Source organism: Sodalis glossinidius str. 'morsitans' (genome assembly GCF_000010085.1).
Lineage (GTDB): Bacteria > Pseudomonadota > Gammaproteobacteria > Enterobacterales > Enterobacteriaceae > Sodalis > Sodalis glossinidius.
The window spans coordinates 3,547,236-3,604,906 of record NC_007712.1 but is presented as its reverse complement, the minus strand read 5'-3'; the positions used below and the strand labels follow the sequence as shown (position 1 = coordinate 3,604,906).

Sequence of the window (57,671 nt, the reverse complement as noted above, 5' to 3'; positions counted from 1 at the left end):
GTCTCTTCGGTGTCGTACAGCGAGGCGCGAATGGTGGGCGAACGGTCCACCACTTTATGTAGCTCGACATCGCCGGGCAATTCCGTCTGTAGCGCGGCGTTGATGGCGTCGATGGTTTCCAGCATATTCGCGCCGGTCTGGCGGGTGACGCCTATCATCACCGAAGGGGTTTGATTGTAATAACCGATGTTGTATTTATCTTCCACCGAGTCGATGACGGTGGCGACATCGCTAAGGTGGATGGCGGTACCGTTGATATAGGTAATAATAAGCGAACGATAATCCCGCGCTTTGTCCAACTGCCCGTTACTGTCCACCAGAAACGAAGTCCGTTCGTCCATCGGACGGATTGGCTTTGCGGTAGGTCGGTAATGACGGCATGCTGCTTGGCAGCAAACTGCGTGCGGCATTGATTGCCGCCTGCACATCGTGGGCGGCGCCATTGATATTGCGGTCGAGCTCGAACTGCAAAATAATCCGCGTCGACCCCGTGCTGCTGCTGGAGGTCATTTCGGTCACACCGGCTATCTGGCCAAGCGAACGCTCCAGCGGGGTGGCCACGGTAGTCGCCATGGTTTCCAGACTGGCGCTGACCATAATGGTAGAAAAATCAACCTGCGGCAGCGGCGCCACCGGCAGCAGCCGGAGCCCAGCAAGCCGAGCAACAAAATGGCAAGCGTGAGCAGCAGCGTCACCACCGGCCGAAAGATAAACAGCCGTGAGATATTCATTGCGATGCTTGCCTGTTTTTGCGCCGCATATAACGCTGTCCGCGCTGCGCCAGGCCGTCAAACCACAGATAAAATCACCGGCGTCGAGAACAACGTCAGCACCTGGCTGAAAATAAGACCGCCGACAATTACCAGCCCCAGCGGCTGGCGCAGTTCGGCCCCGGAGCCGTGTGCCAGCATTAACGGCAGTGCCCCGAGCAAGGCGGCCATCGTGGTCATCAGAATTGGCCGGAAACGTAGCAGGCAGGCCTGATGGATGGCCTCGCGCGGCGTCATGTGATACTTATTTTCCGCCTCAAGCGCGAAGTCGATCATCATGATGGTATTCTTTTTCACTATGCCTATCAACAGGATGACGCCTATAAGGGCGATTAGGCTGAATTCGGTGTCGGCGAGCAGCAACGTCAACAGCGCGCCGACCGCGGCCGAGGGCAGGGTGGAAAGAATGGTGACCGGATGAATAAAGCTCTCATACAGGATACCGAGCACCACGTACATGGTGAGCAATGCCGCCGTATTGCCGGTGGCGCTCTGGAACGCTGAGGTTTCCCCCTGATAGCGCAGGGTGATGCTTGCCGGCTGCTCAAGGGACTGACTAACCTTGGCTATCGCCTGTTGCGCGTCTTCAATCGTGTAGCCGTCATTCAAGTTGAAGGATACGGTAACCGCAGGGAACTGATTCAGCCTGACATGAACCAGGGAACCCGTCCGACGATTATGGTAAAGCCTATTTGCATGTAGCCATTAAGCGCCGCCTGCATCGGCGTTTCTCCCTCTTCCAGCCGGCGCTAGATATTTTCCACTACCACGATGGCGTCATCAATGACGAATCCGGTGGCGATGTTTAACGCCATCAACGACAGGTTATTCAGACTGAAGCCGGCCAGATACATTACGCCGAAGGTGCCCACCAGCGACAGCGGGACCGCCACGCTGGGAATCAGGGTTGCGGCGATGTTACGCAGAAAAAGAAAGGTCACCATCACGACCAGCGCAATGGACAGCATCAGCTCAAACTGGACGTCGCTGATGGAGACGCGAATGGTTTGGGTACGATCGGACAGGATCTGGATCTTGACTCCGTCCGGCAGCGCAGCCTGCAGCGTGGGAAGCTGCGCTTTGATATTATCCACCACCTGGATGACATTGGCGCCTGGCTGGCGCTGGACGCTGATGACAATCGCCGGATTCCGGTTGGCCCAGGCGGATTGGAAGGTGTTTTCCTCCGCCTCCTCGATTTGGGCGATATCTTTCAGCCGCAGCGCAGCTGATCGTTGGCGTCGATGGTAATTGAATGGTAGCGGCCGTCAAAGCCCCCCTTGGCGGTGTTGACATCTTCCAGCGTCAGGTGATGGGCCGCGAGCGCGCGGGGATCCATCCGCACCCGAATCGCCGCCTGATGGCCACCGGCCAGGGTGACCATCCCGACGCCGGCGATCTGCGATAATTTCAGCGCCAGGCGGGTATTGACCAGATCCTGCACCTGAATCAGCGGCAGCGTATTCGAACTCGCCCTCGCCGCCAGGGTGATGACGGCGGTATCCGCCGGATTGACCTTTTTATAGGTAGGCGGATTGGGCAGATCGTTCGGCAGCAGGCTGTTGGCGGCATTGATTGCCGCCTGCACTTCTTGCTCCGCCACATCCAGCGACAGGTCGAGGGAGAATTTCAGGGTAATGACCGATGCTCCGCCTGAACTGGTGGAATACATCTGGCTCAGGCCGGCTATCTGGCCGAGCTGCCGTTCCAGCGGCGCGGTGACCGACGAAGCCATCACATCAGCACTGGCGCCTGGGTAAAGCGTGGTGACCTGGATCGTGGGATAATCCACCTTGGGCAGCGCCGAGGTGGAAAGCATTTTGTAGGAGAACAGCCCGGAAATCAGCACCGCAATCATCAGCAAAATGGTGGCGACCGGGCGCTCGATAAAGAGTCTGGAAGGATTCATTGCGCGGGGCCGTCGTTACTGCCGGTCGTGCCGTCAGCCGGACCTGCATTGCCGTTGCCGCCCGTGGCGCCGCTATCGCTGTGCCGGCGCTGCCCTTGACGCGGGTCGCGCTACTCTCGACGGCACTGCCGCCGCCATTATCATTGTCGCTGACAATCGTCACTTTCGCGCCATTGCTCAATCGGTCGATACCTTCGGTAACCACCCGTTCCCCCGGCGAGACGCCGCTCAGAACGGCCTGCATAGTGGTACCGAAGCTTGGCCCCGTCTTGACCTGGCGGCGTTCGACGCTGTTATCCTGCTTGATGACATAGACAAAATCTCCATCGCTGCTTAATTGCAATGCCTGGGCGGGGATAACCGTGGCGCCTTTGAGGACGTTGGTTTGCAAACGCACATTGACGAATTGGTTGGGGTAGAGTTTTTCATCTTTATTGGCAAACATGGCTTTAAGCTTGATACTGCCGGTGTCGCTGTCGATCTCGTTGCTGATAAAATTTAGCTCTCCCTCTGCCAGCACCGTTGTGCCATCCTGATCCAACGCGGTGGCGGTCAAGGTTTGGTCGTGATGCAGGGCCTGGAGTAACGTGGGTAAATTGGCTTGTGGAACGCTAAAGGTAACGGCAATAGGCTGGGTCTGAGTAATCGTCACGATGCTGGTCGTGTCGCTACTGCGCACCATGTTGCCGGGATCCACCAGCCGCAGGCCGACCCGGCCGCTGACCGGCGCGGTTATCCGCGCATATTCCAGATCCAGTTTTGCGGCGTCGATCTGCGCCTGATAGGATTTAATTGCCCCGGCATATTGCCCCATGGTAGCGGTCTGGGTTTCCAGATCCTGACGCGATAGCGAGTCTTGTGCATAAAGTTTTTGGTAACGCGCCAGCGTCAGCTGCGCGCTTTTCAACAGCGCTTGGTTTTGCGCCAGACTGCCTTGATATTGCGCCAGGCTGGCCTGATAGCTGAGCGGGTCGATTTGCGCCAGCAACTGCCCCTGCTCAACCTTTTGCCCCTCGGTAAAATAGACTTTGAGCAGTTGGCCATCGACCCGGCTGGTGACGGTGACGCTGGCGTTAGCCACCACCGTACCCAGGGCCGACAAGGTGACTGGAACATCCGCCTGCCTGGCAACACCACCGTGTACCGCCGTCGGGCCGCCCATGCCCGCGTTACCGCCGCTGTGGTGCGCGAAGAGGTAATAACCCAGACCGACAATTAACAACAGTACAAAAACCACCACTAAAACATTACGCCACTTAATCGTCTGCTTTGAATATCTTTTCATGGGATGGGGCTGGCCAGTTCCGGTTAAAATAGTGTTATCTTAACAGATTAAAGTAATTCTAATGCTTATTTTGTAAGCGTTTTGTCAAAAAGCGTTTCATTTGCTGTACAGCGTCCGCCGCCGCATAACGTGGCGTAAAGACCTGTCACCGGCAGGGATTTCGACCTGCTCAGTACAGCAACGTAAGAAACATCATGCTGTGCCTGTTTTGGCCTGCTAATGCCCGGCGGCCCTCACCTGCGCGATTTTGGACATGGCTTCCCGCGCGAAGTTCGTTTCGTCCGTTGACGGGTAAATTCCACAGTGAGGCACCCAGACGGCGGATAACTAATGGCGATCAACAAAAATAATAAAAATATAATTTAAAAATATTTTATTTGCATAAAATAATTATGTCATAATTCTGATATGGTTTAATTGCATTAATTGTTCACAAAAATACCAGGTTAATCACTCTTTAATTTATCGATTCTCCTCCGGATTATAGGCTCGGATGTTTATCTTTGGTTTAAGTCATTACTATAACCTTTAATAATTAGACGAGGGTTTATTCGTTGAGCTCTAGGATTTATCATCATTATTTTTAGTGGCGAATTAAGGATCGTATTGAGGAATGATGCATTTGCCATGAGCTACGCTGGACACTATTCCGTGATGAAATAATGAATTAGAAGTTTATCGGGCAACAGGAGATATTAAAGGATGGATATAGCTCTGAAAAAAGATCAGGCGTCTTACGCATGCACGCCCTTAGCGCCCATCGGCCCGGCTGGCGGAGGCAAAAATTCTCTGCCTACCGTACAGTACGCTTTTGGAGATTTTTTGCTGAACTCCTCCCGTGTGTTGTTTCATAAAGACAAACGGCTCAGCATCTCACCCAAGGAACTGGGGGTGCTGAGTTTATTGCTGGAATCTGCCGGCGAATTGGTGACCAAAGCGCAGATCATTCATGAGGTCTGGTATGGCGGCAATGTTGGTGAAGAATCGCTGACGCGCTGTATCTACGTGCTGCGGCGTATTTTGCAGGAAGAGAAGGACCGCCGTTACATCGATACCGTTTACGGTAAGGGCTATCGGTTTACCTTGCCGGTAACACGCATTTTGCCGGCCCGGCCCGGTATGCCGGCGCGCTGCGTGCTGGCGGTATTTCCCTTCCGGCTGGCGGAGGATATCGACACCGTGGATCTGCAGGACGCCATCGTACAGCAACTGGCGCCGTGCTCGCCGCTGGGGTTGCATGTGCTGCCGACCTCGCTGACCATGAACTGCCGCACGACTGATGCCATGCTGCTGTTGCTGGATAAAATCCGGCCCGACTATTACCTCACCGGTTACGAACTGAATCTTGGTGGTGCACCTTCGCTGCGAATCGAGCTGATGCGCGCCGAAGACCATCTGGTACTGCTGCGCGAACGGGTGGCCAAAGAGCATCTGGCAGGCGATGGAAGCTTTTTGCCTCAGTTGAAACCCATGATTTTAGGGGCATTGCCCGGCATGAAAGCGATGGGGCTGGCGGCGGGAAAAACGGTGGAGGCGGAACCCGGTCTGCCAGCCATGCCGGGTAAGAACGAAAGAAGAAAATGAATAGGTCGCCCCACGGCAGCGCAGGATTAGCCGAGCCGGTCAAGGTGCTTTTGGGGGGCGCATTATTTCGCGGTGCAATCCAAGTTGCCGTTTAGGGACGCCTTTTGTGCCAATGCCGGCAATGAGAGATAACGTTTATCACCCATCAGGCATGCTGTGAAGCGATTAGACAATAAGCAGCTTTTGCAATTATTTCTCACCGTGAGTCATATTTTCATCATGATTTCTTCAAAAGAGATAGGTAATGTATGGCTATGAATATTAAGCAAAAGCGAAATGAGATAATGATTAGCAAAGAAATCATTGTCTCTTCCGCTTCGCTGCTGAACGAGCACCATCAGCAGGATATCTCGGAACCCAAATGCTGGTTGCTGGAAATTCCCGACGGTGATTGCGATATTCATATTCGCTGGGCAAATGAATCGGCACGTCTGACATTATCCGCCGGCTGGCGCGGCATGCTATTAATGCAGCGCCTGAGTTTGGCGCTGCGCGCCGGCACGGTGCGGTATCAGGAATTACCCCTGTTCGCGCTGGCGAAATTACAGGTATTTATCGACGAGTCCCGCGGCGTACAGGTCGATTACGCCCAGCAACAATGGATACAGGTCGAGCTTGATGATTACCCGAATATTGGTACTTGCGCCGATATAGAGCAGTGGATGCTGGGGAATTACCAAAGCGCGCTAACCCAGATGAACGCGCTGGCGGTATTTTTACGCCAGACGGAGTGCTATTGGCTAATACGTTTTTTGTTAAATGAATCTGTCAATAACGGGAAGTTGAATGTTCTGGGCGCGCGTTACGGCTTGTCCTATTCTCATTTCCGCCGCCTGTGCCGCAATGCTCTGGGAAACTCGGCTAAAAATGAGCTGCGCGGCTGGCGTATCGCCAGAGCGCTGCTGGATATGGTCGAAGAGCGGCAAAGCCTTACCGAGGTCGCCATGCGCTATGGCTATGCCTCGTCCTCGCACCTCTCCAACGATGTCAGGGACGCCTTTGGGGTTTCCCCCCGCGGGATATGGAATATGATCAACAAGAAAGCGGAACAATGAATAACATCGCTCTGATAGGCCGCGGCTTGCTCTGCGTTATGTTACTGGCCTGCACCGGCCTTCTTGCAGGCGCGCGGGCGGCGGAGTTACCCCGACAAGGCGACGGCTATGTGGCAAACAAAGACGGCGTTAAAGTGTTTTTCGACGCGCTTTCGGCGCGCCTCAACCAGCCGGTCATTGTCAGCAAGCTGGCGGCGCGTAAGCAAATTAGCGGCGAATTCGATTTGGCTGATCCGCGAGCGCTGCTGGCGCGCATTACCCAGCAGATGGGGATGATGTGGTACAGCGACGGCCAGGCTATTTATATCTATGACGCCAGTGAAACGCGTCACGCGGTGGTGGCGCTGCGTACGATCTTGCCGGCGGCGCTGCGTCATTTTTTGCAGCAGGCCCAGCTGCATGACCCGCGCTATCCGCTGCGGGGGGATCCCGGCGGACGACTCCTTTATCTTTCAGGCCCGCCGATGTATGTCGAACTGGTGGAAAACGCAGCCCGCCTGCTGGATAAGGAACCGGATGGAATACACGATCGCGAGCAGGCCGAGGTTATCCCGCTAAGCTACACCTTTGTCGGCGATCGTTATTATGCCTTGCGCGGCGAAAAGGTGACCATTCCCGGTATCGCCACGGTGATAGAGCGGCTGATGAGGCGGGAAGGGCGATCGGCGGTGGCTGACGTTCCTGCCCCGCTGACGCCGGCTGAGGCCCTGTTGCCTGTAGCGGAGGTGCGCGCGGAACAGGATGTGGAACCGCTGCCGCTGTGGCCTGTACAGGTGATTGCCAATCCCAGCAATAACAGCCTGCTGGTCAAGGGTACCGGCCGCCAGGTCCAATTCGTGCGCAATCTGGTGCGTTCACTGGATATACCGAAGCGCCACGTGGAGTTATCGTTATGGATAATTGATTTGGAAAAGAGCGATCTTGATCAATTCGGCATCAATTGGCAGGGCGGCGCCCGCATTGGCCAGCGCGGGGGCGTCACGCTCAATCAGGGATCCTATAGCGCGCTGGACGGTACGCGGTTTGTCGCCTCCATATTGGCGCTGGCGCGGAAACACCGCGCCAACATTGTCTCGCGGCCGATTATCCTGACCCAGGAAAATGTGCCGGCGATTTTCGATAACAACAGGACCTTTTATACTCGGCTTCTGGGAGAACGCAGCGTGGAGCTGCGCGAAGTGACCTACGGTACCATGATAAGCGTCCTGCCGCGGTTTTCCGGCGACGATCAAATTGAGATGGTGTTGACCATCGAAGACGGCGGCGAGGTCTCCCGGCGGCAGAGTAATCCCGGCTCTGACGACCTGCCGGAAGTGGGCCGGACCCATATCAGTACGGTCGCGCGCGTGCCGCGGGGAAAAAGCCTGCTGATTGGCGGCTACACCCGCGATGAGCTCAGGGGTAACCGCGCCCGGTTACCCGGTCTCGGGTCGATACCGCTGATTGGCGGGCTGTTTCGCCACCGCATCGATAAACAGGCCAATATGGTCAGGGTTTTTCTCATCCAGCCGCGGGAAATTTCTGAGCCGCTGCAGCAAGACGCCGCCGCGTTTGCCCGTTCAATTACTGCTACTGCGCGCAGCCATGAAGGCACACTGAAGGACTGGGCCGATAATTATCTTGCCAGCCAGCACTGACCGGCAAAATAATGCTCTGATTGCTGGATCACGCTACGATGAAAATTCTTATTAGCTGAGAATATGGGCGCTGGTTTACCCGGCGGTGAGTAAATGTGGTTAATATGAACAAGGCATATCCTCTGTTGTGGCCCGATATTGTCGCATAGCCTGATTAAAGCCCGTACCACGGCCGGAAATGAGATCGTCTCCTTTTATTTATTTCCTCGGTCGCTGTAAATGTTGATCATGCATATTATTAATTTTTATAAGAACATAAATGCTGTTGGAAACGCGCAGGGGGGATTTTGAGCAAAGCGTTGCCGGCTGCGGGGAATATCGAATGGCGGTCATCGTGTCTTTATTTGATATCTATCTGGCTGAACGAAATGGATTATTCACGTGCTTAATAGATTTTTAAACCACATTTATTATCGTCCAGAATTATTAATTCTTGTGCTGGTTATTACAATAATTTTTATGATAATAATTCCTCTTCCAGCTTATCTGGTGGATTTTCTTATTGGCCTGAATATCGTCATCGCCATGCTGGTCTTCATTGGCGCGTTTTACATCGATCGCATCCTGAGCTTCTCCACTTTTCCTGCCGTGCTGCTCATAACAACCCTGTTCAGACTGGCGCTGACGATAAGCACCAGCCGACTTATCCTGACCGACGCCGACGCGGGCGAGATCATTGCCACCTTCGGCCAGTTTGTGATTGGCGATAATCTCGTCGTCGGGTTTGTCATTTTTGCCATCGTGACCGTGGTGCAGTTTATCGTCATCACCAAAGGATCGGAGCGCGTCGCCGAGGTGGCCGCGCGCTTTTGTCTGGACGGCATGCCCGGCAAGCAGATGAGCATTGACGCCGACTTGCGCGGTGGTGTGATTGACGCCGAAGGGGCCCGGCAACGGCGCAGCGTACTGGAGCGTGAAAGCCAGCTCTACGGCGCCTTCGACGGTGCAATGAAATTTATCAAGGGCGACGCCATCGCCAGTATTATCGTCGCCTTCGTCAACTTTATCGGCGGTATCGCGGTGGGAATGAACCAACATCACATGGATCTGTCCCAGGCGCTGTCCACCTTCACCCTGCTGACTATCGGCGACGGTCTGGTCGGCCAGATCCCGGCTTTGCTGATCTCAATCAGCGCAGGCCTCATCGTCACCCGTGTCAACGGCGATGGCGACAATCTGGGCCGTAATATCATGCAGCAATTGCTCGGGAATCCCTTCGTGCTGCTGGTCACCGCTGTACTGGCCTTATCCATCGGCATGCTGCCGGGTTTCCCTCTGCCGGTGTTCGTCATGCTGGCCATGGCGCTCGGCACATTGCTGCTAATGCGCCAGCGGCAGACCCGCGTCGTCCCGCTGCCGGCGGCGGCAGATTACGCCGGCGGCTATCCGGAACGGATAATGCCCGAGGCGCTGGCCGTGATCCTGCAGGTGTCGCGCGCCAATTACGCCCGGTTGGAAAAAGAGCAATTGTGCGAACGGCTGCGCGGGCAGTTCCTCATCGACTTTGGCGTCGCGTTGCCACCCCTGATGCTGTGTCCTTGTGAACACACGGACGATCGGACGGTGGTGGTGGTGCTCAATGAAATTCGCGCTGATGTGTTCACCCTCCATTTCGATATGCTGCGCCGCGTGATACCCGGCGATCGTCCCTGTCCGCCCGACGTGACATTACATCAGGAGCAGGAAGCGGTCTGGGCGGCGCTTGACGATCGTGAGAGGCTGCTTGCCACGGGGTGCGTGCTACGGCCGGCGGTAGATGAACTTTATCACTGTTTCGCGGTGATGCTGACTCACCACGTCAACGAATTTTTCGGCGTGCAGGAAACTAAGCACCTGCTGGACCAAATGGAAAGCCACGCGCCAGATTTGCTCAAGGAAGTGTTGCGCCACGCGACGGTACAGCGCATTGCCGAACTGCTGCAGCGGCTGTTGATGGAGCGTATCTCCATCCGTCACTTGAAACTCATTATGGAGGCGATGGCCCTGTGGGCGCCACGGGAAAAAGATGTGTCCGCCCTGGTGGAGCACGTACGCTGCGCGCTGGCGCGCTATATCTGTCACCAATTCGCCGCCGATAATCTGTTGAGGGTGATCATGTTGTCGTCTGAGGTGGAGGAGACGCTGCGTGACAGCCTTCACACCACTTCAGCGGGCACCTTTCTCAATCTCGGTCCTCAGGTGTCGGAAGAATTGATGGAGCTGTTTACCTCCGCCCTGGAAAGCTTGCCCATCGCTCAGCGCGATATCGTCCTGTTGGCGGCGGCGGATATTCGACGTTTTATCAAGTCCCTTATTCAACATCGTTTTCGCGATCTTGAAGTGCTGTCATTCGGTGAATTAACGGAAAGCGTTACCGTAAATGTCATCAAAACAATTTAAACCAAGAGGAAAACGACATGTACGTTGATATTGCGGCATTGGTGCGTGAGGCGCTGCTGGACAGCGGCTGTGATCCCAGTTTACTGGGGAGTTTCGACAGCCATTCCACGATTGCGCTAGACTTTAATGACATGCCAAGTATTTATATCAGCAGCAGCGATGACGATATCTGGCTTTGGTCGCGCATCGCGGATTACCAGGAAACCCTCATTGAACAATGCTCGTACAAATTGTTAAAAGATCTGCTCGAAGGTGCGGAGTATATTCGCGGCGGGCATTTTTCGCTGGCTGAAAATGAGGGTTATCTGGAGCTTAAAGCGCTACTGCAACCCTGGTGCCTGGAGAACAAGCAAAATTTCGCCAGCGCGCTTAGCGGTTTTTTCGAGCGTTTGGAACGCTTCACCAAGGTGTTGCGCTGAATGGAACGGCCGCTGCGAATGCTGCGACGGCAGGCGCTTCCCCTGCGTTTGTCAGGGCCTATTATTGAGGCGGCACTGCCGGAGGTGGCGGTGGGCGAGATCTGCGAGATCCGCCGTCATTGGCGTTCGCGCGAGGTCATCGCCCACGCGCAGGTGTTGGGGTTCCACCATGAGCGGACGGTGCTTAGCCTTATCGGCGCCGCTCATGGCCTGTCCCGGGAGATATTACTCCATCCCACCGGCGGCCCGCTGCGGGTGGAAGTGGGCGACGCGTTGCTCGGCACCATCATCCAACCCTCGGGACGGATAAGCGAGCGCCTGGCGCCGCCGCCGGTCCGTTGTAACAGGGAATGGCGCGCCATTGATGCGCCCGCGCCCGATTATCGACAGCGTGCAGGGGTGCGACAGCCATTTATCACCGGTATTCGCGCGTTTGATGGGTTGTTGACCTGCGGCATCGGACAGCGAGTCGGTATTTTTTCCTCCGCCGGCTGCGGCAAAACCATGCTTATGCATCAACTGATTGCCCAGTCCGACGCCGAGGTGTTCGTGATCGGCCTGGTGGGTGAGAGGGGGCGCGAGGTGACCGAATTCGTCGAGACGTTGCGCCATTCCCCCCGCCGGCATCAATGTGTGCTGGTATACGCCACCTCCAACTACGCCTCACTGGAACGATGCAATGCCGCACTGGTGGCGACAACGGTGGCCGAGTACTTTCGCGATCAAGGCCGACGGGTTGTGCTGTTCCTCGATTCCCTGACCCGTTTTGCCCGTGCGCTGCGGGATGTGGCACTCGCCGCGGGGGAAGCGCCGGCCAGGAGAGGTTACCCCGCTTCGGTATTCGACGCGCTACCCCGCGTTCTGGAGCGGCCGGGCAACAGCCTCTCCGGCAGTATCACCGCGTTTTATACGGTGTTGTTGGAAGGGGATGATGAACCTGACCCGATCGCCGACGAAATCCGCTCGATTCTCGACGGCCATATTTATCTAAGTCGTAAGCTGTCGGCGGCGAGTCACTATCCCGCTATCGATATTCTGCACAGCGCCAGCCGCGTGGCAGGGCAGGTGACGGATGCCCGACAGCAGGCGCTGGCCGGCGCTATGCGCGGGCTGCTGACCCGGCTGGAAGAGATGCAGACTCTGATTGATTTAGGGGAATATCGCCTTGGCGATAATGCGGAAAATGACCGGGCGCATGCCCAAAAACAGGCGCTATGGGATTTTCTGCGTCAAGACGCCGACCAGGCGGAGGAATTTGGCCAGACGCTGAGGTTAATGCATGCGTTTGATGCGTGAGATTGAACGCCTTCGCGCGCATAGCGAGCAGCTCCGGCAGACATTGACGGCGACTCTTGCGGCGCTGGCGCGGCAAAGGGAGACGCTTGCCGCACGGCTCAGGATGCTGGCGGAGCAGCAGCAGGACGTCGTGCAGCAAAGGGCGCTTGCATGGCCACAGGGGATCGTCGATCGCCGTGCTTTGATGCTGCACCAGCGTCGGTTGATGGTCCGACGCGAGGAAAGTCGACAGTTGGCGGAACAGCAGCGGCAGCTGGAGCAGGCGATGATGGCGCTGGAGAAGCAGCAGCGCGATGCGCTTTGCCAGTGGCGTGTGTGGGACCGTAAGCGGGAAAAATACGATGGCTGGCTTGAGCGACAGCGGCACGCCCATCGGCTAACGCAATTGTACCGTCAGGAGACAGAAACAGAGGAGATGATGACATGGAACCGCTCGCGAGGATAAAGGACTGCCCGTCGGCAACGGCTGTGTCCGCGGCCATAATGCCGCTGGAGGAGAGAGTTTCCGCTTCATCGCCTGAGGGGGGGGATCCTGCGCAGCGCAGCGCGCTGCCGTCGACAGGTGATGGGGAACGTCAGTGGGGGCAGGACGCCGCCACGCACGATCTTGCGCTGGAGGAACTACCGCCCGCATGGGGGGAACAGACGTCCTCGTCTCCTTACCGACTGAAGGCGCAGTGGCGCAGGGCCGAGGCAGGCAAAGGGCTCCGGTATGGCGGCGGTCAACGCACGGCGCGATCGACGCTCTTGCCTCTGCGCATCCATGCTACTGGGCAGCATCCGCCCGGAGCGGGTAAGCTGCGCGCGCCCGTTGTGCAGTCGGAGCCGCGATTGGCGGTGGAAACCCTCAATAATGCTCTGACCAGAGAGCTAGAGCAGAGTCAGTGGCTGACGCTGCAGCGCGCTGCCGATCCGCTGCTGATGTCTGCCGCGCTTGCCGAGCGCCCTGAACCTAAAAGCGTTCGCGGTCGGCAGAAGCAACAGACACCGCAGATGCGTGAGCCGCAGATCTTGTCGGCGCCTGTGCGGCAGGAGAGGGCGGTCGTGGGTACGCAGTGGATCTACCGCTTTCGCGGCCAAGAAGGGGAGTTCGTTCAAATTCAGGCGGCGGATGACGCAGGGGCGTACCGGCTGATCCCATCCAGCCATCAAATGAGGGAACGCCTGACGGCACATCTTCATGGCGCGCCGTCAGGCGTTTGCCTGATGAATGTTCCGGCAGTACCGCCGCCGCTGCCGGAGGCGCCGACGTGAAGGCATTTCGGTTACGCAGACTGACGCCCGCCGACAGCCGCTGGCGGCGGCTGTCGGCGGCATGGAACGCCCAAGGCATGGCCGCCCGTCTGCGCTGCCCACCTGAAGGCGTTTATTTGTCTATTGGCGACGAGCACTGGCGGGGGATCATTGATCCGCGCCAGTGGTTGGCTTGGCACAGTCCGCAGCTGGCATCGATGGCGCGCGAAGCCATCAGCGATCTCCAAATCCAGACGTTGATAGAGGCCATGCCCCAGCCCTTGTCTTTCGAGCCGTCGGTTTTGTCAGGCCAGGCCCTTGAGATCGGTCCGCTTGTGCATTATCGGGCAGGCGACGCCCCCTGCCTGTGTCTGCCGGCGCGCGAATGTCCGGTCTGGCTGACACACTTTAACGCGGTGCTACCCAAGATGCCCGTTGCGGGTCTGCCCTGCTTGTCAGACGTACCTTTGGTCGTGGAATGGGTGATTGGCAGCAGTCTCCTTTCGGCGGCGATGCGTGACCAGCTGGCGTCCGGCGATGTTTTGCTTATCTCGCGAGTAACCCGCCAAGTGAAATGCCAGGGGCGTTTGATCGGTTTTTATTTACAACAGGAAGGAAAGATCAGCATGAAGCCCAATGATAACGATGAAGCCACGCTGGCAGCAGGCCATATTTCCCCGTTGCCCGATTATGCTTCCGGCGCCGCGGCGGTGCACCCAAAGGTGCGCGATGGCCTTGCCGCCGCCGCGCCAACCCCGACGGGGCGGTTAGCGTTGGGGGATGATACGGCGGCGGATCCTTTGGCTAACCTGCCGCTAACGCTGGAGTTTATTTTGCAGCGTCGTTATCTGTCGCTCGGGGAAATCCAGCAATTTCGCCAGGGTAAGGTGCTGGAGTTGGATCCGGAGGGTGAAAAACATATCGAGATTCGCGCCAATGGCCATCTGCTGGCGCTCGGCGAACTGGTACAACTCGAAGATCGTCTGGGCGTGGAATTGATGGAGTTGTCGCTGGATAACCGTTATGACCGCTAATCTCGACCTGCCCAACGACATGGGACTTATCGGGATTCTGGCACTGGCAACCCTATTGCCTTTTATCATTGCCTCCGGCACCTGCTATATCAAATTCTCCATCGTCTTCGTTATGGTGCGCAACGCTCTGGGCCTGCAGCAGGTGCCTTCCAACCTTACTCTGAACGGTATCGCGCTGATGCTGGCGATGTTTATCATGGGGCCTATCGCCGGCGATGCCTATAATGCCTACCAGGAGCAGCCGGTGGCGTTGGGCAGCGCCGCCTCGGTGCTGGAATTTCTGGAAAACAGCATGGAGTCCTACCGGCATTATCTGCAGAAATACGCCGACCCGCGCCTGACTGAATTCTTCGATCGGGCTCACGGTGGCGGCGGTGCTGCGCATGACGCACCCGCGTCCGGTCATGCGCCCTCCATGTTGGCGCTATTGCCTGCCTATGCGCTAAGTGAAATCAAGGACTCCTTCAGAATCGGCTTTTATCTGTATCTTCCCTTTGTGGTGGTGGACCTGCTGATTTCCAGCGTTTTGCTGGCGTTGGGCATGATGATGATGAGCCCGATTACCCTGTCGGTGCCGATAAAATTGGTGTTGTTCGTCATGCTCGACGGTTGGACGCTGCTATCGCAAGGGCTGGTTCTGCAATATCTCGATATGGGTGCCGGCGCGGAGATTGCGGGGGGCCCGGGATGAACAATTTGTTATTTGCCGGCAATAAAGCCCTGTATCTGGTACTGATGATGGCAGCGGGGCCTATTATTGTGGCGACGCTGGTGGGATTGCTGGTGGGGCTGTTTCAGACCGTGCTGCAACTGCAGGAGCAAACCCTGCCTTTCGGTATTAAACTGCTAAGTGTCACCCTGTGTCTGTTTCTGCTCTCGGGTTGGTATGGCGAAACGCTGCTGCAGTTTAGCCATGAAGTCATAAGGATGGCGTTAGGCCGCTCCTGACCGATGATCTTGCCACTGTGGTCTTCCCTGTTTGAATGGCTGATTACCCTAGCGGTCGTGTCGGCGCGCATTACGCCGGCGTTTTTCCTGTTGCCGTTTTTTAGCGCCAGCGTGCTCAGTCTTACCGTTCGCACACCGGTAATTTTTTTTATCGGCGCAGCTTTGTGGCCTTATTCCTTCGGCGCCATGGCGTCGCTCGACGGTGCACGGATAGCAGACATCCTGCTGCGCGAGGTGGCGATCGGTCTGCTATTGGCAATCCTGCTGGCGCTACCGTTTTGGGTTATGCATGGGCTGGGGGCGCTGATTGACTATCAGCGCGGCGCCTTACTCAGCAGCGCCTATGATCCTATCAGCGGCGTCGATACCTCGGAACTGGCAAATTTGTTCAATCTGTTTTTTGCCGCCGTGTTCCTGCAGGGGGGCGGACTGACTTTGTTACTTGAGGTTTTTCTCGGCAGTTATCAACTGTGCGATCCCCTAGAGCCCTCCCTACCATCCCTCGCCAAGGTGACAACCTTGTTGCAGACGATGGCGACACGCATCCTGATCCTGTCGAGTCCCGTTTTGGTGGTGCTGTTGCTCATCGAGATTTCGCTGGGTCTGCTTTCACGCTTCGCGCCGCAAATGAATGCCTTTGCCATCGCTTTAACGCTTAAAAGCGGCGTGACCTTCTTTATTATTTTGATCTATTTCGCGCCGCTGTTGCCTGAGATATTTCGTCAATATTGGCTGTTGCCCTCTCAATTGGAGATATGGCTGAGTAGCGGGCTATCGCCTGGGGAGGAGAATGAGTAATAAAACCGAGAAGCCGACGCCTAAGCGCCTGCGCGACGCTGCTAAAAAAGGGCAAGCCTTCAAATCCCGCGACGTCATCATTGCCTGCATGATGTTATGCGGTGTCTGTTGGCTAACCTCCTTCACCTCGCTTGAGAGCCTGATGGATCTTTATCGCCAAATGGTGGTCGGCAATTTTTCGTTATCGCTGACCGCCTACCGCAATGCACTGATGTTTACCGCGCTACAAATACTGCTGCCCATCATAGCAATGGGCATTGTGGCATCAGCGCTGCCGTTGCTGCTGCAAACCGGCTTTATGCTGGCGACCCGGGCCTTCAAGCTCAACTTTCAGGCGCTTAACCCCACCCGCGGTATCAAGAAAATATTCAGTCTGCGCACTGCGAAAGACTGTGTAAAGGCGCTGCTGTATTTGGCCGCTTTCGCTATAGCGTTGATGATAGTCTGGCGCACCCATCGGCAGCTCTTGTTTGAGCAACTGTTTGCCAATCCGCAGGACATCGTCGCCATTTGGCGGCAATTGCTTATGTCGCTGGTGCTAACCTGCCTGCTGTGTATTGTCTGTATAGTGATATTGGATATCGTAGCTGAATATTTTCTGCACCTGCGCAGTCTCAAAATGGACAAGCAAGAGGTTAGGAGGGAGATGAAAGAGCAGGAAGGAGACCCGGAGATTAAACATCGCCGCCGCGAGGCTCATATGGAGATCTTGTCTGAGCAGACGCAAGCCGATATTAAAGGGTCGCAGTTGATCATTGCAAATCCTACCCATCTTGCTGTGGGCATTTATCATAATCCCGATTTGACCCCTTTGCCGTTTATCTCGGTGCTGGAACGCAATCAACGGGCGTTGGCCGTGCGCGACTATGCGAAAAAGGTCGGTGTATCGGTGATTGAAGATGTTCAGCTGGCCCGTCGGATATATTATACGCATCACCTATATTCTTTTGTTAAGATTAACGAGTTGGATCAGGTACTCCGCTTATTAAGCTGGTTGCAGGATGTGGAAAATGCCGGGCGTTATGATTATGCAAAAGAAAGTGAGGAATAGATTTTCTTTTGCATAATAATTAAGTGCGTCATTTAGCCCCTATTTTACTCTGATAATTTATCTTACTCGATATGGCTATTTTCAGGAGATAAACATGACTGCTGATAATAATATTCAGAAAAAAAATATCGCTGAAACATTATGGAAGGTGGTAAATAGCGGTGCTGGCGAAGCGGCTATGCGCGAATTGCCTGAGGGGGGGCTGACGGAGCTGGCAGGCGCTGACGATAATGACGATTTTCAACAACAGCTGGAAAATGCGGCGGCCTTTTTCAGGTTTCTGTGCATTTACGACTGTCATAACCCGGATTATTATATCGGCCTCGGCGCCGTCTATCAGTTGCAAAAGCAGTATCAAAAGGCGGCGGATATGTATGCGGTGGCGTTTTCAATGGCCAAGCATGATTACCGGTCCGTCTTTTATAGCGGCCAATGTCAGGTGCTTATGCATAAAAAGTGCAAAGCGAAGCGCTATTTTCAATTGGTGATTGATCATTGCCAGCAACATGAATTGGCACGCTGGGCGTGCCAGAGCCTCAATGAGTTGAATCACTCGCCTCAAGAGCAGGAAATGCATAATACCAGCTTGGATGATTGCCCCTGATATTCGGTGTTATCTTCGACCCGGTGCGATGAGTGTCGCACCTTACGCCAAGGTGGAAGGAGAGCCTGTCTTAAGGTAGGTTATCGTCGGTGCCGGACGCAATGAGTTCGGGGTGAGCATGAGTTTCGCAATAGATCAGTGCCGCCATCGGGTTAAAACCTGAGAATATGCTTGGCGCAAAGGGATGACTGCTAATGCGACAATATTATTGTGACGATGGCAAGAGGCCAGAGAGGAAACAATAAATTTCGACAGTGAATACTTATCGTTTTTAGCGTATTATGACGGTGTTAGCGATTATCTATTTTCTCTGGCGGCAATAATTCCTTGCGTGCAATAATAATTTATCATATTTTCATCATGAAGTTGAGTCGATGAACAAGGTATGCTTATATTAATTCCCCCGCGGGCTACGGTGTTGATAGATATTATGGATGATGAATAAAGAAAATGACCATGTAACGCTGTACCAGGATGGTCTCGTACTCCGATTGCTCAACGGTTTGCTGAAAGGCTGCGAATATCGCCTCAATGCCCCCGTAACCTTATTTGTCGCAAGCGATGCGGCGCAGGCCGAACGGCGGCATGAGCCGCCGTTCCTACCGCCGGAGACGATTTTCATTCCCCATCTGCAGGGCGGCGTGAATTTTGAAATAGTTATTGATTTTGTGGCGCCGCACAAAAGCGCGCTGCGCGTTTTAGTCGATGGCGGCATCAGTGAAACCCCCCTGGTCACCAATCGGGTGTTGACCGCCGGTCCGCAGGCGTTGGTGGTGAGACCGGCAGCGGCGGCGTGGGATGATACGATTTTGAACTTTCAGGAGATGCCGGCGCCCGCCATGACGACGCAGCGACGACGCAGGGGCTCCATGGTCCTGCTGTCGCTGATGGTACTGGTTGGCGCGGGTTACCTGCTGCAAAACTACGCGATCCCCGGGCATGAGGATGCCGCCGCCTTGGGCAAACAGCTCACCGGTGCACAAGGTAAGTTTCATCTTTTGCCCGGCAAAGACGGGAGCCTGTACATGCTGGCCAGCAGCGAGCGTGATGCTGCCTTGGGCCGTCAGTCGCTGGTGCGTCATCCCACCGCCGCGGTGAAGGTGGTGAGCTGTGATGACGAGCGCAGGCGGGTGCACGAATGGCTCGGACGGTACTATCCCTGGCTAGGGCTTCATCGCATCCACATCGACGATCCGTCCGCGCCCCAGCTGATTCTCAGCCGACAGCGAGCCGTCCTCTCTCCAGCGGAGCGGGAGCGGTTGAGCGCGGCGCTGCTGGACATACTGCCCTATGCGCGGCAAATCTCGTTCGGCCACTTGGATGACGACGCCGTGGCAAGCGATGCCGAAAATGGTTTACGGCAATTGGCGATCGGCTATGCGCGCGTCGATCACCCCGACAGCGTCACTTTTGTGATAAACGGTGCCTTGGAGGATGGTGAGCGCCAGCGGATCCGCCGCTACCTGGAGGCTTTCAAGCAGCGGTGGAGCAGCAACTATGTGCAGTTTACCGTCGAACTCAGGGATGACCCTATAGCGGGAAAATCTTTTTCCTATGGTCAGCAGAACTTTGTCAAACCCAACGCCGGGCACTGGTATTTCACCCCGTCGTCATCTCACTGATAAGGAGATAAAACGTGAGCGGTATCGGTAACCTAAGCCCGATTGGCCTAAGCAGATACGCCGGCAACGCCAGTCAATCCGTCATTCCTATTGAGTCGATATCCGAAAGGGCCGCCAATGCAGTGAATCAACAGGATAATGTTGATCCCATGGCGGCGTACATGGCGCAGTGGAACGATGCAAATATCAAGAATGACTTCCTTAGTCGCTCGATGCGGTTAAAGATGTTAAGTGATGTTACCACGGAAATCATACGTAACTCGCGCTAACCACAAGGCGGGCGACGTAACCCACTTTAAAGGAAACGAGAACATGCATATAAGCCTGAGCCCCCTTGAGCGGGGTGCCCCTCTTTCGCATCTTCCCGCTCTTTCCGCCCAGCAAGGGGGGATGCAAAGTTTGGATGAAAAGATCATGCACGCCCTTGCCGATGGCGTGGCCCAGGGTCATCATGCTCGAGCCGAATTGCTGCGACCACCCTCATCCCTGAGCCTTCGGCCTGGGGGGCTGTCGAATATGTTGCAGCAGCAAATCAAGGGCATGAAATACGCCGTATCCACCTCGCTGACAGCGACGCTGGTCAATAAACTCACTTTGGCGGTGAAGACCGTGCTAGGCGCATGAGCAGTTCCAGACGCCTGGCGTGCGGCGCTATGATGATCGCCATGCTGAGCGCTTGCAAAGAGGAGCCGTTGCTCAAAGGCCTCGATCAGGTACAGGCGAACGAGGTCATCACTACGCTGCAGCGCAACAATATCGCCGCCGAGAAAGCGGATCACGGTAAAAGCGGTTACAGCGTTGCCATTAACAAGGTCGATTTACCGGCGGCGGTAGATCTGTTGAGAACCTATCAGGTGCCTTCGCCGCCCCGCATGGAAATCGCACAGATGTTTCCAGGCGACTCGCTGGTGTCATCACCGCGTGCTGAGAAGGCACGACTTTACTCGGCCATCGAACAGCGTCTGGAACAGTCATTGCAGGTGCTTGAGGGTGTCGTCAACGCGCGCGTTCATGTCAGTTACGATATCGACGCCGGTGAGAACGGCAGGGCGCCCCGGCCGGTCCACCTTTCCGCGCTGGTCAGCTATGAGCCAGACAGCGATCCAGCGTTGCTGATTGGCGACGTAAAACGCTTTCTGAAAAACAGCTTTGCTGAGGTGGCCTATGAGCATATTTCGGTGGTCCTCTCCCGCCGCCCGGCGCCGCAGCATTCGCCGCCGGTGCGTCATTTGCCGCCCGCGGCGGCATCGCTGTCCGGTTGGCGGTTGGGGGCCATTGTGGCTGGTCTGGCCTTGCTGTTGTCGGTCGGATTATGGTGGCGGAAAAAACGGGCCGCGCCCTTGCCCGCGCGCGCGATAAGTGATGAGTGTCGTGCCCCTTGATAGCGTCATGTTCGATCCGTTGACGTGGATCCATCCGTCCCGTTTTGCGCTGCCCGCCAGTCTGGACGGCATCGCGCAGCGCTCGATAGTTAACGATATGCTGATAAGCCTGTATGGGCTCAGCCTTGAGCGCCCGGCGTTGCCGACCCATTCTTTGCCCCGGCAGTTCGTCGAGGCATGGCATTTGCTGCCGCAGATTGCGCTGCTGATGGCCTGCCAACGCCATCGAGCATCACTCGCCAAAGGCGGATACGGCGCCAGCTTGCCCGACTGGTTACGGCAATTCGCCGCTCTGTCGCTGGTGTCGTCACGTTCATCGCCTGGGGAAACGATACCGCCTCCAGCGCAGCTGTTAGCGTGGGGAAAATATGAACTGCTGGCGTTTGCGGGCAGCTTGCCGCGCGGCTTGCGCCAGCGTCTGGATCTGCTGTTCCCGCCGGAGGAGGGTAGGGATGATTTATCAAGATTATCCCTGCCGCCCCCTTGTCGATTATTACTCAAACTTGCCTTTCAACATGCCAAGAGACATCCCGCTACGCCGGATACCGCCGATTTACGGCGGTATATTGATCAAACGTGAACACCTCCAGCGCCAGCGTTGCGCGATGGATTTAGTCAAACAGGCCCGCCGTGAGGCAGTAAAATGCCTCAAGCAAGCCACCGAAGAGGCGGAACAGCTGCGCAACCAGGCCAGAAACGAAGGATATCAGCAAGGGGTATTGGCCGCGGTGGATACGGTGGCCGGCTTCTTTGCCGAGCGACAAAAGCTGATTTTTTCGCTGCAGCGCGAGGTTGAGGAGCATGCCCGCACGCTGCTTATGACGGCATTATCCCATACCGATCTGCTGCTGTTGCTGCTGGAAGATTGGCTGGCGCAGCAGCCCGCACCATCGATACCAGCGCCGCTAGAGCTGTGGGTACCGGCGGATCGCCGGGCCGCGGCGTTACGGCTGAATCGCCAGATAGGCGCGCTGTGGAGCGGCAAATATGACATCATCACCCACGACGGCGAGAGTTTTATCATGAAGTATGGCGATCAGGTCGCGGAATTCGATGCCGGGGCGTTTATTGACGCGGCGACGCGGCAGCTGACGTCTCGCCCGGATTATGAGACCCTGGCCCGTCACTTGAGTGAACAAGGATTGCAGGCGTTGGTAAAACGGTTAACGCGGCATTTCGCCGGCGAGCCGGTTTTGCCGCTAAATGAACCTTAAAATAAAGCTATAGTCTGCCGTGAGCGCGGCAGCAAGCTTGTAAAGGCATAATGGGAGCAATGATGAATGGATCTTTACCTCGGCGCGGACGAAAGCGCCGCCTCGGGGTCGCCCTCGCGGTGCTGGCGTTAGGCGGTTGTGCCGGCGGCCCCGCCGACGACAATCCTGTACGCGCCTGGTTGACAAGCGTGGCCGATCCCGGTTGCACAGGCGGCGGTGCGGTAGTGAACCGGCAGACGCCGCCGATGTTATATCGCGCGCTGGCGAGCTGTATTCGTGCTCAGCATTATCAGGACGGTGTGTTACTGTTCGCCCTGGCCGGCAGCTACAGCTGGTATGACGCGCTGCGGGTGGATAGCGATGAAGCACGGGAAGCTCATAGTCTGCTGCTGGCGGAAACATTGAAAAGTGTCGATAAGAGCCGGCGACAGGCTTTCTGGATGGTGGCGAAGGCAATCCTCGCGGATAAACAGGGACGCCAGACCATCTGCCAGCGCATTCAGGCAATAGGCAAACCGGCCTATCTTCCCGACTACCTGTCATCGTTTGCTGCCGCCGGTGCCCTTACCCGACCGATGGACGATGAGGCGATGTGGAAGAACGCGATGGCGGGTTATGTGCATTGTCCCACCGACATGCTGGTGATCCGCTAAGCGCCACGGACCCGGCTATTTTTTCATCATGTCTTTCAAATTGGCAAAGGGATTGTGTGTTGCGATTCCCACGTCCCGTTGCGCATCTTCGCCCGCCACCACCGTCGTACCGTAGAGGCTTGCCTCGGTGTATTTTTCATGCTCATGGTCGTGGCAATAAAGACACAACATCTCCCAATTGCTGCCGTCTTCGGGATTGTTGCTATGGTCGTGATCAATGTGATGCACCGTCAGCTCGCGCAGGTTGGAGTAGTTAAACTCGCGGCTGCAACGACCACAAACCCAGGGAAATAGTTTTAGCGCTTTTTCGCGATAGCCGTTTTCAAGCCGGGCGTAATTTTTTGGAATAAAGGCCATAAATGATACGCTCTCTGCGCGGTAGAAATCCAACGGAAGTGTAGCCTAAATCTCGCCGCTGTTGCTATAACCGTCTGGCGGCAATGGGTCGCTACTTATATTTCCGCCACAGGAAACGTTGATGTTTAGGCAATGTTTAGCGCCGCGGCACTATGGTAGGAAAAAATTTATTAACCGGGTCGCATGAAAACAGATCGAATTATTCTGCTTGGCTGGTGTGCGAGCTATGCCATGTTATGGGCGGGGGTGACTTTCCTGTTGGATCCCACCGTGCCTTATGATGCCATTGAGGCGGTAAACTGGGCAATGAACGCGGAGTGGGGTTCCCCTAAAAATCCGTGGCTGGTTGGCATGGTTATGCGCCCGGCGCTGGGGCTGTCGGCGCCCTGGTTAAGCTTTTATTGGTATGCGACACATTTTTTGGCGGTGGCGGTGGGCATGTATGGCGTCTGGCAACTTGCCTGGCGCTTGAGCGGCGACCGGCGCCTGGCCTGGCTGGCGTTGCTGGCGCTTAACCTCAGCGGCGTTATCAATTTTGATATTATTTCATTTAACGATAACTACCTGCTGGTGATGTTATGGCCCTGGCTGTGGGTGTTTTTCCTACGGGCAGCCTTCGATCGCCCCGGTTGGTGGCTGGCGTTCGCCTTTACCGGGGGGCTGGCCTGTATGGCGAAATATTCCAGCCTCTCTTTTATTTTCTCGGCCTGGATGTTGACGCTATGGGTGCCGAGCATTCGCCGCTGTTATCGCCAGCCGGTGTTCTATCTGGCTATTCTGCTATGGTTGATTATCGTGGCACCAAACGGTTGGTGGCTTTGGCAAAATGACTTTGCCGCTTTCAAGTGGGTGGATTCGCAGGTATCGCCCGGATTGACGCTGCACGGGTTGGTGTCGGCATTGACGGTCTTTTATCCACTGGCGTTGCTCGCCGCCGTGCTCATCGGGCTGCGGGCCCGGCTGGGTTGGCCTGGCGCCCCGCAGGCTCGGGCGGCGTTAATGATGCTGCTGATTCCGCTGGCGCCTATCCTTATATGGTTCAGTTTTCATGACGGTGGTCGCATTACCGAATGGCTCCAGCCTTATATGATGCCCGCCACGGCGCTGATGATGGCCTGCGTCACGCAACCATCCTCCCGTCCGTTGGCGGGCGTGCTTAAGAAACTGTCTCTGTGTGCGCCGCTGGTGCTGGCGGGTTACAGCGCTGTGATGCTGCTAAACGTGCGCGGCGCCGGCGAAAAATTGGCCGGCATCAAACCCTTCAGCCAGCAGGTGAGTGCGCGTTGGCAACAGCATTATCATCAACCGGTGCGCTTTGTCGGCGGCGATTATCTGTCCCAGTGGCTAACGTTCTACATTGACGACCGTCCGGCGGTAATTACGCCCTGGTCAGTAAGTCAGCGGCCGAATATTTACAACCGCACGGTGCGAGAGGACAGATTGTTGCGCGATGGCGTGGCGCTGGTAGGGCCACGCGGGCAGAACTGCGGCGAAGCAGATTTCAGCGAACTGCTGGCGTCCTGGCCGGCATTGTCCGTAGGTTATCGCGAGGAGATCGCCTTCGTACCCCATCCCGGCTCCTCCCCAATACCGATTTGTCTTGCTTTTGTGCCGCCCGCAACGTCGAAGTGATTTCGGCAGACGGCAGACACAAACGTCAGACGGCGGACGCCGGAAGCCAGACTAAGGGATCAGCGCCGCAGCGGTGAGCGGTGCAGGAACCGGCTAAAGCGGTCCGCGCCTTGCTCCAGCTTTTCTATAGAGCTGGCAATACACCATCGCAGGCAGCCTTCGCCCGCATCGCCGAATGCGCTGCCCGGCGCTAACCCTACGCCGGCCTCCGCGACTAACGCTTTACAAAATGCCAAGCTGTCGTCCAGGCCGCGTACGCGGAAAAACAAATATATGGCGCCCGCGGGCAGCGGCACCTCGATGTCCGGCAGCGTGCCGAGCCGCTGATAAAGATAGTCGCGCGAGGCTTGAAAGAGGGCTACCGTTTCCTGACGTACCGCCTCGCCCTGGTTGACCGCGACCAGACCGGCTTTTTGCACGAACCCGGGGGCGCAGCTGCTATTGTATTCAATCAGCTTGCCCAGCTCATACATCAGCGCCGGCGGCGCGACAACCCAACCCAGCCTCCAGCCTGTCATCAGCCAGCTTTTGGAAAAGCTATTGATAACCAACAGCCTGTCGTCCGGGTCGGCGATGTCTAAAAAGGAGGGCGCACAGCCTTCCGGCGGGCCGTCAAACACAATGCGGCTATAGACCTCATCAGAGACGATCCAGATACCGTGCTGGCGGCAGTGCGCCAGTATCACCGCCTGCTGCTGCGCCGACATAACCCAGCCGCTGGGGTTGTTGGGAGAATTGATTACCAGCGCCCGGCAATCAGGCGTTAAGGCGTGTAACAAAGTTTCCAGACAACAGATGCCAGCGAGCAATACCCTGCTCGTCCCGCTGGAGCTCCAACGCCACTTCCTCAACCTGCGCACCAAGAATGCGCGGGATCTCCACCAGGTTAGGCCATACAGGCGTCACCACCACCACCCGATCCGGGCTAACCGGCCGGTGCAATTGTGAAAGGGCGTTTGCCAGTGCCTCCCTCAGCGCTGGTTCGCCTAGATTCGGAGTGTAAAAGGTGTCGCCGGCGTCGGGAGGTCCGGCTCGCCAAACAAGAACGGCAAAACATCGTCGCGGCCGATGCCGGCATTGGCGACGTCGCGAATCGCGGAGAAGCGTAAATTGCGCACCGCTTCCCGCGCCAGGGCGGGGTGACCGGGCCGTAAAGGAGACTCTGACATTATACGGCAGCCTTTTATCAGAAAGAGATATCCGCTGCGCCCACCACCCACCCGCTGTGGTACCGCATGACAAACGCGGCAGCGCTTCTGGCACGATAGCGATGTTGCAGCCACAATGAACCACCAGGGTGATAGATACACTAACTCGCCAACAATAGGGTTCATTGCCGCCATCCGTGGACGCGCATGTCGCGACCAAGGTCCGTTTGCAACGCACCGACCCAAGCGCGCAATGGGAAATCGGCATTGGATTTGCATGCTTATTTACTTTGCTTCTGAGAAAGGAGGCAGTATGGCTGCCAAACAATACGATAGTCTGGATGATGCCGCGATCGTCCGCCTGGCCCATCAGGTGCTCGCCGTCTATCCCTAGCTGACGCCGCAGCAGGTGGATTTGTTTTGCCGCTCCGAAAACGCCACGTTGCGCGTCATTGACCAGCGCAACCAACGTTATACGATGCGCCTCCATCGACCGGATTATCACTCGTTGGCCGATATCCGTAGCGAACTCTGCTGGCTGCAAGCGTTGCAGGCCGCGGGCATTCCGTGCCGCAAGCCAGGTTGCCGCAGGGTGACCAGCCAGTCGTTACGGTGTGCACCGCTGATGGTTCGCCCCGCTATGCGGTACTGTTTGACTGGATTGAAGGCGACGTGTAGCAGAGCGATGTCAACAGCGTGCGCCATGCCGATTTCGTGGTACTGGGGGAAATCACCGCGCGGCTGCACCAGCAAAGCCTGCAGTGGGTGTTACCGGCCGGGTTCAGCCGCCTGACCTGGGACCACGACTCGATGGTCGGCGTGCAAGGGTACGGGGGAGACTGGTGAGAAGTTCCCGGCTTGTGGCCTGACGATTGCGCCCTTATCGAAGATTGCCTCTGCTGGACGGCAGACGCCCTGCACCGTTATGGCAAGTCTCCCGCGCGTTTTGGGCTCATTCACGCTGATTTGCGGCTGACCAACATCATGCGGTGTCAGGATAACACCCGGGTAATTGATTTCGACGACTGCGGCTTCGGCTGGTATCTCCACGATCTGGCGGCGGCAATAAGTTTTGTCGAACATTATCCCGCCGCGCCGGAATGGGTCGCGGGCTGGCTGGACGGCTATCAGTGCCACTGCCCTCTCGGCGTAGAGGATCGGGCGGTATTGCCGGCGCTTTTCATGCAGCGGCGTATAGAGTTGTTGGCGTGGGTAGGATCGCATGCCGATACCGAGCAGGCTCGCTCCCTCGGACCGCGGTGGGTCGATGAAACGCTGCGTCTCTACCACCGGTATCAAGATTGCGCCGGGCTACCGATAGGCGCCGGGTAAACGCGGCCGACGGATGATGGGCAATCAAAGGCGCCTTATGTCATGCCGTCGTCTCTGGAGACTGGCGTTAACTCAGGCTAGTGGCGCACACATTTCACTGACGGTCGGACGCGATCGTTCTGTTGAAAGTTAAAAAAGACTTAAAAAGCGTTAAAAAGGTACATCCGTCATTATATGACTATGTCTGCCGGTTAACGCCCGGGCCCCCAGACCGGGGGATGGGGTATAATTTCCGCAAGTGGTGAAGCGATTAACAGTAAGTAAGCTAACTAATAAATAGAAACTAAATGAATTTATATTATTTTAATATATAAATATTTTTTGTGTATAATAATTAATATAACAAATAAATATTTAGGATTTTCTTATTGTGAAGTCAGGGTTTCATATTTTAATGGCTTGTGGAGAATGTTAGTTTTTTGTGCCGAAAAATCGAATTTTCAGTGCAATGAGCATTACGCCTGAATTATCCTGTCATGCTTAATTATCGCTAATGAATTTGCCTGAGAAGGCGACCTGCCTGGCTTCATACCCATTACCCATCTGACTTAGGTCATACAGGTGCAACTTATCGTGCTTAAAAAGTATATTATCAACGATATCATTGAATTTAACGCAGATGAGTGTGTCCTCGTCTATATCCACACTGGCGATGTGACTCCGCTTACCTTGTCCACCTCGCGTTTGCTGGAGTATTTCGTCAACTCCGGTGGCATAATTCTCACCCGAGAATCTTTGCTGGAAAATGTGTGGAGTAAATACGGTCTCACCGCTTCCGGCAATAATCTCAATCAATATGTCAGCGTGCTACGGCGAACGCTGGCGGGGCTTGGCATCAATAACTTTATCGATACCTTACCGAAAGTGGGATTCAAATTGAATCCGGGGGTGACTATCACCCTGCCATCGGACGGTGAGATAGCGGAACACATGCCGCTCGTCGACCATGAGAAACTGTCCGTTGTAGATTAGCCCGCGTCGTCGCCGGAGGTTGTTCCTCATCAAGGGCCGAAGCGCAATCATCAACGCCATTTAGCCCTGGGTGGGGGTCTGGCGTTGATGATGATACTTGGCGCCTTGAGCTACTCTTTTTGGTCGACGTCGGGCGCAGTGGCCGCCCACACCCGAGTTATGCTCATTTCTGGTGTATGAGGTTTCGGAGAGGGTGGCGTATGCTGCTGATTGATTTCGTGGATGATTTCAACAACAGAGAGATGATACACCATGAAAAAGTCTACCCTACAGGTCTCCGCAGAACCAGATATTACCAGTGATCCCTTGCATGAACTCATCCGTCATAGTGCTAAACAACTGATAGCCGCCGTCGTTGAGGCTGAGCTCGAAGCCATGCTGAACGCCGTCTTGACGATGGGCGTCATGCCGTCGTCCGTAACGGTTATTTGCCACAGCGTTCAACAGCGCGTTGCTGCCATGGCTGTATCTGCGAGGCATATCCACCGGTGATTTTCATGAAGCCCTGGGGGCGCTACTCGGTGAAAAAGCCCACGGCCTCTCCGCGAGTACCATCAGCAGACTGAAACAGCAATGGCTTGAAGTGCACAGGCAATGGTGCCTGCGTGATTTAAGCGATACGCGCTACGTTTATTTCTGGGCTGATGGCATATACAGCCATGTCAGGCAAGATGATCGCCTTTGCCTACTGGTCAGTATCGGCGTCACTGAGCATGGACGTCAGGAGCTGGTTGCGGTCGAAGAGGGTTATCGAGAATCAGAAGCAAACTGGGCCGAACTTCTCAATGGCCTGCAAGCAGGTGGCCTAACCGTATCTCCCAAGCTAGCTACGGGAGACGGTGCCCTTGGTTTTTGGAATGCAATGGCAAAGATATTCCCGGACACGCAGTACCAACGCTGTTGGGTGCACAAAACGGCTAATGTGCTAGCTTCACTCCCCAAAACCATGCAACCGAAAGTTAAGGCTGAGCTTCGGGAGATCTGGCTAGCAGAAAGCCGCGATGCCGCTAATGACGCTTTTGATGTTTTGTTGGCAAGGTTTTCAGCGAAGTATCCTGCAGCGATGAAGAAGCTGGAGAAAGATCGAGAAGAACTGCTGGCATTCTACGACTTCCCGTCAGAGCACTGGGCATCAATAAGAACGACAAAGCCGATTGAATCGGCTTTTGCGACTATGAGGCTACGAAGCAGACGCGCAAAGAAGTGTGGTTCGAGAGAAACCACCCTGTCAATGGTATTTAAGCTGCTCCAGTCTGCTCAGAAAAGCTGGAACCGGCTAAGAGGATTTGACCTGCTGACCCTGGTGGTAAACAACGTCCAATTTCAGGATGGAGAACAGATTCACGAAGCATCAGAGCAGAACGTAGCCTGATCGCCATACACCAGATTTGATAATAACTCCCCGCGCCCGCAGGCTGCAAGAAGTAAATGCTATTATAAAGGAAAACCACAGGGTCTGTGATAAGGACAAGCGCGTCTATTTCGTTAGTGAAAAAGATAATGACCCCGCCACTTTCGGCCGCACCTTGCTTTCGCTATGCCACATTGGCGGTAAGCAGGAAAATATCAGCTGTGAGAATTTCTATTATTATAACCGGAAAACGTTATGAAGGTTAAACGCCTTATTTTGATTGCATTGGCGGTTGTCGTCGTCGCTGGCGGACTGTTACACGCTCTGGGCGCTGACGATGACCTTTTCAACTGAACGCCGCAGATAGATTGTAAAGCGTTCACCGTAAATAATCTCGATGACGATAATCAACGCATTAGATTTTCCCTCAACGTGCGTGCGCGCCTATTCGGCAAGGGATAGGGAATCTTGAATTATGAAGGGTATGCAAACTATAACAGGAGTGACAGTTATTTTGTCCGCACCGTTTATCTTAGCCATGCACAGCGGGTGGGGAAAGGAGCTTACCGTTATCAAATGATGTGGTTAAATCACCGCTAGACCAGACTCAGGAAGCGGTGTTTGGCGAGTTTTGGAGCGAAAACACCGCCTACAAAAATGTACTTCTGCTGGTGGTAATCCTAATAACGCAAAATACCTATCTTTTTAGCAGCACCTTCTCTCCCCAGTTTACCTACATCGCGCAATAAACGTTGCCCCAGCAGGGGGACGGCCCCCTGCTGGCGGATGACATCAATCTGCACATTGAAAACCGGCTTCAGCGGCCTTATTAGGTGTTTCCAGTATCTCTCTATAAAAGTATGCGTAATTAAGCTTAAGGCCAGAACGCATAAGGATGTCTGCTTGGCGCTGGGCGAGAGCTACCGCTTGCGGCGTTAAGCGTTGGGACGGAAGTGGTTAACAAGGGGGCGCAACGGCATGGCGGCATCTTCCTTATAAAGAGAGTGAGAAAGATAGCGCTGCGGTGATGTGCCAGTGAGAATTTATCGGTCATAATACCGCCTTCGCCAGTGATTGCAGCAATCCTAAACGGAATCCGCCACTATGAATGAGGACAGTGCAACCGGAACGCGCAGCGGCCACGTTGAACCTGCCCCATACCGGTCAGGTATGACACATAGCGTCCACGACATAACAGGAAAGAACTATGGCCTCGATAACGATTTATCACAACCCTGCATGCAGCACGTCGCGCAAAACGCTTGCGTTAATCCGCGATAGCGGCGTTGAACCGACCGTGATCCTCTATCTCAAGCAGCCCCCCAGCCGGGCGCAGTTGAAAGAGATGCTTAACGCCATGGGATTAAGCGCACGTGAGCTGTTGCGCGCCAAAGAGGAGCTGTACCGGCAAGAGAGATTGGATGCGGATAATCTCAGCGAAGATGTTCTTATCGAGGAGATGCTTAAGGTGCCTATCCTGATTAACCGACCCATCGTGGTCTCACCGCTCGGCACCCGGCTCTGCCGTCCCGCGGAAACCGTGCTGGATATTTTACCCCCGTCGCAATAATGGACGTTATTGCCAAAGGGCATTGCCGCCGTCTCGGCAGGGTCCGGATCGGTTGCCATTGCGCGCTGGATAAAAGGCGGCTGAGTTGGCGATGATGCCTACGGCGTTGGCGTTGGCGTTGGAGACGGTGACAATGACTCCACGGCGCCATGATGGTGGGTAGGGGGGGAGATGTTGCGATATACCAGCCGCGGCAGTAGACGGTGGCAATAAGCATTCCCGTCGTGAAAGCTAATTACCGACGGCAAACGTTAGTACGTATTGGTGTTGTAAAATGGGTAAGTGCTGCTTAAAAACAAGGCAGCACCTTCATTTAAACTGTTATTCTATATGACTGGAGAAGGATAATAGCTTATCCTGCATTCAGTCATTTATTTAATTCGTACGACGATTTGTTCCAAGCGTGAAGATGAACTTAACGCTTTAATGGTGGCAGTAATTAACTTTTCGCTTGGGATAAAATCAATTCATCTGCCTTCCATTTAGTCAATTTCTAAATGGGATATAATGTTATCGCTCTGCCGTGACTCATAGTTTATTCCGTGAAGTCAATCGGAAACGGCGATGAGATATATTGTATTTTAGATAAATAATGGCGAATATTTGGTCGGAATCGCATAAAATAAATATAAATATACGCCATGCCCAGCGCGCAAAATGATTTAAACCACGGTTTTATGCTTCGTCTGTAGCGACCCGTTGAAAAAACTGCGTTAACCCCTTTTTTTCCTGACGCGACCGCTGCGGGAAGGTTTTGCGTAACTGCGCTGGCCGCGCTTGCGGGCAAATAGCATTGTCATTGGGCTCAAAGCTAAGGAAGAATAACGAAAATTCAATCATGGTAACATTAATACAACAAACACCCATTTATATTGATACTCATGCCGATGCTATGGTCTTTGCACAACGCTACCCCGGCCGCTAGAGTGCATAAACAGTTACTCTTCAGCTCTAAACACCAACACTCCTGCGACGGTTTCTTAAGCTCTGATTATGCTTGCTACACACCTAATGCCGCCTAAAACGAGCATTAACAGGTGAAATTGGCGCTATTTCTGCTTAAAAAATGATCATTGCGGCGTGCTTGGCCATTTCGTCTGGTAATTTATCTATTATTGGTATTCTTGACTGTTAGATAGCATAAGTTAGAAATTTGATCTGCCAAAATGAGGATTTTAGAATTAAATCACTAATTTTGGTCCTTTATCATACGATTACTGAGTGATTCTGAGATGACAAAATGGTTGACTCGGATGTGAAATCTGCTAGTAGTCAAAGAAAAATCAGCTAAAATGTTCAAAAAGTGTGATTAATATCACTTTTTTAGTAAATCTTTCCACTTCACTGATTGTGTAACAGCAAGATTCAGCGGTAGAGTCAGCTTTCGGATTAATCGTATTATTTGTTACTGAATCTCATGGATGGGTCCTGGCGTGCTGGCATGGCTAACGTCAGCGGTTCTGCCTTTGTTGCCTCACTTTTTGCAGACGGTAATAGCGGCGTACGCTCTGAAAGTACGCTGGCCACGTGATCACAATTTGGCCAATATCCTGTTCTAATAACCATAGCTTCCTAATTACAGGAGATTATGATGACCCGACTACACCTGAACATAGTCATTAGGGATGTAAAATGAATACCAGTGAAGTGCTGAAGAATATCTACGGTATCAATCTGTCTTATTTATCATTAGCGCAACGTTTGATTCAAACAGATAAATCTTCTGCGATGTTTCGATTGGGTATTAGTGAATCCATGGCGGAAACATTGCAGAAATTAACCATGGCGCAAATGGTAAAACTGGCAGAAACGAATCAGCTGATTTGCGTGTTTCGTTTTGAAGATCCGAAAGCCATTACACAGCTTACACAGGATTCACGGGTGGAAGATCTTAATCAAATACATGCCAGTATTTTATTGTCCAGTCGATTAAATGAGCAATTAACCACGAAAGCTGGCTCAACGCCTAAAAGAAAGAGTTAAACATGGCCGAAAAAAGTATTGTCCAAGAGGTAAAAGAAATCCAGCTTGCAATGGAGTTGATTTCTCTTGGCGCACGGTTGCAGATGCTGGAAAGTGAAACACAACTTAGCCGGGGCCGGTTGATAAAGCTTTACAAGGAGATTCGCGGTAATCCGCCTCCGAAGGGGATGCTGCCGTTCTCCACCGATTGGTTTATGACCTGGGAACACAATATTCACTCGTCGATGTTCTACAACATCTACCAGGTGCTGCTGAATCACGGGTGTTGCTCGTGGGTGGAGGCGGTGATTGGCGCCTATCGCCTCTATCTGGAGCAGTGCCCGGAGCAGGATGGCGATATTCCGCTTTTGGCGCTGACCCGCGCCTGGACGCTGGTAAAATTCGTCGACAGCGGCATGCTGCAACTGACCCCCTGTGCACATTGTCATGGACATTTCATCACCTACGCCCACCAGCCAAGCCAGAGTTTTGTGTGCAGTCTCTGCCAGCCGCCGTCGCGGGCGGTAAAAAGACGTAAACTTTTGCCTGATGCTGCCGATAATAGTTCTATGTTGTCAGATGAGCGGAAAAGTGTCGCGGTATGACCGCCTGCGGCAGCTGGGTGTCTGCCGCCACGCCGCCACGGAGAAGAAGGGGGTAGCTAAGGGTGCCAGCCGGGTCGCTTTTGCTTGCCTGCTCTTCGCTGAAGGAGCGCTATCGTGTTAGTCATACTGGGTTACATTGTTGTTATTGCGACCGTTTTAGGTGGCTTTCTGATGGCAGGCGGCCATCTTGGCGCGCTGTTTCAACCGGCTGAATTTCTGATTATCGGCGGCGCCGGTATCGGCCTCCTTCATCGTCGGTAACAATGCCAAGGCCATTAAAGCCACGCTCCGGGCGCTACCGCTGTTGTTCCGCAGCGCCAAGTACTCCAAAGCACGCTATATGGACCTGATGACGTTGCTGTTCAGGCTGATGGTAAAGTCGCGCCAGCAGGGGATGCTCAGTCTGGAGCGCGACGTGGAGAATCCCGCCGAAAGCGACATATTCAAGCAGTATCCGCGCATTCTTAACGATCCCTCCCTGCTGGATTTCATCACCGATTATCTGCGGCTAATGATAAGCGGCAACATGAACGCGTTTGAAATCGAAGCGCTGATGGACGTGGAAATCGATACTTTTGAAGAGGAATGCGAGATTCCCGCCAACAGTATTAACTTGCTGGGCGACTCGTTGCCCGCGTTTGGTATTGTGGCGGTAGTGCTGGGCATGGTACACGCCTTAGGAGTCGTTGATCGCCCGGTGGTGGAGCTGGGCGTACTGATCGCACAGGCGATGGTCGGCATCCTGTTGTCCTATGTGTTTATTTCGCCGCTGGCCTCGCTGCTGCGTTTAAAGAAAACTGAAACCGTCAAAGTGCTTCAGTGCATCAAAATCACGCTGCTCTCCAATTTGCATGGTTATGCGCCGAAAATCTCTATTGAGTTTGGTCGTAAATCGCTGTTCACCACCGAGCGACCCTCGTTCCTTGAGCTGGAGAATCATGTCAAACAGGCGCGGGGACTGAATAAAGCGGCGGCGCAGGATGGGGTGCAAGAAGCGGCGTAATGCAAAAGCCTATTATCATTGTTCGCAAGCGTAAGCCCGCGCGTGCCTCGGGTACCCACGCCGGCAGTTGAAAAATCGTTTTCGCTGATTTCATGATCAGCATGATGGCCTTTTTTCTGGTCATGTGGCTGCTGGCGATCGCCAGTCCGCAAGAGCTGAAGCGTTTGGCCGAGTATTTCCGTACGCCGCTGGAAGTGGCGCTCACCAAGGGCGAGCGCAGCAGCTCGGATTTTAGTCCGATACCGGGCGGCGGGGAAGATCCCACCCGCCAGGAAGGCAATGTGCATAAGGGGCTTGCCCCGTCGGAGGCCGGCCAGGACACGGTAAAACTGAAGCGGCTGCGGGACGTATTGGAACAATTGATCGCAAACGATCCCCGTCTGCAAAAGCTGCGTCCCCAACTGCTTATCGATCTGGTGGAAGAAGGCTTGCGGATACAAATTATCGATAACCAAAATCGCCCGATGTTCAGCACCGGCAGCGTGGAAGTGGCGACCTATATGAGCGTGATCCTGCGTACCATCTCGCCGTTGCTGAATGATATTCCCTACAAGATCTCCATTTCGGGTCATACCGACGCCACGCCTTACGATAACGCTGGTCACGGTTACAGTAATTGGGAACTCTCGGCGGACAGAGCCAATGCGTCGCGGCGGGAATTAGTGCTGGCCGAAAATAAAGTGCTTGGCGTAGTGTGGATGGCGTCCACGATAAATCTGGATAATCAGTATCCCGACGCGGCCATTAACCGCCGCATCAGCCTATTGGTATTGAATAAGCGGACCGAGCGGTCTTTGGCCCATGAAAACGGCCAGAGTCAGGAGGTGATCTTCGATGGCACCGAGGTGCGCCAGCGGCCCGAGCTGCTGCGGGATATCCCCGCCGCTGCGACGACAAAATGAATTTTCCCATCGCAGAGGTGAAGCCGTGAGCATGGATTTAAGTGTTTTTTACTTGGACGTTTTTTGATGAAGCCGATGAGCTGTTGGCCGACATGGAGCAACATTTGTTGCAGTTGGATCCGCAGGTGCCGGACAGCGAGCAATTGAACGCCATATTTCGGGCCGCGCATTCCATCAAGGGCGGGGCGAGAACCTTCGGTTTTAGCGCATTGCAGGAGACCACGCATTTGCTGGAAAACCTGCTCGATGAAGCGCGGCGCGGTGAGATGTCCCTGAATACCGACAGCGTCGATCTGTTTTTGAAGACCAAGGATATTATGCAGGATCAATTGGACGCCTACAAAATGGCCCGGTAACCCGATGAAGAGAGTTACCGATATATTTGCGAAGCGCTACGCGAATTGGCGCGGACGGAGCAAGGCGCGCAGCGTGCCGCGTCTGAGTCGGCCGCCGGCGAACGAAACGCGCCCGCCGGGCAGGAACCGGTCCACGCCATGGTAGATGCGGCGTCCGTGGGCCGGCAGGGGTCGCCCGCCGCCCCGGCCGCGGCGCAGAAAATGGCGGTAAAGAGTACCGACGGTAGCCTGCGCGTGGCGGTGGAGAAAGTGGACCAGCTGATAAATCTGGTGGGTGAACTGGTTATCACTCAATCCATGTTGGCACAGCGGTCCAGCGAGCTGGATCCGGCCGCTACAGCGAACTGCTCAACAGTATGGGGCAACTGGAGCGCGATCTGGCCGCCAAACTCGGTAAAGAGGTCCGGCTGGAGATGCAGGGTAGCTCGACTGAATTGGATAAAAGCCTGATTGAACGCATCATCGATCCCCTGACCCATCTGGTGCGCAACAGCCTCGATCATGGTCTGGAATCTCCCGACGCCTGTCTGGCCGCCGAGCATCAGGGGGCAATATCTTTATCGAAGTGCGTGATGACGGCGCCGGCCTTAACCGGGCGAAGATCCTCGCCAAGGCCAGCGCACAGAGCATGGTAGTCAGTGAACATCTTAGCGATGAGGACGCCGGCAGACTGATTTTCGCGCCGGGCTTCTCCACCGCCGAAGTGGTGACCGATGTTTCTGGGCGTGGCGTGGGTATGGATGTGGTGAAACGTAATATTCAGGCGATGGGCGGCCATGTCGATATTGTGTTCGAAGTGGGCCAAGGCACCACCGTTCGTATTCTGTTGCCGCTGACGCTGGCCATTTTGGACGGCATGTCGGTGCGGGTCAGCGATGAAGCGTTTATTTTGCCGCTGAATACGGTGATGGAATCGCTTCAACCCCAGGCGCAAGATCTTTATCGCATGGGCGGCTATGAACTGGTGTTGCAGGTACGGGTAGAGTACCTGCCGCTGTTGCGCTGCACCATATCTTCAATGTCCCCGGCGCTAAGACCGACCCTACCGAGGGCATCGCGGTCATTTTGCAAAGCGCGGGGCGGCGGTATGCGCTGCTGGTGGACCAGTTGGTCGGCCAGCATCAGATTGTGGTGAAAAATCTGGAAAGCAATTACCGCAAGGTGGCGGGGATTTCCGCCGCGACCATTATGGGCGATGGCAGCGTGGCATTGATTGTGGATGTTTCCGCTCTGCAATTCCTGAATCGTGACAAATGCCAGGCCAGCGCCGCCTAGCCTGATTTTCAATCACGTTTACTAAAAGGGTAAGCCATGGCAGGACTTGCAAATATAACGACATTAGCCGGCGAGAGCGCGGGAGAAGAATTTCTGGTTTTTACCCTGGGGAACGAAGAGTATGGCATCGATATTCTTAAGGTTCAGGAAATCCGGGGCTACGACCAGGTCACGCGCATCGCTAACACGCCGGCGTTTATTAAAGGGGTGACCAACCTGCGCGGCGTCATCGTGCCGATTGTCGATCTCAGGATCAAATTCGCGCAAAGCGACATCAGCTATAACGACAATACGGTGGTGATAGTACTGAACCTCCAACAGCGGGTGGTGGACGGCGTATCCGATGTCCTGTCCCTGAGCGCCGAACAAATCCGGCCGGCGCCCCAGTTCGCGGTGACGCTGGCGACGGAGTATCTGACCGGTCTGAGTTCGCTGGAGGACCGTATGCTGATCCTGGTGGATATTGAGCGATTGCTAACGAGCTAAGAGATGGCGCTGGTGGACAGCGTTGCCTGATGGTAGGGGCTGGACAACGAAAGGCGGAAGCGGGGCTTCCGCCTTTTTTCTGCCGCCGGCTATAAAGTTTGCTGGACCTATGCCGATAAAACAGAATTATGTAAATAAGAAACTAATAACATATTAAACAGAATGAGGTGGTTAACGTTATTTTAATCGCCCTGGTGTGCTATGGCTTGATTCAAATAATTAGCGGCGGATTATTCTATTCGGTCCAGACGCAGGACAGACAATATTTCAAGGTTTACCAAACTCTTCGCGAACAGCAAACGCAGCTCAGTGCCAGCTGGGTAGGCATCCTGCAGGCGCGTGACGGCTTCAATCAAGCGCGCATTTCGGTGCTCAACGGCGCCAGCGCTGGGTAATGCGCAGAAAACCTTTAGCCGCTTTGTCGCATTGGTGCAGGCAGACACGGCGACACCCGACAATTTTGCCACCCTGCAGAGAACGTTTACCCGCCTGCATGAACCACTGAAGCAGGCCGTTCTCGCACTGCAGGCGTCGCTGACGCAATTCGACGCCGCCTATCGCCAGTATCTGAACGGCAATAGCCAGCAGTTCGACCGGGCGGTGGGGCACATCATGCTCGGCATCTTCCTGTGCGCGGTGCTCTGGTTTGCCATCAGCCGGGTGCTGATGACGCCGCTGCACCGCATTATCGAACACATACAGCGCATTGCCGCCGGGGATCTGATCGAGCGTTTGACCATCGACAGCCGCAATGAGATGGGCACGCTGGCGCACAATGTGCGTCAGATGCAGCAGAGTCTTATTGATACGGTACGGGCAGTCCGCGGCAGCGCCGACGGCATTTACAGCGGCACCGGCGAAATCGTTGCCGGTAATAATGATTTTGTCTACCACAGCCCGCTGACGCTGATTACGTCGCTGATGGACAGCGCCAAGCAAACGCTGGCTGAGGCGGAAAAGCAATTCAAATCCTACAGCCCGCTGCCTGCCGGCGACGCCCGCGGGCAAGCCCTGCATGAACGGACGGTACAGGAATTTAATGGCTTAACCGAAAACCTGCAGGGGTTGATTGATTTTCTCGATAACGGCAACGTCGACGCCTTTATCGCTAGCCCGACCCAGGGAACGCAGGATGCCTTTGAAGCCGCGTTAAAAGCCAACCTGTCTTCGCTCGATGCCAGTATTGACGTGGAGGGCAGAGAGATTGTCGATATCAATGTCTACTCCGGCTGGCTTAATGGCGTCTTTGTGTGCGTCGCGCTGGGGCTGGCGGTGCTGGCGCTGATCTGGCTGAAACGCATGTTGTTGCGGCCGCTGACCAATATGCGCGATCACTTCGACGCTATCGCCCGCGGCAATCTGAGCCGGCATATTCTGGTATACGGTAGCAATGAAATCAGCCAGCTGTTTCGTCAATTGCAGGCAATGCGCGACGAGCTGGCCGGGACGGTCAGCGCGGTACGAAACGGTATCGATGCCATGTTGAGCGGCGTCGCTGGAAGAAACCGCTACCAGTATGGAACAGCTTACCTCGACCATGAAACAGAACGCCGGCAACGCCCATCAGGAGAGTGATCTGGCCAGGGCGGCCTCTTCGGCTGCCAACAATGGTAATGCCATCACCGGCGGTGTGGTGAAACATATGGCCGAAATCAACGCCAGTTCGCTGAAGATAGGCGATATCATCGGCGTGATTGACGGCATCGCTTTCCAGACCAACATCCTGGCGCTGAACGCGGTGGTGGAAGCGGCGCGCGCCGGCGAGGTGCACAATCTGGCGCAGCGCCCAGGCGGCCAAGCAAATTAAAGGCTTGATCGATGAATAGGTCAGCCGGGTGCAGCAGGGATCGCGCATGGTCACCGCCGCCTCCGACGAATGCAAAGCAGCGGCATCGATCAAGTGGCGACCGCCGTCATCCAGATGGATACCGTGACGCAGCAAAACGCCGCACTGGTACAGTAAACCGCCGCCGCTTCGGAGGTGTTGGGCGCACAGGCGGAAGCGCTGATGCAAAATGTGCAGGTCTTTACGTTGCAGGCCGATGGGGCTGTGGCATCAGGGGAGCCGGCACACGCCGGCGGCAGCCCGCAGCCTCTGCAAACGCTAGCCGTCTGACAAGACTGCGAGCGCCAGCGCCTTGAGTGAGACCTGTTTATGCCCAACCAAAGACGTGCTGTTCCCCGCACTGTATTTTCGGCGGAGCGCGTGACGCTGTCGGATGCGCAATTTCAGCGCATCAGTCAGCTCATTTATCAACGGGCCGGCATTGTGCTGGCCAGCCATAAGCGTGACATGGTGTTTAACCGGCTGGTCAGGCGTCTGAGGGTGCTGGGGTTGTCGGATTTCGCCAGCTATTTGGCCCGCCATGCCCGCGATCGGCCGGCCGGATACAGCGTCTGGAGCGCCGCGGCCTCGACTGGTGAGGAGCCCTATTCCATCGCCATGACTTTGCAAGAGACGCTGGGCGTGGGGAACCAGGCGCAGATCCTCGGCAGCGATATCAATTCCCGGGTGCTGGAAACGGCGCGCAACGGCATCTACCGCGAAGAATATTTGCGCGGGCTGAGCCTCCTGTAACGTCAGCGTTTTTTTCTGCGCGGTACCGGCCCTCAGCAGGGTATAGCGTGGGTACGGCCGGAGCTGGTGGCCCGGGTGCGTTTTGTCGCGCTGAATTTGCTGGCGCCCGAGTGGGATCTTCCCGGTCCGTTTGACGCCATTTTTTGCCGTAATGTCATGATTTACTTTGATAAGCAGACCCAGGGGCAAATCTTGCGCCGCTTCGTGCCGCTGCTTAAGCCCGGCGGGCTGCTGTTTGCCGGCCATTCGGAAAATTTCAGCCAGATCAGTCGGGATTTCACCCTGCTCGGCCAGTCGGTCTATGTTCTGGCGAGGGAGACAGCATGAACAAAATTCGAGTCATGTGCGTGGACGATTCTGCCATGATGCGACAGCTCATGACCGAGATAGTCAACAGCTTCCCCGATATGGAAATGGTGGCCACCGCGCCGGACCCGATTATCGCCCGGGATTTAATTAAGCGGTTGAATCCGGCGGTGTTAACGCTGGATGTGGAAATGCCGCGTATGGACGGTCTGGATTTCCTGGAAAAACTAATGCGCCTGCGGCCGATGCCGGTGGTGATGGTGTCCTCGCTGACCGGACGCGGGTCGGAGATCACGCTGCGCGCGGTGGATTTCGTGACGAAACCGCAGTTGGGGTTGCGCGATGGCATGTTGCAGTATCGGGAACTTATTGGCGAGAAAATCCGCACGGCGGCCCGAGTCCGGCTGCTGCCGCATCGCCCGAAGCCGTCGTCGCCGGTGATCCTGGACGGTCCGCTGCTCAGCAGCGAAAAGCTGTTTGCCATCGGCGCCTCGACCGGCGGCAACGAGGCGATTCGCCAGGTGCTGGAGCCGTTGCCGGTGACCAGTCCGGCGCTGCTGATTAACCAACATATGCCCGCTGGCTTCACCTGTTCGTTCGCCAATCGGCTAAACAAACATTGCCATATTGCGATGAAAGAGGCGGAGGAAGGGGAGCGGGTATTACCGGGACACGCTACATCGCCCCCGGCGCCCGCCATATGGAACTGGCGCGCAGCGGTGCCAACTAATGTAATCCGGCTGCACGATGGACTGCCGGTTAACCGCCATCGTCCTTCAGTGGACGTACTGTTCCATTCGGTGGCGAAATTCGCCGGCCGCAACACCGTTGGCGTTATTTTGACCGGCATGGGCAACGATGGCGCGGCGGGCCTGCGGCGATGCGCCAGGCGGGCGCCTGGACGCTGGTCAAGCTGAAGGCGGCGCCGTTCGACTTTGTAATTTCCAACTGGAGTATGCCGAACATGGATGGCTTGTCTTTGTTGCAGGCCATTCGAGCCGACGGCGCCATGGCGGCGATGCCGGTACTGATGGTGACCGCCGAAGCCATCCCCGATGCGCGCGATCGGCTGGATTATGTGGTGCAAATGACCGCTCAGGCGGCCGAACGGGCGCTGAATTGCGTCGAGGCCGCCCAGCCGCGCTTGAGCAAGGGGCGCGCACGCTGACGTCGCGCTGGGATGCGTGGTTCGCCGAGCCGATGCCGCTGGAACAGGCCCGCGAGCTGGTGGATGAAACGTGCCAGTATCTGGCCGGTGTGTCGGAGCAGACCGCTTTCACCCACGCCCAATTGCTGGAAATTATGATGGCGCAAGATTTCCAGGATCTGACCGGGCAGGTGATAAAACGCATGATGAATGTGGTGCAGGAAATTGAAAAACAGCTGCTGATGGTACTGCTGGAGAACATGCCCGAGAAGCTGGCCCAGCCGCGGGGTAGTGAACGACTGCTCAATGGCCCGCAATTGGATCATACCACCGCCGGCGTGGTGGCGAATCAGGATCAGGTGGACTACCTGCTCGACAGCCTCGGTTTTTAAGACCGACGTCTGCCGGCGTCACCGGGCGGCTGGCCGACCCTATTGCCGGCGCCGCCGGTCTATCCTCTGAATATCCTGCTGTTTAGCCTTATGTTCGTGTCATAAAAATAGCGCGATTTTTGGCATTCTTACGCGCATTATTCCAACCGGCACTGTGCTTGCGGGATCCTGGATGGCGGAAGACATTGATTTAGAAAAAAGCGAGGCGCCCACACAGCACCGACAGGAAAAAGCCCGTGAAGAGGGACAGATTCCCCGATCGCGCGAGCTGACCTCTATGCTGATGCTGCTGGTGGGATGCGCCATGCTCTGGCTTGACGGCGCTTACCTAGCCCGCCAACTGGCGGCGATGCTCGCCCAGGGCCTGCATTTCGATCATGGTCTGATTGGCAAAGATCGCCAAAGTCTGACCGCCGCCGCTCCGCTGCTCAGCCAGACCGTTCTGGCGCTAATATCGTTGTTCGCCGGGCTGATTCTGGTGGCCCTCGGCGCGCCGATGTTGCTGGGTGGGATCACGTTCAATCCGTCGTTGATCAAGTTTGATATCAAAAAAGTCAATCCGCTTAGCGGACTAAAGCGGATGTTTTCCTCGCAAGTCTTGGCGGAGCTGTTCAAGGCGATACTGAAAGCGGTGGTATTTGGCTGCGTCACCGGCAGCTTTTTATGGCACAACTGGCCGCGCATGCTGCATCTGGTTATGGAGCCCGCGGTGCCGGCTCTGGGTGATGCCATGTGGATCATCACCGCCTGTATGCTGTTTATCATCGTCGGCCTTAGCCCAATCGTCGGTTTCGACGTGTTCTGGCAACTCTGGAGCCACCTAAAAAAACTGCGCATGATCCGTCAAGATATCCGCGATGAATTCAAAAATCAGGAAGGCGACCCCCATGTAAAAAACCGCATCCGCTAGCAGCAACGGGCCGTGGCCCGGCGCCGTATGATGGCCGATGTGCCCAAGGCGGACGTCGTGATTACCAACCCCACTCATTTTGCGGTGGCGCTGCGCTATGAGGACGGTAAACACAGCGTGCCGGTGGGTTTATCAGCTGCGTCGCTGGCAGCGCCAAGGGGGCTTCATGCCGAAAAAAACCATCGACCTACCGGTGCCAGAGGCGCTGGATTTTGATCCCGAGAAAGAGTGATATGGCTAATCTGGTTGCGCTGTTGCGCTTACCTACCAATATGAACGCCGGTCAGTGGCAGATCCTGACGGGACCGATGTTAATCCTGATGATCTTGTCGATGATGCTGCTGCTGCTGCCGGCGTTCATCCTTGATCTGCTGTTTACCTTATCGCGCTGTTGATCATTGTGCTGCTGGTGGCGATGTTTATCCGCCGCACGCTAGATTTTGCCGCCTTTCCCAGCCTGCTGCTGTTTTCCACCCTGTTGTGCCTGTCGCTGAACGTTGCCTCCACGCGCATCATCCTGCTACAGGGCCACACCGGCGCCGATGCGGCGGGAAGGGTCGTTGAGGCCTTCGGCCATTTCCTGGTCGGCGGCAATTTCGCTATCGATATTGTGGTGTTTGTCATTTTGGTGGTCATCAACTTTACGGTCATCACCAAGGGGGCCATGCGTATTGCCGAAGTGGGCGATCGCTTTGTGCTCGACGGTATGCCCGGCAAACAGATGGCTATAGACACGGACCTCAATGCCGGTCTTATCGGCGAGGACGAGGCGAAAAGCCGCCGCAGCGAGGTTACCCAGGAAACCGACTTTTACGGCTCGATGGACGGCGCCAGCAAGTTTGTGCGCGGCGACGCCATTGCTGGCATTTTGATCATGGTTATCAATATTGTCGGCGGCCTGGTGGCGCAAAATCCCGGCGCTGGTGATCTCAACCGCCGCCGGCGTGCTGGGGCTGGTGCCCGGGATGCCCAACCTGGTGTTTTTGTTATTTACCGCGCTGTTGCTCGGTTTGGCCTGGTGGCTCAAAGGCCAGCTGGCGCGACGTACAACTGGAAGATCCGCTGGGCATTGAAGTGGGTTACCGATTAATTCCCATGGTGGACGCGCTTCAAAACGGCGAACTGCTGGGTCGGATCCGCAGCATCCGTAAGAAATTTACTCAGGAAATGGGCTTTTTGCCGCCGGTGGTGCATATTCGCGATAATTTGGAAATGCAGCCGGCGGCGTACCGCATTTTGCTCAAAGGGATGGAGATAGGGCGCGGCGAAGCCTTTCCCGGCCGCTGGATGGCGATCAATTCCGGCAATGTGGAAGGGGCATTGAGCGGCGATGTGACCCGCGATCCGGCCTTTGGCTTGCCGGCGGTGTGGATTGATAGCGCACTAAAAGAGCGGGCGCAGATTCAAGGTTATACCGTGGTAGCGACTCATTTAAACCATCTGATAGGCAAATACGCCAGCGAGCTATTGGGGCGGCAGGAAACGCAGCAGCTGCTGGAACGCGTTACGCAAGAAATGCCCAAATTGACCGAGGACTTTATCCCGGCCACCCTGCCGCTAACAGGACAGTGAAGAAATCCAGGTGATCGGCCTGGATGTCACGCTGGAACGCGTATTGCTGCAGGCGCTGCAAACCGGCGGCGGGATGGAGCCGGGCATGGCGGACAGGCTGCTGGCACAGGCGCAGTCTGCAGTGCAGCGGCAAGAAAGCCTTAACGCGCCGCTGGTGTTATTGGTGGCGCCGGCGCTGCGGCCGCTGCTGGCCCGTTTTTTACGCCGCGCGTTGTCGCAGCTGGCGGTGCTTTCCACGCAGGAAATTAGCGATGAACGGCGTTTACGCATGAACGCCGTGATTGGCGGGCAGGAGTAATGGGACGGCGGCATGGGAGGTCCGTATCGGCCTGCTGGCTCTTGGGGATGCTGGCGATAGCGCCGATGGAGAGGGCCGTGGACGGCGCCTGGCAGGGGAGCGGCACGCAGTTAATCCTTGCCCAGCGCGGCGGCGCCGTTGCCAGTCCGGCCCTGCGCCCGCTCCGGCCGCCGCCGGCGGATGCCGTTGTGACCTCTGTCAGTTGGCATATCGAGAGCGAACGACCGCTCCGGCGGGCGTACGGTTGGCGATTTGTCTGGGAGGACGGTGTTTCTTTCCCGATGGATTGGCCGGGCGCAGTCTGGCGCTGACGGGTCAGCCTGCCGGCAATCCGGTGACGCTGTGGCTGAAATGGCCGGGGCATGGAGCGATTGTGCCGCCGGTGCGTCTGCTGCGCTATCGGCTACTGATAAACTACCAAAGCGCCTGGAAGGGCGTCGTTACACGCTGAGTGTAACCGCATGCTGAATATCGCGACGTGCTGAACGCGACCGCCAACGGAATAGCGCTAGACGCTGAATTTGGGACCCAGCAATACCTGTGCGCTGGCGTGCCCCTTGGGATCGTACATTCTGCTCAGGCTGCGCTGCTCCGTCATGGAGGACAAGCCGCGCTGATTCAATTTGAGATGAACATCCAGCAGCAGGCCATTACGCTGCTGCAGCGTGCGGGTCTGTACGACGATAGTCTTCCATCCGGCCCTGAAGACCGGCTCGTTGACGTAAGGCGCCTGCAATCCCGTCTCTTGTTCCAGCGCCTGACGCTGATGATTTATATGCTGTAGCGTGCTGAGTTGCTCATCTTTGGTTTCGGTGGTGCGGTGTAGCAGCGGCGCATTGACCTGTCCGGAGCTCAATAATTGCTGTTCCTGGGCAAGCGTTGCCTCCAGCTCGGTCAGTAGTTCGGCCATCGCGGCCAGCAAAGTTTCCAACGTTTTCATGGCTTAATCATCCAACATCGATTGCGCCTGGCTTATCAGCGCATCGGCGATTTTACCGCTATCCATGGTCAGGGAGCCGTCACGAATGGCATCTTTAATACGCTCGACTTTGGCCACATCGATATCCTGACTGTCTTGTTTTTGTAGTTGATCTAGCGTGTCGCTTAGGCTGACCGTGCTTTGGTTCTCTTGGTTCTCTTGGTTCTCTTGGTTCCTGGCGCTGGCGGCAGTCTTGTTTTTCTGCGCCTGAACGGTGTTGCCATCGATGTTTTGCAGCGGTGCCAGGGATTGAACAGGACGGCTACTCTCAATACTCATACAAGCCTCGCTTACGTTGAGTTCGGTAATTCGGTAATTGGAACGGCGCTATTACTTAGCTATCGGCGCCAGGCGCGAAAACTTTAGTCATTTATAATATGACGCGCACTTGTCCGGCGGTAGTGACCGTGCCGCTGACTTGTTGGCCGGAATCCATTTTCACCCTGATGGTGTCGTTGGTGGCGCCGTTGCCGAGGGCTTTGCCTAAACTGTGCAGCGTGAAACCGTCGCCGCCGGCGATGACTGTCACCCTCTGTCCTGAGTGAATAAGCCAGGCGCTACGCAGCATGGCGGCGGTCAGCGGCTGGCCACTGCCGATGACGCGCTCGCTAACGCTGCCGGTGCGCCAGTCAATGTCGTCATCGCTGAGCGTCTGGCGCGCCGCAATGGGCCGCGCTGCTACCAGATAGCGGTCGGTCACCTGCACCGAGACCTGTAGGTAACGCGTCTGGCCGCCGCATACCATGCGCATACTGAGATTGCCCATCACACGGGTGCGCGCAGGCAGAGAAAATAACGGCTGTGCGCAGGTCAATCGCCGTTCGGCGGGCGTCATTACCTGCACCCGCAGCGACAATGGAGCCGGAGTGAATTGGCGCTGCATAAACGCCGTTAGCTGCACGGTCAGGGTCTCTTCGGCGGCGGCCTGGGTGGCGCTGTCCGCTGCTGCGTTATATTACGGGTGAGGCGGGCCGGCGGGCAAAAGCGTGCCGTGCCCCCGCATTCGATCGGCAGGGTAGGAAGGGACACCGTACCGACGGGCTGGCCAGCGTTCCCTTCCGCGTCGCTGTAACGTTGCGCGCAGACGTCGGAAGTCATGTTTATTCTCACCCCTGCCTCTCCCATTCTGCTGGTTTGCGATTTGCCGTTTGCGATCGGCAAGTTGCAACGTGCGATTTACGGCATCCGTCTTCTGGCGCCCGTTCCTACGCCTGGACACCCGACGCCGGGACCCTCTCTTCGGGTGCCGCATGCCAGGCACCCACTATCCGTTCTGTGAATACAGCGTCCAGATTACCGGCACCGAACTTTGGCGTTGTCGCTTGCGGCTACGGAACCCGGATGTTTGGCTCCTGGTTTCTCGTTTCTGGTTTGGTTTCTGATTTCGGGCTCAGGGTTCCGGGCTTCGGACCTCGGGCGCCCGGCGGCGCCGGCAGCGATACCGCCGCTGGAAAGTAGTTTACCCTGCCCCCCGCGGGCCAATGGAGAAAATAGCCATTCTTTTCGACCTTATTCGGGCGATGGGGCTGGCTGCATTAAGCATAAGCCATGCTCCATTAATCATTATTATTAAAATAATGTACAAATATTTTTGATAAGCTCGATGACATGATGCGGTTTCAACAAGAAGCCCTCAACCTACGTGCGCAGCGCCAGAGCATCATCGCTGCCAACATTGTCAACGCCGATACCCCCGGTTATCAAGCGCGCGATATCGATTTCTCGACGGAATTATCCAAAGCCCTGACGCAAGGACGGGCCAGTGGCGAGACGTTAGCGCTTACCACCACTTCCGCCGCCCATATTGCCGGGGCCAGTAAGATTGAGCCCACAACCGAGCTGCTGTACCGCATTCCCGACCAGCCGGCGATGGATGGCAACACGGTCAACATGGACAGGGAACGCACGGCCTTTGCGGACAATAGCCTGCAATATCAAACCGGCCTGACCCTGCTGGGGGGCCAGATTAAAGGCATGAATAGCGTATTACAGGGGCAATAAGCCATGGGATGACCTCGATTTTCGCCATCGCCGGCTCGGCGCTTAATGCCCAGTCCGAGCGCATGAACGTGGCCGCCAGCAATCTGGCCAACGCCGACAGTGTGTCTGGTCCTGACGGTCAGCCGTACCGGGCCAAACAGGTGGTATTCCAGGTCGTCGCGCCGGCCGGGTAGGTGATTGGCGGCGTCCAGGTCAGCGATGTTATCGAGTCGAAGCAGCCGGATAAATTGGTGTATCAGCCGGGCAATCCGCTGGCGGACGACAAGGGCTATGTCCACATGCCCAATGTCAATGTGGTCAATGAAATGGTTGACAGCATGTCCGCGTCGCGCAGCTATCAGGCCAATATTGAAGTATTGAATACCGCCAAGACCTTGATGCAAAAAACGCTGACGCTCGGTCAGTAACGGGAGGCCAAAATGAGTTTAGCCGTGAATTTGAATGAAACCGCCTCCAGCGCCAGTGCCGCAAGCACGACGTCCAGCAGCGGTAGTGAAAGCAGCGCGGATTTACAGAATAACTTTCTCACGCTGTTGGTGGCGCAGTTGCGTAATCAGGATCCCACCAATCCGCTGGATAACGCCGAATTGACAACCCAGCTGGCGCAGATCAGCATCCTGAGCAGCATCGAAAATCTCAATACCATGCTGGGATCGATCTCCAGCCAGAACCTGCAGGCTACCACCCTGGTCGGACACGGCGTGATGGTCGACGGCAGCGGCGCCGTGTATTACTCGCGCAACGGAGAATTTTCCCTTAACGCGGATCGACATGGTGGCGCTGACCATCCCCAGAAGGGCTGTCCGCCAGTGCTACTACCACCGGCTCGATGGTGATGAGCCTGACCTCCAGCGCGACGTCCGTCGGCACGGCCACCTTTGATCCCGACGATAGCAGCACCTACAGTTTTTCCCAGCCGTTGACGACCTATGACATCCTGGGCAACCCGCACAACGTGAATCTGTATTTCGCCAAAACCGACGATAACACCTGGCAAGTCTACAGCATGGACAACAGCGACGGCGACGGTACCGTTAACGACGTCTGCACGCTCAATTTTGACACCAACGGTCAGTTGACCGGCACGGATACGTTTTCCATTAATATGGCCGCGCTGAAAGGCGCGCCGGCGCAGACCTTCAATCTGTCCTTTGAAGGCACCCGGCAGCAATATGCCAGCAGCAGTAGCGTGAGCAGCCCAGAACCAAGACGGCTACAGCGCAGGCGATCTGACTAGTTACACCATTAATGACGATGGAACCATCTCCGGTACCTACTCCAACGGTAAAACCCAGCTCCTGGGCCAGATTGTACTGGCGAATTTTGCCAACCCTCAGGGGCTGCAATACGACGGCAACAACCTGTGGTCTGCCACCGCTGCCTCGGGTCAGGCCATTGTCGGCACCGCCGGTAGCGGGATGTTCGGCACCTTGACCAGCGGTGCTCTGGAGTCGTCCAACGTCGACCTCAGTCAGGAACTGGTAAACATGATCGTCGCCCAGCGTAATTACCAATCCAACGCGCAAACCATCAAAACCCAGGATGCGATTTTGCAAACGCTGGTCAGCCTGCGCTAACCGTAACGGAACAACCCCATGGATCACGCTATTTATACCGCCATGGGCGCGGCCGCGGTGCCGGTGGAGGGAGAGTCGCTACCGACCCGAACCCTGAGCGTAGCCTCGACGCCGGGCGCGCTAATGACGCCCGGCCCAATGCAGACCACCGACCGTCCGCTGGATGTTGCGCTCGGCGGCGCCGGATTCCTGGCGGTGCAACTGCCCGATGGTCAGGAAGCCTATACCCGTAATGGCAATATCTAGCAGAATGCCGATGGCCGGCTGACGGTGCAGGGTTATCCGCTCATGGGGCAAAACGGCCCTCTGGTGGTGCCGACGCAGGCGTCCCTCACTATCGGCGATGACGGCCTGTTTCATCAGTACGACGACGGCCAGGGCGCACAGGCGCCGTTGCCGAACGATAGTGCCGTCCGCGTCATGTCTGGCGTGCTGGAGGGCAGCAACGTCAATACGGCCGAAACCCTGGTTGACATGATTGGCACCGCCCGTCGTTTTGAAATGCAAATGAAGGTGATAGCCAGCGTGGATCAAAACTCCAGCAGGCCAACCAACTTTTGTCCCTTAGCTAATGTCAGGAGAGTCAACGGATGATCCATTCTCTGTGGATTGCCAAAACGGGGCTGGATGCCCAGCAGACCAATATGGATGTGATATCGAACAAACCTGGCCAACGTCAGCACCAACGGCTTTAAGCGCCAGCGCGCGGTGTTCGAGGATTTACTGTATCAAACCGTCCGCCAGCCGGGGGCGCAATCGTCGGAGCAGACCACGCTGCCCTCGGGGCTGCAATTGGGCACAGGGGTGCGCACCGTCAGCACCGAGCGGCTGCATAGCCAGGGCAATCTGGAGCAGACCGACAACAGCAAAGATGTGGCCATTAACGGCAACGGCAAGGGTTTTTTCCAGGTGCAAATGCCGGACGGCTAGACCGCCTATACCCGCGGTGGCTCGTTTTAGGTCGATCAAAACGGCCAGATGGTGACCTCCAGTGGTTACCCGATACAGCCTGCTATCACCATTCCCGACAATGCCCTGACCGTCACCATCGCCCGCGACGGCGTGGTGAGCGTGACGGTGCGCAGGGGCAGGACAACGCCACGCAGGTGGGGCAGTTGACGCTGAGCAACTTTATCAACGAGGCGGGGCTGCAAAGTCTGGGGGAGAACCTGTACCAGGAGACCGACAGTTCAGGCGCGCCCAATGAGTCCACTCCCGGGCAAAACGGCGCGGGATTGCTCAACCAGGGTTACGTGGAAACCTCGAACGTCAGTGTGGCGGAAGAGCTGCTGGTGGATATAATCCAGGTGCAGCACGCTTACGAAATCAACAGCAAAGCGGTCAGCACCTCCGACGCCATGCTGCAGAAACTGACGCAACTTTAACATGATGAACGCCTACGGCGAGAGCTTACCCATCGCCGCCGGACCGGGTAGGCCCGGCGCGCGCCGGCTACGCCACCGATCCCGGCTATGGGGAAAAACTGGTGCAGATAATCGCTCAATTGAAAGATACCGCCCACCGGGCGGTAAAAGCCTATACCCATGATTTAAGCTTGCTGTTTTAATAACACCCGGCGAATTCTTTTTTATGCGCTCTAAAGTTTTGCCCCTTAGCGCCGTTATTTTTTTAATTGCCGTTATCATTCGCCGGTTTTTTTATTTACCTACCCGGAAGAAAGGAAAAGTTATGTCCAGCCCATTATACAATATCGCTTCTTCCGGATTAAAAGCCGCCCAGATAGCGCTGGCCATGACCTCAAACAATATTAGCAACGCTTACGTCGACGGCTATAACTTGCAGCGCGTGACGTTGAGCGAGGCCCAGCAAAGCGGGGCGCTGGGCAATGGCGTGTGACCATCACCGGCATCAGCAGCGCCTATGACTCGCTGGTGGTGGGGCAGCTGCGCGCGGCGTCCACTTCCGCCGCCGTGGCCAGCACCTATTCGGATAATATCAGCCAGATTGATAACCTGCTGTCCGATTCGGATACGGACTTATCCACCCAGATGAGCACCTGTTTCGCCTCGCTACAGGCGTTATCCTCGGCCGACAGCGATAGCGCGGCGCGCCAGACGGTGATCGGCAGCGGACAGAATCTGGTCAGCCAGTTCAGCAGCCTGGACAACACGCTGCGTGATATGGACAGCGCCATCGACAGCCAGCTCTCTGCCACCGGGGATCAAATCAACACCTACGCGAAACAAATTGCCAATCTTAATGCCCAGATAGTCCGTCAGGGTACCGGTTCAGAGTCCAATGCGCTGCTGGTCAGCGCGACCAATTGGCCAACTCCCTCAATGAGCTGGTCGGCGTCAATGTGACGGCGCAGGACGACAGCACCCTCAGCCTGACTATCGGTAGCGGCCTGACCTTAGTGCAGGGCAGCAGCGCCTATTCATTAGCGGTGGTACCGTCCTCGGCTGATGTGTCGCAGATGGCCCTGGCCTACGATCTCGGCAATGGCACCCTGAGCGAGATAGACCCCGCCACCCTCTCGGGCGGCAGTCTGGGCGGTATGCTGAGCTTTCGCGATGGAGCGTTGGCCGACGCCCGCAATCAGCTGGGGCAAATCGCGCTGGCGTTCGCCGACAGCTTCAACCAGCAGCATCAGGCCGGGGTGGATCTGAATGGCGATGCCGGTGGCGATTTCTTCACCCTTGGCAGCCCGACGGTCGTCAGCAACACCCGTAATACCGGTAGCGCAGTGCTGAGCGTGGCTTTTAGAGACAGCACGGCGGCTAAAGCCAGCGATTACACGGCCAAATACACCGCCGACGGCTGGCAAATAACCCGCAACAGCGACGGTGCCAGCGTGGACTATACCACCACCACTGACGAGGGGGGCACCACCGTCCTGAGCTTCGAGGGGCTGAGTATGTCGGTGAGCGGCACCCCGAGCGTCAATGACAGCTATCAATTGAAAACGGTCTCAAACGTTATTCAGGGTCTCAGCGTCGCCATCACCGAGCCCGGTCTTATTACCGCGGGTCAGGAGGACGACGAGAGCGGCGACGGCGATAACCGTAATGCAGAGGCGCTGCTGGCGCTGCAAAACACAAACTGGTGGGCGGTAGCGCTACCCTGTCGACCGCCTATGCGTCGCTGGTCAGTAAAGTCGGCACCGAGACCAGCAATGCCAAAATCACCGCCACAACGCAGGCCAGCATGGTAAGCCAGCTGACCGAGAAGCAGCAGTCGATTTCCGGCGTCAATCTGGATGAGGAGTATGTCGATCTGCAGCGTTATCAGCAGTACTACCAGGCCAATTCCAAGGTTATGACCACCGCCGGAACCATTTTCGATGCATTATTATCGGCGCTTGGCTAACGCCATCGCTGCGCTTTTGTCATGTCGTAAGGGGACACCACCATGCGCTTGAGTACCAGTATGATTTACCATCATAATTTAGACGCTATCAGAGAGTCTTACAGAAAATGGGAAAATACCGGTCAACAGTTGGCAACCGGTAAGCGGGTTAATGTACCTTCCGACGATCTGATCGCCGCCTCCCAGGCAGTCAAACTCAGCCAAAGCCAGGCCCTCAACAGCCAATATAGCGTGGCGCGCACCAGCGCGACCAACAGCCTGTCGGCGGAAACCAATGTGCTGGAACTAGGTGACCGACGTCATTCAAAGCGCCCAGACGCTGTTGGTGCAGGCGGGTGACGGTACGCTTAGCGATCAGGATCGGCAGTCGCTGGCGACGCAGTTGCAGTCTTATAAATATCAGTTGCTGAATCTGGCCAATAGTCAGGACGGTAATGGCAACTATCTGTTCGCCGGTTATAAAACCAACAGTGAGCCGTTTGTCGCGGCCGAGGACAGCAGTATCAGTTACAGAGGCGGCGGCCAGGCGATGACCCAGCAGGTCGACGCCAGCCGCAGCTTGACCGTTGGCGATACCGGGTCGGCGGTATTTATGAGCCTGACGGCCGGCTATACCACCGAGCCGGACGGCGGCGACAGCGAAAGCAATATTTTCAATACGCTGGATATCGCCCTTAAGGCGCTGACCACCCCCCTCGAGGATGCCGACAGCACCGTCACCGATGACTACACCGCCGCCATCGGTAAAGCCAGCCGCGGACTGTCCAATTCGCTGGATACTGTCCTGTCGGTGCAAAGTTCGGTGGGCAGCACGCTTATCAGCGATAACATCAGCGCGCTGGTGGACGTGGACTGGTATCAGGCGATCTCCGATTACAGCCAGCAACAGGTTGCATTGCAGGCCGCTTACAGCACCTTTACCGCCATGCAATCCATGTCGCTGTTTAGCCAGTAATTGGCGGGATCCTCAGCGGGTCATCCCGCGGAGGATCTCCGACAGCAGGTCGAACACTTCTCCCATCATTTTTTCCCAGGATGGCGCTAGCAACGGCAGCGGCAGCAGCAGGCTAAAGGTCAGAATGCCCACCGTCAGGGTAAGGGGAAAGCCGATAACGAACACCGTTAACTGCGGCGTGATGCGGTTCAGTAATCCCAGTGCGATATTGAGTGTCATTAGCATACAGATAAGCGGCAGCGCCAGCATCATGCCATTCAAGAAAATAATGCCGCCGGCGCGGGCCAGCGCCATAAAGGCACCGGGATCCATCAGCTGACTGTCCAGCGGCAAAATATGAAAGCTGTCCGCCAGCAGCGACAATAGCCACAAGTGGCCGTTCAGGCTGATAAACACCAGCAGGGCGAGCAGATTGAGCAGGCGCGCCAACAGCGGGGTATTCAAACCGCTGGCGGGATCAAAAAAGGTCGTGAAAGAGAGCCCCATTTGCAGCCCGATGACCTCGCCGGCCATGCGTACGGCGGCGAAGGTCAACTGCATCGTCAGGCCGAGGGCGGTGCCTATCAGGATTTGCTTGAGGGCGAGCCAAAAGCCGGCCAATGAAAACAACGGCGAGTCGACGGCGGGCAGCGAGGGGGCGATAAGCAGGGCGATGAGAATGCCCAGCCCCAGCTTTATAGGCGCGAGAATCGATTTTTCGCTGAACAGCGGGGCGGTACTGATAAGCGCCAGAATACGCAGCAGCGGCCAAAACAGTTGCGGCAGCAGCGCCGCGAGCTGGCCGCTATCCCAATGCAGCACGGTTAGACTGCCATGAGCGGCAGATTGGTCAACAGGGTGCGCATGTAGTCCAAAATCAGATTTAGCATCCAGGGACCGGCGAGGGTGATGGTGGCCACCACCGCCAGAATTTTCGGGATAAACGAGAGCGTCATTTCGTTGACCTGGGTGGCGGCCTGGAGCAGGCTGATGATAAGGCCGCTGAACAGGGCCGCCAGCAGTAGCGGCGCTGCCAGCGCCAGTGCGATGAGCATGCCTTCATGGCCGAGGGCCATTACCGATTCCGGTGTCATTGGTACCGCCTGTAAAGGAACTAGCTATAAAAACTTTGCGCCAGCGAGCTGAGCAGCAGCTGCCAGCCATCCACCAGCACGAAGAGCATCAGTTTGAACGGTAGCGAGATGGTCGCCGGCGGTACCATCATCATCCCCAAGGCCATTAGCACCGAGGCCACCACCAGATCGATAATCAAAAAAGGAATAAACAGCGTAAACCCTATCTGGAAGGCCGTTTTCAGCTCGCTGGTGACATAGGCCGGCAGCAGGATGCGCATCGGCACCGCCTCCGGTCCCTCCAGAGGCGGCACGTTGGCCAGGCGGGCGAACAGACCCAGATCCGCCTCCCGCGTTTGGCGCAGCATAAAGGCGCGCAACGGCTGCGATCCCCGCTCCAGCGCGGTCTGCATCGAAATTTTATTTTCGCTCAACGGCAGATAGGCCTCGGTGTAAATGGAATCCAGCACCGGCGACATGACAAAAAAGGTCAAAAATAGCGCCAAACCCAGCAGCACCTGATTGGGGGGCGCCGACGGGGTACCAATGGCGCTGCGCAATAGCCCCAGCACGATGATGATGCGGGTGAAACTGGTCATCATCAATAGAGCCGCCGGAATAAAGGTCAGCGAGGTCAAAAACACCAGCGTCTGTACCGGCAACGACCAGTTCTGACTGCCGCCGGGCAGCGGCTGGCTGATAATGCTGGGTAATTGCGCGAAGCAGGCCGGGGCGAACAGCAGCATAAGCGCTGCGGCGTAAGCGGGGCGGAACTCGCCTGATTTTCTGCGTTGGCGAATCATGCGTTACCGCTCCGCTGGCGAATTTGCCGCAATAACCGCTGGCGAAAATCCTCCGGCGCGGGGCCGCTATCGCCGCGTTCAGGCTGCTCGGGGGCGGACAAAGTATGTAGCGTAGTAATGTGCTGCGGCGTGATCCCCAGCACCAGCCAGGTTTCCTCGACCTGCATAATCACCACCTTCTCCCGCGCCCCGACGCTACAGCTGGCCCGGACCATCAGCCGATTGCCGCCGCGCCCGGCCGGCGTCAGACGCAGGGTTTTCAGCAGCCAGCCGCCAATGACGATAAGCAGCAGGATACCGAGCAGCGCGCCGCCAACCTGGGTGAGCGCGCCGCTGGCGCTGAAGGCTGGCGCGGTGGCAAACTCTCCCCCCGAGGCGGCAGGGTGTGTTTGTCTCGTCAATGCGGACCGAGCGGTTGCCGCCGGCACGGCGGCGTCATGACCGCTCAGAGCGGACCGTTCCGCTAGCGCGGGCTGACCGTTTGTAGCCGGTGCGGTTGCGGCGTGACAGGTTAGAGTGAGCTGTTGCGCCGGCGCCGAGTGCATCTGGGCGGCGGATGTGGTGGCGCCATAGCCGGCCGGCGCGCTAGCGTTGTCGGCGGTGGTCGGCGGAGAGCCGCGTAACGGCGAAGCGGTCATTTAGCGGCTCAACCTGCGCATCCGCTCGGACGGCGTGATGATGCTGGTGATGCGAACGCCGTATTTGTCCGCCACCACCACTTCCCCCTGAGCGATAAGATAACCGTTGATAAGGATATCCAGCGGCTCGCCCGCCAGGCCGTCCAGCGCGACTACTGAACCTTGCGCCAGACGCAACAGCTCTTTGATGGTCATTTTGGTGCGCCCAAGCTCCACGGTCATCTTGACCGGGATATCCATAATCAGGTCGATATCCTGTAGCGATCCGTTGCCACCTTTTCCCGCCAGCGGGGAGAAAATGCCGTCGGTGGACACCGCCCGTTCCCGATCGCCGCCCTGCTGCACAAGCGCTTCAGCCCACAGATCGTCCGCGGCAGACGGTTTGGTCGGCTCAGTCATTGGGTGACTCCTCATTCTGGGAGTTCAATACGGGATTAATCAATTGGTCGACGTGGCCGGTGAGCACCGGCACGCCATCCACATAGGCGGTGATATGCTCGGGTTTTTCGATGTTTAGTACATCCGCCGGCGCCAGTTTTAAAATTTCCGATAGCTGCAGCGACACGTCGGTAAAATTCGCCACGAGCTCCAGTTCGGAGTGCTGGATCTGACGTACCAGGTTTTCGCGCCAGCTTTGATCTTCCAGCGGCGGGTTGGCCAGCAATTCACGCAGAGGCTCGATCATGGAAAATGGAATACAGATATAAAATTCCCCTATCAGGGACCCAATTTCCACGTGGAACGGGGTGGTCACCATGATATCGTTAGGCGAGGAGGTAATATTGGTTAACTTCACCTGCATCTCGGCGTGGACATATTCGATAGTGAGCTGGTAGATGGCCTGCCATGCCTCCTGATACCCTTCCAGCGCCAGACGCAGCATACGGCGGATAATCCGCTGTTCGGTATGGGTAAACTCCCGGCCTTCCATCCGGATGGGGAAGCGTCCGTCGCCGCCAAACAGGTTATCCGCCGCGATAAACACCAGAATGGGTGAAAACACAAACAGCGCCGTACCGCGCAGCGGCTTGAGATGAATAAGATTCAGATTAGTCGGCACCGGTAAATTGCGGGCAAACTCATGGTAAGGCTGGATCTGAATGGCGCCGACGGTAATGTCCGGGCTGCGGCGCAACAAATTGAACAGTCCCATGCGGAAATGGCGGGCGAAACGCTCGTTAATAATTTCCAGCGCCTGCAATCGTTCGCGCACCACCCGTCGTTGGATGTACGGATCGTAGGGCTTGATCTCCGGTTCGGCGCTGGGGCTGGTCGGCTGCTCGACGATATCGTCGCCGTTGAGCAACTC

47 protein-coding genes and 23 pseudogenes (2 of these 70 cut by a window edge) are annotated in these 57,671 nt (G+C 56.1%); 53 read left to right on the top strand and 17 right to left on the bottom strand.

Annotated features, from left to right (window positions below; translation table 11 throughout):
• From SGP1_RS19190 to SGP1_RS19180, 3 pseudogenes are all read right to left on the bottom strand, one after another.
• Positions 1 to 731 (bottom strand): annotated as a pseudogene (locus SGP1_RS19190) (efflux RND transporter permease subunit) (it extends 1,699 nt beyond the left edge of the window).
• Positions 732 to 788: 57 nt separating this feature from the next.
• A pseudogene (locus SGP1_RS35365) lies at positions 789 to 2,679 on the bottom strand (efflux RND transporter permease subunit).
• Between the two features lie 121 nt (positions 2,680 to 2,800).
• Positions 2,801 to 3,964, bottom strand: a pseudogene (locus SGP1_RS19180) (efflux RND transporter periplasmic adaptor subunit); the annotation flags it as partial.
• 822 nt (positions 3,965 to 4,786) lie between these two features.
• Here SGP1_RS19180 and SGP1_RS19175 point away from each other — a divergent pair.
• From SGP1_RS19175 to SGP1_RS19075, 21 genes are all read left to right on the top strand, one after another.
• Complete coding sequence (locus SGP1_RS19175) at positions 4,787 to 5,548, top strand: winged helix-turn-helix domain-containing protein (protein WP_158302450.1); 762 nt, start codon at positions 4,787 to 4,789, stop codon at positions 5,546 to 5,548.
• Positions 5,549 to 5,832: 284 nt separating this feature from the next.
• Positions 5,833 to 6,603: a helix-turn-helix domain-containing protein gene (locus SGP1_RS19170; protein ID WP_198408750.1), complete on the top strand. Its 771-nt coding sequence runs from the start codon at positions 5,833 to 5,835 to the stop codon at positions 6,601 to 6,603.
• The gene (gene sctC / locus SGP1_RS19165; RefSeq protein WP_011411903.1) at positions 6,600 to 8,240 is read left to right on the top strand and encodes a type III secretion system outer membrane ring subunit SctC; all 1,641 of its coding nucleotides are present in this window, start codon (positions 6,600 to 6,602) and stop codon (positions 8,238 to 8,240) included. The genes SGP1_RS19170 and sctC overlap by 4 nt, the downstream gene beginning before the upstream one ends.
• Positions 8,241 to 8,621: 381 nt before the next feature.
• Complete coding sequence (locus SGP1_RS19160) at positions 8,622 to 10,619, top strand: EscV/YscV/HrcV family type III secretion system export apparatus protein (RefSeq protein ID WP_011411902.1); 1,998 nt, start codon at positions 8,622 to 8,624, stop codon at positions 10,617 to 10,619.
• A 17-nt stretch (positions 10,620 to 10,636) separates the two neighbouring features.
• Positions 10,637 to 11,038 carry an SPI-1 type III secretion system chaperone SpaK gene (gene spaK, locus SGP1_RS19155; protein WP_011411901.1) on the top strand — a complete coding sequence of 134 codons (402 nt, stop codon included), beginning with the start codon at positions 10,637 to 10,639 and terminating at the stop codon, positions 11,036 to 11,038.
• Entirely contained in the window at positions 11,039 to 12,334 is a 1,296-nt protein-coding gene (sctN, locus tag SGP1_RS19150; protein WP_011411900.1) for a type III secretion system ATPase SctN, read from the top strand.
• Positions 12,327 to 12,779, top strand: a complete 453-nt coding sequence (locus tag SGP1_RS19145; protein ID WP_158302449.1) for a hypothetical protein — start codon at positions 12,327 to 12,329, stop codon at positions 12,777 to 12,779. The genes sctN and SGP1_RS19145 overlap by 8 nt, the downstream gene beginning before the upstream one ends.
• 23 nt (positions 12,780 to 12,802) lie before the next feature.
• The gene (locus SGP1_RS19140) at positions 12,803 to 13,588 is read left to right on the top strand and encodes a hypothetical protein (protein WP_166506811.1); all 786 of its coding nucleotides are present in this window, start codon (positions 12,803 to 12,805) and stop codon (positions 13,586 to 13,588) included.
• Positions 13,585 to 14,601, top strand: a complete 1,017-nt coding sequence (locus SGP1_RS19135) for a FliM/FliN family flagellar motor switch protein (protein ID WP_011411897.1) — start codon at positions 13,585 to 13,587, stop codon at positions 14,599 to 14,601. The genes SGP1_RS19140 and SGP1_RS19135 overlap by 4 nt, the downstream gene beginning before the upstream one ends.
• Positions 14,602 to 14,608: 7 nt before the next feature.
• Positions 14,609 to 15,292, top strand: a complete 684-nt coding sequence (locus SGP1_RS19130; RefSeq protein ID WP_041867679.1) for an EscR/YscR/HrcR family type III secretion system export apparatus protein — start codon at positions 14,609 to 14,611, stop codon at positions 15,290 to 15,292.
• Complete coding sequence (locus tag SGP1_RS19125) at positions 15,289 to 15,549, top strand: EscS/YscS/HrcS family type III secretion system export apparatus protein (protein ID WP_011411895.1); 261 nt, start codon at positions 15,289 to 15,291, stop codon at positions 15,547 to 15,549. The genes SGP1_RS19130 and SGP1_RS19125 overlap by 4 nt, the downstream gene beginning before the upstream one ends.
• Before the next feature lie 3 nt (positions 15,550 to 15,552).
• Entirely contained in the window at positions 15,553 to 16,347 is a 795-nt protein-coding gene (gene sctT, locus SGP1_RS19120; protein WP_011411894.1) for a type III secretion system export apparatus subunit SctT, read from the top strand.
• Positions 16,340 to 17,398: an EscU/YscU/HrcU family type III secretion system export apparatus switch protein gene (locus tag SGP1_RS19115; RefSeq protein ID WP_011411893.1), complete on the top strand. Its 1,059-nt coding sequence runs from the start codon at positions 16,340 to 16,342 to the stop codon at positions 17,396 to 17,398. The genes sctT and SGP1_RS19115 overlap by 8 nt, the downstream gene beginning before the upstream one ends.
• 94 nt (positions 17,399 to 17,492) lie before the next feature.
• Positions 17,493 to 18,002 carry a tetratricopeptide repeat protein gene (locus tag SGP1_RS19110; RefSeq protein WP_011411892.1) on the top strand — a complete coding sequence of 170 codons (510 nt, stop codon included), beginning with the start codon at positions 17,493 to 17,495 and terminating at the stop codon, positions 18,000 to 18,002.
• A 434-nt stretch (positions 18,003 to 18,436) separates the two neighbouring features.
• Positions 18,437 to 19,624, top strand: coding sequence for a PrgH/EprH family type III secretion inner membrane ring protein (locus tag SGP1_RS19105; RefSeq protein ID WP_011411891.1), 1,188 nt, complete (start codon positions 18,437 to 18,439; stop codon positions 19,622 to 19,624).
• Between the two features lie 14 nt (positions 19,625 to 19,638).
• Positions 19,639 to 19,893, top strand: a complete 255-nt coding sequence (locus tag SGP1_RS19100) for a hypothetical protein (RefSeq protein ID WP_011411890.1) — start codon at positions 19,639 to 19,641, stop codon at positions 19,891 to 19,893.
• A gap of 43 nt (positions 19,894 to 19,936) precedes the next feature.
• Positions 19,937 to 20,248 (top strand): hypothetical protein, encoded by a 312-nt coding sequence (locus SGP1_RS19095; protein WP_011411889.1) that lies wholly within the window; start codon positions 19,937 to 19,939, stop codon positions 20,246 to 20,248.
• Entirely contained in the window at positions 20,245 to 21,006 is a 762-nt protein-coding gene (locus tag SGP1_RS19090; protein ID WP_011411888.1) for an EscJ/YscJ/HrcJ family type III secretion inner membrane ring protein, read from the top strand. Before SGP1_RS19095 ends, SGP1_RS19090 begins: the two co-directional genes overlap by 4 nt.
• Positions 20,987 to 21,586, top strand: coding sequence for a type III secretion apparatus protein OrgA/MxiK (locus SGP1_RS19085; protein ID WP_050747839.1), 600 nt, complete (start codon positions 20,987 to 20,989; stop codon positions 21,584 to 21,586). Before SGP1_RS19090 ends, SGP1_RS19085 begins: the two co-directional genes overlap by 20 nt.
• The gene (orgB, locus tag SGP1_RS19080) at positions 21,573 to 22,220 is read left to right on the top strand and encodes a type III secretion system linker protein OrgB (protein WP_011411886.1); all 648 of its coding nucleotides are present in this window, start codon (positions 21,573 to 21,575) and stop codon (positions 22,218 to 22,220) included. Before SGP1_RS19085 ends, orgB begins: the two co-directional genes overlap by 14 nt.
• A 59-nt stretch (positions 22,221 to 22,279) precedes the next feature.
• Positions 22,280 to 22,873 (top strand): hypothetical protein, encoded by a 594-nt coding sequence (locus SGP1_RS19075; RefSeq protein ID WP_041867213.1) that lies wholly within the window; start codon positions 22,280 to 22,282, stop codon positions 22,871 to 22,873.
• 15 nt (positions 22,874 to 22,888) lie between these two features.
• Here the strand turns inward: SGP1_RS19075 and yajD are convergent, their stop codons facing one another.
• Positions 22,889 to 23,230 (bottom strand): HNH nuclease YajD, encoded by a 342-nt coding sequence (gene yajD / locus SGP1_RS19070; RefSeq protein WP_011411885.1) that lies wholly within the window; start codon positions 23,228 to 23,230, stop codon positions 22,889 to 22,891.
• 183 nt (positions 23,231 to 23,413) lie between these two features.
• Here yajD and SGP1_RS19065 point away from each other — a divergent pair, with 183 nt between their 5' ends.
• Positions 23,414 to 24,862: a glycosyltransferase family 39 protein gene (locus SGP1_RS19065; RefSeq protein WP_011411884.1), complete on the top strand. Its 1,449-nt coding sequence runs from the start codon at positions 23,414 to 23,416 to the stop codon at positions 24,860 to 24,862.
• 59 nt (positions 24,863 to 24,921) lie between these two features.
• Here the strand turns inward: SGP1_RS19065 and SGP1_RS32145 are convergent, their stop codons facing one another.
• The 3 genes from SGP1_RS32145 to SGP1_RS32135 all read right to left on the bottom strand — a co-directional run bounded on the left by SGP1_RS32145 (position 24,922) and on the right by SGP1_RS32135 (position 26,031).
• The gene (locus tag SGP1_RS32145) at positions 24,922 to 25,641 is read right to left on the bottom strand and encodes an aminotransferase class I/II-fold pyridoxal phosphate-dependent enzyme (RefSeq protein ID WP_198408749.1); all 720 of its coding nucleotides are present in this window, start codon (positions 25,639 to 25,641) and stop codon (positions 24,922 to 24,924) included.
• Positions 25,619 to 25,774, bottom strand: a complete 156-nt coding sequence (locus SGP1_RS32140) for a hypothetical protein (protein WP_198408748.1) — start codon at positions 25,772 to 25,774, stop codon at positions 25,619 to 25,621. The genes SGP1_RS32145 and SGP1_RS32140 overlap by 23 nt, the downstream gene beginning before the upstream one ends.
• Positions 25,775 to 25,848: 74 nt before the next feature.
• Complete coding sequence (locus SGP1_RS32135; protein WP_198408747.1) at positions 25,849 to 26,031, bottom strand: hypothetical protein; 183 nt, start codon at positions 26,029 to 26,031, stop codon at positions 25,849 to 25,851.
• A gap of 373 nt (positions 26,032 to 26,404) precedes the next feature.
• On the opposite strand from SGP1_RS32135, the pseudogene SGP1_RS19055 reads away from it, so the two are divergent.
• From SGP1_RS19055 to SGP1_RS36810, 4 genes and pseudogenes are all read left to right on the top strand, one after another.
• Positions 26,405 to 27,342: pseudogene (locus SGP1_RS19055) on the top strand (phosphotransferase enzyme family protein).
• A 573-nt stretch (positions 27,343 to 27,915) separates the two neighbouring features.
• Positions 27,916 to 28,314, top strand: coding sequence for a winged helix-turn-helix domain-containing protein (locus SGP1_RS19050; protein WP_050747838.1), 399 nt, complete (start codon positions 27,916 to 27,918; stop codon positions 28,312 to 28,314).
• Between the two features lie 252 nt (positions 28,315 to 28,566).
• Positions 28,567 to 29,686: pseudogene (locus SGP1_RS19045) on the top strand (IS256 family transposase).
• A 447-nt stretch (positions 29,687 to 30,133) separates the two neighbouring features.
• Positions 30,134 to 30,339: pseudogene (locus SGP1_RS36810) on the top strand (FidL-like protein); the annotation flags it as partial.
• Positions 30,340 to 30,345: 6 nt separating this feature from the next.
• Here the strand turns inward: SGP1_RS36810 and SGP1_RS35360 are convergent.
• Entirely contained in the window at positions 30,346 to 30,468 is a 123-nt protein-coding gene (locus SGP1_RS35360) for a hypothetical protein (protein WP_279379416.1), read from the bottom strand.
• A 404-nt stretch (positions 30,469 to 30,872) separates the two neighbouring features.
• Between SGP1_RS35360 and arsC the strand changes: the two genes are divergently transcribed.
• The 17 genes and pseudogenes from arsC (at position 30,873) to SGP1_RS30970 (ending at position 45,478) form a co-directional block, all read left to right on the top strand.
• A complete protein-coding gene (gene arsC, locus SGP1_RS19035; protein WP_011411881.1) occupies positions 30,873 to 31,235 on the top strand; it encodes an arsenate reductase (glutaredoxin) in 363 nt (120 codons plus the stop codon).
• A 1,632-nt stretch (positions 31,236 to 32,867) separates the two neighbouring features.
• Complete coding sequence (gene flhD / locus SGP1_RS19030) at positions 32,868 to 33,218, top strand: flagellar transcriptional regulator FlhD (RefSeq protein ID WP_011411880.1); 351 nt, start codon at positions 32,868 to 32,870, stop codon at positions 33,216 to 33,218.
• A 2-nt stretch (positions 33,219 to 33,220) separates the two neighbouring features.
• Complete coding sequence (gene flhC / locus SGP1_RS19025) at positions 33,221 to 33,802, top strand: flagellar transcriptional regulator FlhC (protein ID WP_011411879.1); 582 nt, start codon at positions 33,221 to 33,223, stop codon at positions 33,800 to 33,802.
• A gap of 114 nt (positions 33,803 to 33,916) precedes the next feature.
• A pseudogene (gene motA / locus SGP1_RS19020) lies at positions 33,917 to 34,805 on the top strand (flagellar motor stator protein MotA).
• A pseudogene (motB, locus tag SGP1_RS19015) lies at positions 34,805 to 35,707 on the top strand (flagellar motor protein MotB). Before motA ends, motB begins: the two co-directional pseudogenes overlap by 1 nt.
• 92 nt (positions 35,708 to 35,799) lie before the next feature.
• A pseudogene (locus SGP1_RS19010) lies at positions 35,800 to 37,338 on the top strand (chemotaxis protein CheW).
• 36 nt (positions 37,339 to 37,374) lie between these two features.
• Positions 37,375 to 37,824: a chemotaxis protein CheW gene (gene cheW, locus SGP1_RS19005; RefSeq protein WP_011411878.1), complete on the top strand. Its 450-nt coding sequence runs from the start codon at positions 37,375 to 37,377 to the stop codon at positions 37,822 to 37,824.
• A 167-nt stretch (positions 37,825 to 37,991) separates the two neighbouring features.
• The gene (locus SGP1_RS19000) at positions 37,992 to 38,219 is read left to right on the top strand and encodes a Tar ligand binding domain-containing protein (RefSeq protein WP_041867211.1); all 228 of its coding nucleotides are present in this window, start codon (positions 37,992 to 37,994) and stop codon (positions 38,217 to 38,219) included.
• A gap of 217 nt (positions 38,220 to 38,436) precedes the next feature.
• Positions 38,437 to 38,928, top strand: a pseudogene (locus tag SGP1_RS36805) (HAMP domain-containing protein); the annotation flags it as partial.
• A gap of 174 nt (positions 38,929 to 39,102) precedes the next feature.
• A pseudogene (locus SGP1_RS36800) lies at positions 39,103 to 39,940 on the top strand (methyl-accepting chemotaxis protein); the annotation flags it as partial.
• A gap of 39 nt (positions 39,941 to 39,979) precedes the next feature.
• A pseudogene (locus SGP1_RS18990) lies at positions 39,980 to 40,729 on the top strand (CheR family methyltransferase).
• Positions 40,726 to 41,625, top strand: coding sequence for a protein-glutamate methylesterase/protein-glutamine glutaminase (locus tag SGP1_RS18985; RefSeq protein WP_011411877.1), 900 nt, complete (start codon positions 40,726 to 40,728; stop codon positions 41,623 to 41,625). The pseudogene SGP1_RS18990 and the gene SGP1_RS18985 overlap by 4 nt, the downstream one beginning before the upstream one ends.
• A pseudogene (locus tag SGP1_RS34410) lies at positions 41,601 to 41,756 on the top strand (response regulator); the annotation flags it as partial. The gene SGP1_RS18985 and the pseudogene SGP1_RS34410, both read left to right, overlap by 25 nt.
• Positions 41,748 to 42,247: pseudogene (locus tag SGP1_RS18975) on the top strand (protein phosphatase CheZ); the annotation flags it as partial. The pseudogenes SGP1_RS34410 and SGP1_RS18975, both read left to right, overlap by 9 nt.
• Positions 42,248 to 42,419: 172 nt before the next feature.
• A pseudogene (locus SGP1_RS18970) lies at positions 42,420 to 43,389 on the top strand (EscU/YscU/HrcU family type III secretion system export apparatus switch protein).
• A gap of 1 nt (position 43,390) precedes the next feature.
• Positions 43,391 to 45,027: pseudogene (locus SGP1_RS18965) on the top strand (FHIPEP family type III secretion protein).
• 244 nt (positions 45,028 to 45,271) lie between these two features.
• The gene (locus SGP1_RS30970; protein ID WP_158302448.1) at positions 45,272 to 45,478 is read left to right on the top strand and encodes a flagellar protein FlhE; all 207 of its coding nucleotides are present in this window, start codon (positions 45,272 to 45,274) and stop codon (positions 45,476 to 45,478) included.
• 57 nt (positions 45,479 to 45,535) lie between these two features.
• Here SGP1_RS30970 and SGP1_RS24925 read toward each other — a convergent pair whose 3' ends face one another.
• The 3 genes from SGP1_RS24925 to flgA all read right to left on the bottom strand — a co-directional run bounded on the left by SGP1_RS24925 (position 45,536) and on the right by flgA (position 46,889).
• Entirely contained in the window at positions 45,536 to 45,967 is a 432-nt protein-coding gene (locus SGP1_RS24925) for a flagella synthesis protein FlgN (protein WP_011411874.1), read from the bottom strand.
• Positions 45,968 to 45,970: 3 nt separating this feature from the next.
• Positions 45,971 to 46,285: a flagellar biosynthesis anti-sigma factor FlgM gene (gene flgM / locus SGP1_RS18950; protein ID WP_011411873.1), complete on the bottom strand. Its 315-nt coding sequence runs from the start codon at positions 46,283 to 46,285 to the stop codon at positions 45,971 to 45,973.
• Between the two features lie 91 nt (positions 46,286 to 46,376).
• A complete protein-coding gene (gene flgA / locus SGP1_RS18945) occupies positions 46,377 to 46,889 on the bottom strand; it encodes a flagellar basal body P-ring formation chaperone FlgA (RefSeq protein ID WP_050747834.1) in 513 nt (170 codons plus the stop codon).
• Positions 46,890 to 47,593: 704 nt separating this feature from the next.
• Here flgA and flgB point away from each other — a divergent pair.
• The 10 genes and pseudogenes from flgB to flgL all read left to right on the top strand — a co-directional run bounded on the left by flgB (position 47,594) and on the right by flgL (position 53,869).
• Entirely contained in the window at positions 47,594 to 48,007 is a 414-nt protein-coding gene (flgB, locus tag SGP1_RS18940; RefSeq protein WP_041867209.1) for a flagellar basal body rod protein FlgB, read from the top strand.
• A gap of 8 nt (positions 48,008 to 48,015) precedes the next feature.
• Positions 48,016 to 48,414, top strand: a pseudogene (gene flgC, locus SGP1_RS18935) (flagellar basal body rod protein FlgC).
• Between the two features lie 12 nt (positions 48,415 to 48,426).
• Positions 48,427 to 48,726 (top strand): annotated as a pseudogene (locus SGP1_RS18930) (flagellar hook capping FlgD N-terminal domain-containing protein); the annotation flags it as partial.
• Positions 48,727 to 48,842: 116 nt separating this feature from the next.
• The gene (locus SGP1_RS34405; RefSeq protein ID WP_050747833.1) at positions 48,843 to 49,244 is read left to right on the top strand and encodes a flagellar basal body FlgE domain-containing protein; all 402 of its coding nucleotides are present in this window, start codon (positions 48,843 to 48,845) and stop codon (positions 49,242 to 49,244) included.
• Positions 49,237 to 49,584 carry a flagellar hook-basal body complex protein gene (locus SGP1_RS34400; protein WP_083764938.1) on the top strand — a complete coding sequence of 116 codons (348 nt, stop codon included), beginning with the start codon at positions 49,237 to 49,239 and terminating at the stop codon, positions 49,582 to 49,584. Before SGP1_RS34405 ends, SGP1_RS34400 begins: the two co-directional genes overlap by 8 nt.
• Before the next feature lie 18 nt (positions 49,585 to 49,602).
• A pseudogene (locus tag SGP1_RS28280) lies at positions 49,603 to 50,156 on the top strand (flagellar hook-basal body complex protein).
• A gap of 18 nt (positions 50,157 to 50,174) precedes the next feature.
• Positions 50,175 to 50,969: pseudogene (gene flgG / locus SGP1_RS18915) on the top strand (flagellar basal-body rod protein FlgG).
• A gap of 59 nt (positions 50,970 to 51,028) precedes the next feature.
• Positions 51,029 to 51,151 (top strand): annotated as a pseudogene (locus SGP1_RS34395) (flagellar assembly peptidoglycan hydrolase FlgJ); the annotation flags it as partial.
• Positions 51,152 to 51,273: 122 nt separating this feature from the next.
• Positions 51,274 to 52,914: pseudogene (flgK, locus tag SGP1_RS18910) on the top strand (flagellar hook-associated protein FlgK).
• Between the two features lie 42 nt (positions 52,915 to 52,956).
• A pseudogene (gene flgL, locus SGP1_RS18905) lies at positions 52,957 to 53,869 on the top strand (flagellar hook-associated protein FlgL).
• A gap of 12 nt (positions 53,870 to 53,881) precedes the next feature.
• Here the strand turns inward: flgL and fliR are convergent.
• The 6 genes in view from fliR to fliM are tightly spaced (at most 53 nt apart) and all read right to left on the bottom strand, a layout consistent with a single transcriptional unit that may run on beyond the window.
• Complete coding sequence (gene fliR, locus SGP1_RS18900; RefSeq protein WP_011411870.1) at positions 53,882 to 54,670, bottom strand: flagellar biosynthetic protein FliR; 789 nt, start codon at positions 54,668 to 54,670, stop codon at positions 53,882 to 53,884.
• 2 nt (positions 54,671 to 54,672) lie between these two features.
• Complete coding sequence (fliQ, locus tag SGP1_RS18895; RefSeq protein ID WP_011411869.1) at positions 54,673 to 54,942, bottom strand: flagellar biosynthesis protein FliQ; 270 nt, start codon at positions 54,940 to 54,942, stop codon at positions 54,673 to 54,675.
• 20 nt (positions 54,943 to 54,962) lie between these two features.
• On the bottom strand, positions 54,963 to 55,667 hold the full coding sequence (gene fliP / locus SGP1_RS18890; protein WP_041867670.1) for a flagellar type III secretion system pore protein FliP: 705 nt from the start codon (positions 55,665 to 55,667) through the stop codon (positions 54,963 to 54,965).
• A 53-nt stretch (positions 55,668 to 55,720) separates the two neighbouring features.
• On the bottom strand, positions 55,721 to 56,362 hold the full coding sequence (gene fliO, locus SGP1_RS18885) for a flagellar biosynthetic protein FliO (RefSeq protein WP_050747830.1): 642 nt from the start codon (positions 56,360 to 56,362) through the stop codon (positions 55,721 to 55,723).
• Positions 56,363 to 56,761 carry a flagellar motor switch protein FliN gene (fliN, locus tag SGP1_RS18880; protein WP_011411866.1) on the bottom strand — a complete coding sequence of 133 codons (399 nt, stop codon included), beginning with the start codon at positions 56,759 to 56,761 and terminating at the stop codon, positions 56,363 to 56,365. It lies immediately after the preceding gene.
• Positions 56,754 to 57,671 carry the 3' portion of a flagellar motor switch protein FliM gene (gene fliM / locus SGP1_RS18875; protein WP_011411865.1) on the bottom strand. The gene runs 36 nt beyond the window's last position, so only the last 918 of its 954 coding nucleotides appear in the window; the start codon falls outside the window, past its right edge; it ends in the stop codon at positions 56,754 to 56,756. The genes fliN and fliM overlap by 8 nt, the downstream gene beginning before the upstream one ends.

Bases quoted from the DNA above. Each gene is read 5' to 3' on its own strand.
- fliO (WP_050747830.1), bottom strand. From the start codon at position 56,362: ATGACCGCTTCGCCGTTACGCGGCTCTCCGCCGACCACCGCCGACAAC.
- SGP1_RS34405 (WP_050747833.1), top strand. From the start codon at position 48,843: ATGAGCCTGACCTCCAGCGCGACGTCCGTCGGCACGGCCACCTTTGAT.
- spaK (WP_011411901.1), top strand. From the start codon at position 10,637: ATGTACGTTGATATTGCGGCATTGGTGCGTGAGGCGCTGCTGGACAGC.
- SGP1_RS19170 (WP_198408750.1), top strand. From the start codon at position 5,833: ATGATTAGCAAAGAAATCATTGTCTCTTCCGCTTCGCTGCTGAACGAG.
- fliN (WP_011411866.1), bottom strand. From the start codon at position 56,761: ATGACTGAGCCGACCAAACCGTCTGCCGCGGACGATCTGTGGGCTGAA.
- yajD (WP_011411885.1), bottom strand. From the start codon at position 23,230: ATGGCCTTTATTCCAAAAAATTACGCCCGGCTTGAAAACGGCTATCGC.
- SGP1_RS18985 (WP_011411877.1), top strand. From the start codon at position 40,726: ATGAACAAAATTCGAGTCATGTGCGTGGACGATTCTGCCATGATGCGA.
- SGP1_RS19110 (WP_011411892.1), top strand. From the start codon at position 17,493: ATGACTGCTGATAATAATATTCAGAAAAAAAATATCGCTGAAACATTA.
- SGP1_RS24925 (WP_011411874.1), bottom strand. From the start codon at position 45,967: ATGAAAACGTTGGAAACTTTGCTGGCCGCGATGGCCGAACTACTGACC.
- SGP1_RS32135 (WP_198408747.1), bottom strand. From the start codon at position 26,031: ATGTCAGAGTCTCCTTTACGGCCCGGTCACCCCGCCCTGGCGCGGGAA.
- SGP1_RS19145 (WP_158302449.1), top strand. From the start codon at position 12,327: ATGCGTGAGATTGAACGCCTTCGCGCGCATAGCGAGCAGCTCCGGCAG.
- SGP1_RS19065 (WP_011411884.1), top strand. From the start codon at position 23,414: ATGAAAACAGATCGAATTATTCTGCTTGGCTGGTGTGCGAGCTATGCC.
- cheW (WP_011411878.1), top strand. From the start codon at position 37,375: ATGGCAGGACTTGCAAATATAACGACATTAGCCGGCGAGAGCGCGGGA.
- sctN (WP_011411900.1), top strand. From the start codon at position 11,039: ATGGAACGGCCGCTGCGAATGCTGCGACGGCAGGCGCTTCCCCTGCGT.
- fliP (WP_041867670.1), bottom strand. From the start codon at position 55,667: ATGCTGCTGTTCGCCCCGGCCTGCTTCGCGCAATTACCCAGCATTATC.
- flhC (WP_011411879.1), top strand. From the start codon at position 33,221: ATGGCCGAAAAAAGTATTGTCCAAGAGGTAAAAGAAATCCAGCTTGCA.
- sctC (WP_011411903.1), top strand. From the start codon at position 6,600: ATGAATAACATCGCTCTGATAGGCCGCGGCTTGCTCTGCGTTATGTTA.
- arsC (WP_011411881.1), top strand. From the start codon at position 30,873: ATGGCCTCGATAACGATTTATCACAACCCTGCATGCAGCACGTCGCGC.
- flgA (WP_050747834.1), bottom strand. From the start codon at position 46,889: ATGCAGCGCCAATTCACTCCGGCTCCATTGTCGCTGCGGGTGCAGGTA.
- SGP1_RS19075 (WP_041867213.1), top strand. From the start codon at position 22,280: ATGATGAATGGATCTTTACCTCGGCGCGGACGAAAGCGCCGCCTCGGG.
- sctT (WP_011411894.1), top strand. From the start codon at position 15,553: ATGATCTTGCCACTGTGGTCTTCCCTGTTTGAATGGCTGATTACCCTA.
- flgM (WP_011411873.1), bottom strand. From the start codon at position 46,285: ATGAGTATTGAGAGTAGCCGTCCTGTTCAATCCCTGGCACCGCTGCAA.
- SGP1_RS19090 (WP_011411888.1), top strand. From the start codon at position 20,245: ATGAGCAGTTCCAGACGCCTGGCGTGCGGCGCTATGATGATCGCCATG.
- SGP1_RS19085 (WP_050747839.1), top strand. From the start codon at position 20,987: ATGAGTGTCGTGCCCCTTGATAGCGTCATGTTCGATCCGTTGACGTGG.
- SGP1_RS19105 (WP_011411891.1), top strand. From the start codon at position 18,437: ATGATGAATAAAGAAAATGACCATGTAACGCTGTACCAGGATGGTCTC.
- SGP1_RS19115 (WP_011411893.1), top strand. From the start codon at position 16,340: ATGAGTAATAAAACCGAGAAGCCGACGCCTAAGCGCCTGCGCGACGCT.
- SGP1_RS19125 (WP_011411895.1), top strand. From the start codon at position 15,289: ATGAACAATTTGTTATTTGCCGGCAATAAAGCCCTGTATCTGGTACTG.
- fliQ (WP_011411869.1), bottom strand. From the start codon at position 54,942: ATGACACCGGAATCGGTAATGGCCCTCGGCCATGAAGGCATGCTCATC.
- SGP1_RS19095 (WP_011411889.1), top strand. From the start codon at position 19,937: ATGCATATAAGCCTGAGCCCCCTTGAGCGGGGTGCCCCTCTTTCGCAT.
- flhD (WP_011411880.1), top strand. From the start codon at position 32,868: ATGAATACCAGTGAAGTGCTGAAGAATATCTACGGTATCAATCTGTCT.